A 48,323-nucleotide genomic window follows, 5' to 3' on the forward strand; every position below is an offset into this window, starting at 1 on the left:
GACTCGCCCGATTCGGCCGAAGCTACGTCGGTTAACCGGATGCGATCGCTGCCGAACTCTCCCAGGACGAAGCCGGGGCAGCGGCCGACACGGTCCTCGTAACGGTGCCCAACCAGCTCGGTGTCGAGGTCAACGCGAGGATTCTCGAATCAATTGTGCGCGACATCAAACCCGCGCTGCCGTAACCCCAGCCCGCCCCTGGAATGAGAACGGCGATCATTCCCAACAACCGCCGGGAACTGGCTCCGAGGCGCCACCGGGATTAGCGTGGAGGAACCATGGCACACGACCACGCACAACACATCGACAACCGGCGGAAGCTGTGGCTCGTCCTCGGCATCGTCGCGGTCGTCCTCGTCGCCGAGGTGGTTGGCGGCATCCTCACCGGGTCGCTCGCGCTGCTCGCAGACGCCGGACACATGTTCAGCGACCTCACCGGGCTGGTTCTTGCGCTCGTCGCCCTCGGTGTCGCCGCCCGCCCGGCGACGCAGCGGCATACCTACGGGTACCGCAGGGTCGAGGTGCTCGCGGCGCTGCTGAACGGACTCATCCTGCTCGGTGTCGCCGTCTCCATCGCGATCACCGGTATCTCGCGGCTCCTCGACCCGAGCCAGGTCGAGGTGCTCGGCGTGCCCATGCTCATCGTCGCTGTCGTCGGGCTTCTCGCCAACGTCATATCGGCAGTCATTCTGCGCAGCTCCGCGAAAACCTCGATCAACATGCGGGGCGCCTACTTCGAGGTGCTTGGCGACCTCTTCGGCTCTCTCGGGGTGATCATCGCCGCTGGAATCATCCTTGCCACCGGCTTCGTGCAGGCGGATGCCATCGCCTCGCTGGTCATCGCGGCCGGCATCCTGCCCCGTGCGGGGGCACTCCTCCGAGACGTCTGGCGGGTGCTCAACCAGTCCACGCCCCCCGACACGGACGTCGACCTCATCCGTCGGCACATCAGGGATGCGCCCGGGGTGATCGACGTGCACGACGTGCATGTCTGGTCGATCACGACAGGTCAGCACGTCTTCACCGCCCACGTCGTCGTCGAAGCGGCCGTGTTCGCCGAGGAGCGCACGGGGGAGATGCTCGACACGCTCTCGGAATGCCTCGCCGGTCACTTCGATGTGGAACATTCGACGTTCCAGCTGGAACCGGCGAAGCATGCCGGCCACGAGCATCAGCAACACTCCTGAGGCGCGCGGAAGGGCCTGACCTCCGGCGCGCGAGGTGCTAGCTTCAACCCATGACCCCGCAGGAGCTGGACAACCTCACCTGCCTGCGACGTGCGCGGGATGAGATCGACCGGAACTATGCCGAACCACTCGACGTGCCGACTCTGGCCCGCACAGCGCTCATGTCACCGGCACACTTCTCGCGCCAGTTCCGTGCTGCATACGGGGAAACACCGTACAGCTACCTGATGACCCGCAGGATCGAGCGCGCGATGGCGTTGCTGCGTGCGGGCGCAAGCGTGACGGATGCGTGCATGGCGGTGGGCTGTACGTCCCTCGGGTCGTTCAGCTCACGATTCACCGAGATCGTCGGCGAGAGCCCCCGTGCCTATCGCAACCGCGGGCACGGTGCTGTGCAGGCAATGCCGGCCTGTTTCGCGAAGACGCTCACCCGTCCAACCCGGAACACATCGAGCAGGATCGAAGAAGTGCAAGGCGGGGCTGCGGCGTAACGTTCCGGTCATGACAATCACGCTTCAATACACCAACATCACCGTGAACGACGTCGACGAGTCACTCGCCTTCTACCGGGACGCCCTGGGCCTGGACGTGCAGAACGACGTGTCGTCCGGCGAATTCCGCTGGGTCACTCTGGGCAGCGGCGCCCAGCCCGGGCTCGGGATCGTGCTCTCCGCGCCGCACGCCGGCCGGTCGAAGGCCGACGGCGACGCGCTGCAGGAGCTTCTCACCAAGGGCGTGCTGCCGATGCTCGTCTTCAGCACCGACGACCTGGACTCGCTCTTCGAGACGGTTCGGCGATCAGGCGCGGAGGTTCTGCAGGAGCCGATGGACCAGCCGTGGGGACCACGCGACTGTGCGTTCCGTGACCCATCGGGCAACACCGTCCGGATCTCCGAGGCCGCGTCGGCGTAAGAATCCTGCCCTTGGTTGCTTAGAGTTCGGGCTTCTTCTCGAAGGTCTCAGCGTCGAGCACCAGGTGGCGCGCTTCGTCGTGATCGGTGATGACATCTTCACCGGCCGCGGCGGCCCGCTTCGCTTTGCGGCTCGACTGGACGTAGTGCCACACCGTCGGGATCAGGGTGAGCACAACGGCGCCGATGAGGATGACGTCGATGTACTCCTGCACGAAGATCGAAACGGGCGGAATGTAGCCCAGGAGGTAGCCGAAGTAGGTCAGCCCGACGCCCCAGATGATCGCGCCGACGAAATTGTAGAACGTGTACTTCTTGTAGTTCATGTGGCCGACGCCGGCGGCGACGGGTGCGAAGGTTCTGACGATCGGAACGAAACGCGCGAGAATCACGGCGAGGCCGCCGAATCGGGTGAAGAAAGCGTTCGTCCGTTCGACGTTCTTGATGCTGAAGACGCCGGATTCCTTGCGTTCGAACACACGCGGACCGGCCTTATGGCCGATGAGATACCCGACCTCCCCGCCAAGGAACGCGGCCAGACCGATCGCGAGCGCCACCCACCAGATGTCGAAATCGAGACCGCCGGCCTCCGAGTGCATGCCGTGGAAGGTCAGGAGGCCCGTGATTACCAGGAGGGTGTCGCCCGGGAGCAGGAAGCCGACGAGCAGCCCGGTTTCGGCGAAGACGATGAAGCAGACGACGACGAGGGCCCACGGGCCTGCAGCGCTGATGATGCTCTCCGGGTCGAGCCAGGGGATGAGGCCTGTCGAAATCATGGGCAGCCGCTACTCCGTCGGTCGTTGCTCGTCGTGGCCGGTCGGCCACAGATTCGTGCGGAAGGTGGGACTTGAACCCACACGCTCGAAAGCACAGGAACCTAAATCCTGCGTGTCTGCCAATTTCACCACTCCCGCGAATGGTTACCAGTTTAGGGGCAGCACTCACAGCTCCCTGTGACCTCTTGGAGGGGAACCTCCCGCCTGTGGATAACCGGAACGGGCGCCGGATGCTTTCGGCAGACTTTCCCCATGACGTCGGCCGCCGAGATCATCACCGAACGGGTTCGTGACCGAGTACGGCGTGAAGGCGTCGACCTGTCCGGCGAGGGGCTCGCTGAGCGGTTCGTGCAGGAAGAAGTTCGCCGGTACAGCGAACGGGCACTCGGGAGCTCGCTCCCGCTCCTGACCGACGAGTCGATCACCGAACGGGAGGTCGTTGCGACGCTCACCGGCTTCGGGCCGTTGCAACCGTACCTGGACGACCCGGACATCGAGGAGATCTGGGTCAACTCGCCGACCCGCGTCTTCGTCGCCCGGAACGGCATCCCCGAGTTGACGAACACGGTGCTGACTGAAAGCGCCGTCCGGGATCTCGTCGAACGGATGCTGCAGACCACCGGCCGGCGCGTCGACCTCAGCTCTCCGTTCGTCGACGCGTCGCTGCCCGACGGGTCTCGGCTCCACGTCGTCATCCCTGACGTCACCAGGCGGCACATGGCCGTCAACATCCGCAAGTTCAGCCGCCGTGTGCGGGATCTCAACAGCCTCGTCGCGGGCGGTTCGCTCAGCGCGCAGGCCGCGGAGTTCCTGCGTTGCTGTGTACTCGCCGGGCAGAACATTCTCATCTCCGGCGCAACGCAGGCCGGCAAGACCACGCTGCTCGGTGCGCTGCTGTCGAGCGTACGCACCAATGAGCGCATCGTGACGGTCGAGGAAACCTTCGAGCTGGATCTCGCCGTCGCTGACGTCGTCGCCATGCAGTGCCGCCAGCCCAGCCTCGAGGGCACCGGTGAAATCACCCTCCGTCGCCTGATCAAGGAAGCCCTCCGGATGCGCCCGGACCGACTGATTGTGGGCGAAGTGCGCGAGGCAGAAAGCCTCGACCTGCTGATCGCGCTGAACAGCGGCATCCCCGGGATGTGCTCCATCCATGCGAATTCCGCACGCGACGCCCTCGTGAAACTCTCGACGCTCCCTTTGCTCGCGGGCCGCAACATCGACTCCTCGTTCGTCCTCCCGACCGTCGCCGGATGCATCGACATCGTGGTGCACTGCGAACTGGAGCGCGGTGGCGACCGCCGAGTGGTTTCGATTCTCGCGTTGAGCGGAACCGTGAACGGCGCGGTGATCGAGGCCAGCACACTGTTCGCCGTGCGAAACGGAGTGCTCGAAGCGACCGGCAGCCATCCGACCCGCCTCGGGAAGTTCGAGAATGCCGGCCTCAACCCGGCAGCGATACTCCGACGAGGCCAGTGATGACGTTCCTCCTCGGTCTCCTCCTGGCCGCCGGGCTGCTTCTCGCGGCATCGCCCTGGTTGTTCCCGCGTCGCACCGGGCAACGCGAGAGACACCGGAGGGCCCGCTTTCGGGCGTCCCTTGCCCTCGCCGGTCTCGGACGGGTCCCTCCCGGGATCTTCGTTGCCCTGTCCGTTCTGGTCGGTGTCCTGTCCGGCGCGCTCCTGCAGGCTCTCTTCCGGGTCTCCGTGCTGTCCCTGTGCGCGGCAGTGGCCGGTTCGCTCGGGCCCGCCGTGCTGGTCGGGTGGCGATCGCGAGTCCGCCGCGCGTCGAACCGTGCGCTCTGGCCCGATGTCGTGGACCATCTTGTCGGCGCCGTCCGGTCCGGTCTCGCGCTGCCCGACGCTGTGGCGAGTCTCGCTCACAACGGACCGGAGGAGTTGCGGCCGGACTTCGTCGCATTCGAGAAGGACTACCGCAGCACTGCGTCGTTCAGCGGATGCCTGGACCGGTTGAAGGACACCCTCGCCGATCCGGTCCCTGACCGGATCCTTGAGACGCTGCGCATGGCCAGGGAGGTGGGCGGATCGGACCTCACCGTTGTCCTGAGAAGCCTCGCGGCGTACCTGCGGGAAGACATCGCCATCCGAGCGGAGGTCGAAGCGCGCCAGTCGTGGGTCCGAAACGCCGCGAAGCTCGGGGTGGCCGCGCCGTGGTGCATCCTGCTCCTTCTCGCGTCGAGGCCGGAGGCAGCGCTCGCCTACAACTCGGCCGGAGGGGCGTTGCTCATCGCCGGTGGCGCAGCGGTGTCCGGCGTGGCGTACCGCGTGATGCTGGCAGTGGGGCGACTACCGCAGGAGAGACGGTGGTTCCAGTGAGTTCCACAGCGGCGTGGGGGCTCGTCCTCGGCGCAACCCTGGGTCTCGGGCTCTGGTCGGTTCTTGCCGTGTTGCCGCGGATGGGCGGGCCGACGCTCGCCGACCGGGTGGCTCCGTACATCGTCGATGTTTCCGAGGGGGCGCGGCGGTTCACCGTCAAGCGCATGGTGGATCCGCTCCCCATTCTCGGCACACTCCTTGCTCCGACCGTTCATCGATTGGTTGAGCTGCTCTCCGGGGTTCTTGGCGGGAACGCCGTCGTCAAGCAACGGCTCGGTCAGGCCGGGAGCCCATCGACCGTGCACCGTTTCCGCGCGGAACAGCTCGGTTGGTCGGTCGGCGGGCTCGGCGTCGGCCTGTTCGTGGCGACGGTGGGTGCGTCGAACGGCTCGCTCCCAGCGGTACTCGTTGTCGTTCTGCCCCTCACCGGGATCCTTCTCGGGGCGATCGCCCGTGACACCCTGCTCAAGCGGGCCGCGAGGGTTCGTCTGGCCCGGATCTCCGCCGAATTGCCGACAGTGCTCGAATTCCTGAGCTTGAGCCTGTCGGCGGGGGAAGGCATCCTCGACTCCATCCGTCGGGTCGGGCGGGTCGGGTCGGGCGAGCTGGGTCGCGAGTTCCGGGCCGTCGTCAGTTCGGTTCACACGGGCATCCCTCTCACATCGGCGCTCGCCGAGTTCGCCGGACGAGCGGACCTTCCCGCGCTGACGCGATGCGTGGAGCAACTCGCCGCGGCGCTTGAGCGCGGCTCCCCGCTGGCGGAGGTGCTGCGCGCCCAGGCCCAGGACGCACGTGACGAAGCCAAGCGCAGCCTCATCGAGGTCGCCGGCAAGAAAGAGGTGGCAATGCTCGTGCCCCTGGTCTTCCTCATCCTGCCGCTGTCCGTCCTGTTCGCCATTTTCCCCGGAATCTTCGTGCTCCAGTCCGGGTTCTGATACCGCCAGCGATACCGACCCCCACAGATCACCGAAGCGAAGGAGACAACATGAACGCTCACTCGAAATGGCACAGTTCACTGACGGCGCACCTGAGCGACGAGGAAGGCGATGTGCCGGGCTGGGTCTTGATCACCCTGATGACCGCAGGCCTGGTGGTGATGATCTGGGCCCTTGCCGGGCCGGCCCTCAGTTCGATCTTCGAGCAGGCCATCGCCCGGGTCTCCGGGATGTAGACGATGTGCGGTACGCGCTGGCGTAGCGACGACGGTTCAGCAGTCGTGGAGTTCACATTCGTGGCCGTGCTGCTGACGGCGCTGACTCTCTCAGTCCTCCAGCTCGGTCTGGCTCTGCACGTGCGAAACACGGTCATCGATGCGGCGGCGGAGGGCGCCAGGTTCGCAGCGCTCGCTGACAACGGCCCGGCTGACGGGGTGGCGCGGACGAAGGAACTCATCACCGTCGCCATCGGCGGAGACTTCGCCCGGGACGTCACGGCCGAATCCGGCTCCTTCCTCGGTCACCCGAGCGTCGACGTCCGGGTAGTGACGCGCCTGCCGTTGCTTGGCCTGGTTGGAGTCGAGAGCGCACTGGAGGTGAGCGGCCATGCCGCGGTCGAAACGCTCGACGAGTGAAAGTCCGCCTCCGGCGTGCACAGCGGCAGAGGGGGACGAGGGCTCCGCCGCCCTCGAGTTCGTCACCGCGGGTCTCATCCTTCTCGTGCCGCTCGTCTACCTCATTCTCACCCTGTCCGCCGTGCAGGGCGGTGCGCTCGCCGTCGAGGGCGCCGCACGGCAGGCCGCCCGGGTCTTCGTACAGGCGTCCACTTCAGAGCAGGCGGCCGACCGGGCCGCGCGGGCCATCGACTTCGGCCTCGCCGATTATGGAATCGCCTCGGATGCCGCATCAGTCACCATCTCCTGCAGCGGTTCACCGGCTGTCTCCTGCCCGTCCCGCAACGCGGTGGTCACGGTCACGGTGAGAGTGGACGTCGCGCTCCCGCTCGTGCCCGACGTGCTGAACCTCTCCCAGGCGGCGAGTGTGCCGGTGCAGGCGACAGCACGGCAGCAGGTCTCTCGGTTCTGGGTTGAGGAATGAAACGGATGCTGCGCGGTGCGCGGGATGAGGACGGGTCGACCCTGCTCCTCGCCATGTTCTTCGGGATGCTCTCGCTTGTCCTGATCCTCATGGTGACGGCAGCCACCTCGCTCTACCTCGAGCGGAAACGTCTCTACAGCCTCGCCGACGCGGCCGCCCTGGTCGGGGCAGAGGCCTTTGAACTTTCGTCGGTTTCGCTCGACGCAGGCGGCCCGAGCCTGACTCTCCGTTCCCCACAGGTGCATGCGGCCGTCTCCGGATTCCTGGAGGACGATCCGGTCGGCTCCTTCGACGCCCTCGTGCTCGAGGACGCGGCGTCCCGGGACGGAAGGAGCGCCTCCGTCACCGTGTCGTCGGCCTGGCGTCCGCCGATTCTTTCCCTCTTCGTGCCCGATGGCATCCGGTTGGAGGTGACGGCTGTGGCGCGGTCGGTACTTCGGTGATGAACGAGACGTCGAACGGCCCGGCTCCACGGCGACCGTTCTGGGCCGGTATAGCGGCGATCATCGGCGGGCTGGCCGCCATCGTGCTGACGATACCGTTTGCAGCAGCGTACTTTCGCGCGTATCCGGGCTATGACGCTGCGCCGTTCTGGCTGCCGGTCGTGGAACAGGCGTTCTCTCCGCTGCTCGAGTTCGCGTCGTCCGTGGCGGTCTATGAGATCTACGGGCGGATCTACGGGGTGACCTTCCTCCTGTACCTGCCAGCCGCTCTGTCGTTGCACCGGATGCGACCGCAAGCGACGAATCGGCCCGAAACGGTCGGGGCCGCGTCTGCGTCCGGTGAAATGGTGACGGGACCCCTTGCGACAGCTCACCTCCGGAGGGACGATATCCGCGTCGAACCTCAATGCAAGGGAGCAAGCCATGACAGGAACACCGGGCGACGCGCAGGACAGGACCGCCGCCCTCCGAGCCCTCGACGAGCAGGTCGCCGCCATCAACGCTCACGACGCCGCTCGTCTCTCTGCCGCATACGCCGAGGACGCGGTCGTCCGCGACCCGCAATACCCCGAACCCCTGCGCGGTCGATCCGCGGTCGAGGACGACGCCGCAGCCTTCTTCACAGCCTTTCCAGACCTGCGGGCGGAGGTGACGTCCAGCGTCGTCAGCGGCACGGAACTTGCGGTTGAGATGACCATGGAGGGAACCCACACCGGCCCGATGGCTTCGCCGTCAGGGGAGGTCGCACCCACCGGCAGATCCCTCCGATTCGCAATGGCGTTCTTCGACACCGTGGATGAGAACGGAATGGTCATCGACGAACGCCGCTACTACGACCTCGCGGACCAGCTCACCCAGCTGGGGCTCAGCGGGTAGCCCTGGTCAGACGCCCGAGTCGCGGCGCGCCAGCCAGCGTTGCCATGGCGCCCGCCGCAACGTCTGCCGGGCGCTGTCAAGGGTCTTGAGGCTGGCCTCGGCAGGGTGTTGCGTTGGGCTATCGATTTCGCCGACGGAGGACACCATGACATTCAGCCCGAAATTCGCCATCGTCACCGGATCGGACTCCGGGATCGGGCGTGCGACCGCTGTTGCGCTCGCCGAAGCCGGAATGGATGTCGGCATCACCTGGCACAGCGACCAGGCCGGGGCGGAGGAAACCGCCCAGGAGGTGCGCTCCACGGGACGGAACGCCGTCGTCGCTCAACTGGACACCACTGATCTCGACGGCTGTGGAGACGCTCTCGACGCCCTGGCCGACGAGCTCGGCGGGGTGGACGTGTTCGTCAACAACGCTGGAACCGGTGACAACGCCCCGCTCCTGGAGATGACGCTCGATCAGTGGCGCCACACGGTGGCGGCCGACCTCGACGGTGCCTTCGTCTGCATCCAGCGGGCGGCGAAGCGGATGGTGGGTGCGGGCAACGGTGGTCGTATCATCGCGGTGACAAGCGTGCACGAGCATCAGCCCCGCGTCGGCTCCAGCGCTTACGACGCAGCGAAGCACGGACTCGGAGGGCTCATCAAAACGGTTGCCCTCGAACTCGGCCAGCACGAGATCACCGCCAATTCCGTCGCCCCCGGTGAGATCGCCACTCCGATGACCGACCAGACCGACCAGGACCCGCGCTCCGAGGAGCGCCCCGGCGTTCCACTCGGGCGGCCCGGCGACGCCCGCGAAGTGGCCGCCGTCATCGCCTTCCTCGCTTCTCCGGCATCCGCTTACGTCACCGGTGCCTCCTGGGTGGTCGACGGCGGGATGCTGCAGATGGGCCCGCAGGGCGGTTCGCACATCACCAGCAACGACTGGCGTGAGGGCTGACAGGTTTGCCATGACCGATCCGACCCGGGTGCGCAGCCAGCCGGCGCTGACGTCATCGACGGGATTGATCTGGATCCTCCTCGGGGCGATCCTCGCCGCGATCTGTGCCGGGGTGCTCCTCGCGCTGGTACCTCTGCAACCGGTCACCGCATGGGTCGGACTCGTCCTCGTGGTGGTGCTGTTCACCGCGATGATCGCGATCCGGTTCGCGGTGCGCCGGGGGTCACGCCGGCTCACGGCGATGGCGAGCGTGTTCGGTGCCATCGCGCTCGTCACCCTCGTCTGCGTCGTGATGATCGCGGGAGCCGCGTGGGAGTCGCTGCGTTAGCGCCCAGGCCGCGCCGGAACATAACGGGGGATCATCCGGGCGAGATGCCAGGCTCCGAAAACGCCAACGGCACCGATCACCCCGGCGGCGAACGACACCGAGAGCAGCGCAGTGATACCGGCGACGACCAGCGGAGCGGCCGCCGAACCGGCGTCAGCGGTGAATCGCCAGGCGCCGAGAAACGGAGCAGGACGACAGTGAGGGGCCAGGTCGGCGCCGAGGGTCATCAGGATGCCGCTGCCCAACCCGTTCGCGACGGACAGCAGCCCAGCGGCGACGATGAACCAGACCACGGCATCCGGGGCGTCGTGCGTGAACGCGAGCAGCAGCATCCCGAGCCCCAGCCCAAGCGTCGACGGGACCGCGCTCCACATCCTGCCGAACCGGTCCATCACCTGACCGCTTACATAGAAGAGAGCGAAGTCAACGGCGCCGGCGAGCCCGATGATGAGGGCGGTGTTCGCCTCACCCACGCCGAGGCTCACCGCCCAGAGCGGCAGGATCACCGTGCGCGCTGCCCGCATCCCTCCGATGAGCGCGGCTCCAGAACCCATCCGCGCAAGAACGCCACGGAACGCCCACAGCGTGCGGAACAGTCCGTGGGACTCCTCGGCGGCGAGCTCCTCCCCGGGAGTGTGCGCGTGCGGGCCACGTTTCCGGATTCGGCTCACCTGGCCGAAGAGGCCCTCCGGGTCCGGCAACAACACGAGGATCAGCACGGCAGCGAGACAGGAGATCGTCATGATCCAGAACGCCCCCTGCGCCCCACCGGTGAGGTGGATCACCGGCACTGACAGCAGCGGGCCGATGAACAGGCCGGCACGGAACACTCCACCCAGCGTCGACAGCGCCCGGGCACGGTACCGCAGCGGCACGTAACTGGTCATGAAAGCGTGCCGGGCGAGGGCGAACACCGCCGTCGCAAGTCCGAGGATGAAGATCGCCACGCCGAGAACCCATGGGTTGGGGGCGAGCACAGCACCGAGCGCTGCAACGATCGACAGCAACGCCGCTCCGATCATGGCTGTTCGTTCACCGACCCTGCTCACCAGCCACCCGCTCGGGATGTCACCGGCGAGTTCCCCGATCATGAGCATTCCGGCGATGACACCGGCGATGGCAAGACTCGCGCCGAGGTTCGTCGCGGCGACCGGGATGAGCGGAATCAGGGCGCCTTCACCGATGGAGAACAGGAGGGTCGGCAGGAAGACGACGACGGCAACGGAACGGACGCTGAATGCCTGATCGCCGTCTGTCATGGTGTTTTCGAGTCTAGAGGCGCCCGCCGGAGGAAGTCGCCGGAAGGTAGGCTGGAGCCGACATGTTAGATCTAGACCTGAACGACCAGATCGCCGCCATCCGGACCACCTTCGCCGACATCCGCGAAGTCGTCGGAGTTGACCGGCTGCGCGCCGAGATCGCCGACCTGAGCGAACAGGCCGGCGTCCCCGACCTGTGGGACGACACCGACAAGGCGCAGAAGATCACCAGCGCCCTGAGCCACCGGCAGTCGGAACTGGCTCGACTCACCGCCATCGAGAGCCAGCTCGACGACCTCGAAGTTCTCGTCGGCCTCGCCATCGCCGAAGGCGACGAGGAATCGGCGGCGGAGGCACGTTCTGAACTTCTCGACCTGCAGAAGCAGATCGGCGACCTGGAGGTGCAGACGCTGCTGAACGGTGAATACGACCCGCTCGCCGCCGTCGTCACCATTCGCGCGGGAGCAGGAGGCGTCGACGCCGCCGACTTCGCTGACATGCTTTTCCGGATGTACCTGCGGTGGGCTGAGCAGCACAACTACAAGGCGACGGTCCTCGACACCAGCTACGCCGAAGAAGCGGGCATCAAGTCGGCGACCTTCGAGATCGACACCCCGTACGCTTTCGGAACCCTCAGTGTTGAGGCCGGGACACACCGCCTGGTTCGGATGAGCCCGTTTAACTCGGCCGGCAAACGCCAGACCAGCTTCGCCGCGGTCGAAGTGGTGCCGCTGATGCCGGAGACCGAAGAAGTCGAGATTCCCGACAACGAGATGCGCGTCGACGTGTTCCGCTCCTCGGGCCCCGGCGGCCAGTCGGTCAACACGACCGACTCCGCTGTGCGCATCACGCACCTTCCGACCGGCATCGTGGTCAGCTGCCAGAACGAGAAAAGCCAGATCCAGAACCGCGCCGCCGCGCTGCGCGTGCTCAAGTCGCGGCTCCTCCTCGTTCAGCGAGAGCAGGAGAACGCGAAGAAGAAGGAGCTCGCCGGAAACATCACGGCGAGCTGGGGCGACCAGATGCGCTCGTACGTGCTCGCGCCGTACCAGATGGTGAAGGACCTCCGCACCGACCATGAAGTCAACAACCCGCAGAACGTCTTCGATGGCGACATCGACGGATTCATCGCCGCAGGCATCCGCTGGCGGAAACAGCCGACCGACGACTGAGCTCATGGGCCAACCCGGCGCGCCTAGGCGTGTCACGACCGCGATACGGCCCACCCTGCCTAGGCTCGTGTCGTCATGATTCGGTTTGAGAACGTCACGAAGAAATACCCCGGCACGAAACGGCCAGCGATTCACGAGATGGATCTGGAGATCGCGAGGGGAGAATTCGTCTTCCTTGTCGGCGCCTCCGGTTCCGGGAAGTCGAGTTGCCTGCGATTGATCCTCAAGGAGGAGAAGCCGTCGAAAGGCTCGATCTTCGTTTTGGGCAACGACCTCGGCTCGATCTCGAGCCGGAAGATCCCGTACTTCCGCCGTAATCTCGGTGTCGTGTTCCAGGACTTCCGCCTGCTGCCGAACAAGACAGTCTTCGAGAACGTGGCGTTCACCCTGCAGGTGATCGGCAAATCCCGCGGCTTCGTCCAGGAAGCTGTTCCTGACGTACTCAAGATGGTCGGACTCGAGAACAAAGCCGATCGGCTGCCTCACGAGCTCTCCGGCGGTGAGCAGCAGCGCGTCGCGATCGCGCGCGCCGTCGTCAACAAACCGCAGATTCTTCTGGCCGACGAACCGACCGGGAACCTGGACCCGGCGACCAGCGCGGGGATCATGCAGATCCTGGAGCGTATCAACGCGAGCGGAACGACGGTCCTCATGGCCACCCACGAGGCAGGCATCGTCGACAAGATGCAGCGACGGGTGATCGAACTCGTCGACGGCGTCATCGTCCGCGATGAGCTCGAGGGCGGGTACGGCACAACCGGCATCGTCCCGGAGCTCAAGCCGGCGGTGGCGAAAGGCCAGTCGGCCAAAGCCGCACGCCAGGAGGTCGCCGAGGTCGCGGCGCAGGCCGAGGCCGATACGCAGGCCCACCAGATCCTCATCAATACGCCGGCCCCCGCCGCTGAGCCCGCACCGGCCACTCGCCGCTCGCATTCCGCACACACCGACGACGTCGAACGTCTGAGCCCCACCGCGACCGGCGCCATCAACATCCCGAACGCGGACAGCCTGGGCGACGTCTCGGATCACCTCTCCCTGGCCGAGCGCCTCGGCTTGCGAGCCGCCGAGGACCCGGACGCAGACGATGAGCAGAGTGTGGGGCCGGTTCGATGAGGCTCTCCCTGATCTGGCAGGAGGCGACAACAGGTCTCCGCCGCAACGTGTCCATGGTGATCTCTGTCATCCTCGTGACCTTCATTTCGCTCACCTTCGTGGGCACGGCGGTTCTGCTGCAGATGCAGATCGGCCAGATGAAGAACTACTGGTACGACCGCGCCCAGGTCGCGATCTACCTGTGCACCGCCGATTCCCTGACCGAGACGTGCACCGCCGGCGCAGCAACCGATGACCAGAAGGCCAGTATCACCGGCCAGCTCGAGGGTGAAACCCTTGCGCCGTTCGTTGAAGAGTTCTACTTCGAGGACCACCAGCTCGCGTACGACAACTTCCAGAAGCAGTTCGCGGGCAACGACCTCGCCAGCCTCGTCGCTCCTGAGCAGCTCAACGAGACCTACTGGGTCAACCTCAAGGACCCCTCACAGTCCGAGGTGCTGGTCGAAGCGTTCTCGAGCACAGCCGGGGTGGAAGAGGTGACGGACCAGCGCCAATACCTCGACGCCATATTCCAGGTGCTCAACGTGGCCAGCTACACCGCCATCGGCATCGCCGGGCTCATGCTCATCGCCGCCGTCCTCCTCATCGCCACGACGATCCGGCTGTCCGCATACTCGCGGCGCAAGGAGATCGGGATCATGCGACTCGTAGGCGCTTCAAACCGGTTCATCCAGACGCCGTTCATCCTCGAGGGAGTCTTCTCCGCGGTGATCGGTTCGATTCTCGCCGGTGGGGCGGTGATCGGCATCGTGCATTACTTCATCGCAGGATACCTAGCACCGCGGATGCCGTTCGTCAGCTTCGTCGACATCTCCGACGCGTTCATCGTTGTGCCGGTGCTCATCCTGCTCGGGATGATTCTGGCCGCGTTGTCCGCCAACTTCGCCATCAAGCGCTACCTGAAGATCTAAGATCGCCGGGCGCGCGGCATCCGACCTGTTGTTAGACTGGTGGGCTGCCGCGCCACCGGTGCGGCGATCCATCCTGCGGCGTGTGCCGCCAACCGACTGTCGGAGTGAAACCGTGCCAAGGGAACGTGGCGAAAATGTCGTGGCGACGAATCGCAAAGCGCGCCACGACTACCTGATCGAGGACACGTACGAGGCCGGGCTCGTGTTGAGCGGCTCCGAAGTGAAGTCGCTCCGTGCCGGCCGCGCCTCTCTCGTCGACGGGTACGCGTTCATCGAAGGCGGCGAGGCCTGGCTCGATGCCGTGCACATTCCCGAGTACACCGGGGCCACCTGGAACAACCACCCGCCGAGGCGCAAGCGCAAGCTGCTCCTGCATAAGGCGCAGATCCTCAAGATCAGCCACAAGGTGGCGCCAGGCGGCTACACGATCATCCCGCTCAAGCTGTACTTCAGCGACGGCAAGGCGAAGGTGGAGATCGCCATCGCCAAGGGCAAGAAGGAATACGACAAACGGCAGACGCTGCGCGAGCGCGAAGCGACGCGCGAGGCAGCGCGTGCCGTCGCAGCCCGCAACCACCTCGGTGAGTGACCGCCGGTCTGGCAGACCATGAGCCGACCGCCTATAATGGGACGACTGGGCCGCACGGTTCAGATGCCGGTTCGCCGGTTTGGTAACTTCACAGCGCGTGACAGCAACTCACTCTCTCAAGGGTGTGCATGGGGATGATCGGTTTCGACACTGCCTGCGCAACTGTGAGAAGCGGGTCGAGGATCCAGGGTTATCTCGTAAACGATCTCTGGAAAACAATAAGTGCCAATTCAAAGCGCACTGACTTCGCCCTCGCTGCCTAAGCGAGCGCACTAAAGAAGTCCGTCAGACCGGGGATGCTCTCTACCCGGACCCTGGCGCCATTTAGAGAGATTGCTTCTACGTTTCGTCTCAGGGCGTAGAGGGACTCTTACTGAGGCTGGGCTCGTCGGATTAGGTGCCAGTGACACATTCCGGAGCCGAGTAGAACGCCTCCACTGGATACACCCGTAGAAGGCACATGACCACAGCAGTGGACCGGGGTTCAATTCCCCGCATCTCCACCATCAGTTGCTGTCACGCGACGTGAACCGAAAGGCCGCCCTCTGGGCGGCCTTTCTGCGTTCGGGCCTCGACCTCCACACCTCCGTGCCCCGATCGGAGGTCAGCGCGCTTTCGCCTCAGCCTCCGCCGCCTTCCGGCGCTGCCGTTCTGCCTCCAGCACCGCTGCTTCCTCAGGAGTCGGTGCCGAACCGCCCAGATGCGCAGGCTGCCACCAGACACCCGTGCCGTCGCCGGGATAGCTGGCCTGGGCTTCGTCGAGGAGCTTTTGCATCGACGAACGGAGCGCTGTCGTCTGCGCGCGGACGTCCAGGCCGGCGTCCGGGTGAAACGGAGCGCCGATCGCGAAGCGGATGGGAACGTTACGCGCTTCCGCGAGCGAAGGCTTGCGGCCCTTGGTCAGCAGGCGGTGCCCGCCCCAGACAGCGATGGGGATGATCGGGACCTGTGCCTCGGCAGCCATCCGGACCGTTCCCGTTTTGAGGTCCCGCACGGTGAACGACTGATTGACCCCGGCCTCCGGGAACACCCCGAGCAGCTCACCGGCCTTCAGCGCGGTAATGGCCTGGCCGTACGCCTCACCTCCGGACTTCATGTCCACGGAGATATGCCGCATGCCGCGGAGCAGCCAGCCGACGACGGGCTTGTCGAACGCGCCCTTCTTCGCGAGGAAACGGATGCGACGACGGTTGCGGTGCCAGACCATCCACTCGGTGAGCGCGAAGTCCATGTAGCCGAAGTGGGTGATGGCGAGCACGGCGCCGCCCGCCGCCGGAAGGTGTTCTGCACCTGTCACGATCGGCTTGAGGCGAAGCGCACCGAAAACCAGCCTGCCGACGCCGATCGCGGTGGCGTACACAGGTTCCGGAGTTCGCTTGCTCATACCGAAATGTTAAGCCGCACGGCTTCGGATCAGAGGCCCTTGCGTTCGGTCGTTGGCTCGTGCGTGAGGACGTCGAGGACCTGATCGTGGAGGATGCCGTTGGTCGCCAGTGAACTGCGGCCGGCGATGGTGTCCGTGCCGTCGATCGAGGAGAAACGGCCACCGGCTTCGCGGATGAGGACGACGAAAGGGGCAATGTCGTACTCCTTGACGTCGAACTCGGCGACGATGTCGAGAAGTCCCTCGGCGAGCAGCCCGTATGACCACATGTCGCCGTACGCGCGGTCACGCCACACAGAGCGGGACAGGCCGATGAGCTGGTCGAGGTACCCGGCCTCGTCCCACTGGGCGATGCTCTGGAAGCTGAGGGACGCATCCTCGAGCTTCTGCACACCGGATACACGGAGTTGCCTGGGCTCCGTCCCGTTCTCGGCGAGCCAGGCGCCGGCTCCGTCAGCGGCCCACCACCGTTTGCCGAATGCCGGAGCGCTGGCAACGCCGACGACGGGGACGCCGTTCACGGCGAGGCTGATGAGGGTCGCCCAGTTGGGGACGCCCCGAAGGAAGTTTGCGGTGCCGTCGATGGGGTCGAGGATCCACTGGCGTTCGGTGGAGCCGGCCGTTCCATATTCCTCACCGAGAATGCCGTCGGCGGGCCGCTCAGCGGCGAGGATTTCGCGGAGCGCCCGCTCGACCGCCAGGTCCGCGTCGGTGACGTGCGTGGCATCCGGTTTGGTCGACACCTCAAGGGTCTTCGACCGGAACCTTTCGAGGGAGATCGCATCGGCGGCATCCGCCAGACGGAGAGCAAGGGCAAGGTCATCGGAGAGGGAGGGGGGAGTGCTCGTCATGCTCCCACGATAGCGTCGAGCAGCGGCCGGCCCGCCCTTCGGTGCCGTCGCCCGATTGGCGGAGGACGCGGATCGCATGCTAATCTTTTCCACGGCCCGCCGCACTGTCTGCGGGTTGGAATACGCACCTCTAGCTCAATCGGCAGAGCAACTGACTCTTAATCAGTGGGTTCCGGGTTCAAGTCCCGGGGGGTGCACCATAAGCCCCGGTCACTGTCATGTCCGGGGCTTTTTTCACGTCGTGGGTGCAAACGACGGTGGTGCGCTAGCTCGCGGTGGCGCCCCCTTGACGCGATGACCGGAACCCGGTGTTCTGCGCGTGGCGCTATCGTGAATCGGGTAGACGTAGAGGAGCCGAGGGGGGTCGCGATGACGCGTGAGGGCATCGAGCGCACGGGCGAAGCCGCCGTGTATCGCGTGGCAGCGACCGTCCTGTTGCTGCGCGACAGCGATAACGGCCCAGAGGTGCTGCTGCTGGAGCGGCCGCAGGCAGGTGGTTCCTTTCCTGGGGCCTGGGTCTTCCCCGGCGGGGCGATCGACCCTGGGGATCGTGTCGGTTCCTCGGGCGAGCTCGACGGTGAGGAGGCTTCCGCACGACGAGCGGCAGTGCGAGAAGTGCGCGAGGAAACATCGCTCGAGATCGGCTCGGATGCCCTGGTGGAGGCCGCCTGCTGGCTGCCGCCGGCGATAACGCCGAAGCGATATCGCACGTGGTTCTACGCGACACGTGCTCCGCAGGGCGAGGTCATTCTTTCGCCGCAGGAGGCGGTCGCCTGTGAATGGCTGCGCCCGTCCGAGGCGCTGCGCCGGCACGCAGAGGGCGTGTTCGAGTTGGTCCCGCCGACCTGGGTGATGCTCCACCGGATTGCCTCCGATGCCACCGTCGATGCCGCTCTTGCCCGTGTCGCCGGGGGAGCCGAGCACTTCGAAACCCACGCGCATGTGACGGCGGCTGGCGCCGTGTTGCTCTGGCGCGGCGATATCGCCTATGACGACGCTGCTCTCCTCGACGCCGACGGCACACGGCACCGCCTCGATACGCGGGGCACTCCATGGGTCTACATCCGCACAACGGACGGCTGAGGCACGCCCGGCGCAGCCACTAGGAAGGAGTTTTCGGTGGCCCGCGACCCGTGTCTGCCCGTTATGGGGCACGCGGCGGCCCTCGTCCTGCGTTAGCGTCAGAACCGTATGTCTGTGCTCGCATTGAGTGCCAGAAACCGGGGGGATCCATTGACCGACGAATTGCAGCGCCCTTTTGACGACCCGAAGGCTCGAAGTGGCCGGTCGGCCACAACGAAGACTCCACGGTTTCGGCCGACCCTGAGCACGTGGATCGTCGGCGGAATCGTTGGGCTCTTCCTGCTGATCGGCGGGACTGCGGCCGGTATGACCCATGGCGTCGCACCGACGGCCGCCGTGCAGGCATCCGCCACCCCCAGCGCGAAGCCGAAGCCCAGCGCGGAGACGACACCGTCTCCAAGCACCACGCCTGACTTCTCCGATGAGGCACCAGTCGATCCTTCGACAGCGGAAGCACCGTCTGAAGATGCATCGGTGGTCGTCAGCGACACCTCCGCGACCGACACGACAGCGCTCGCGCTCCTCGCAACCATCACGGTTAAGGGCAAGGCTCCGAAGACGGGATATGAGCGTACTGGCATGTTCGGTACGGCGTGGCTGGACGTTGACCGCAACGGATGTGACACCCGCAATGACATCCTCGCCCGGGACTTGACTGCGATCGCCAAATCGGGGGATTGCAGGGTGATGACCGGAAACCTCGTTTCTCCATTCACCGCCTCGTCTATCGCGTTCGTGAGAGGCCAGGACACGTCAGCTCTGGTTCAGGTCGACCACGTCGTTTCGCTCTCCAACGCGTGGCAGACAGGCGCTCAGCAGCTCACACAAGCGCAGCGAATCTCCCTCGCCAATGACCCCATCAACCTCCTCGCCGTAGACGGTCGCTCGAACGCCCAGAAGGGCGACGGGGACACCGCCACCTGGCTGCCCTCCAACAAAGCATTCCGCTGCGGCTACGTCGCCCGTCAGGTGTCCGTGAAAGCAACATACGGTCTCTGGGTCACGCCAGCGGAGCACGATGCAATGACCCGAGTCCTCAACTCGTGCCCTGGCGAGCTCGCGCTCACGTCTTCATTCGCCCCCGCGCCCGTTCCTGTCGTCGTCCCGCCCCCCGCACCGGCGCCGGCTCCCGCACCGAAACCCGCGCCCGCGCCAGCGCCGGCGCCCGCACCGGTACCTGCCCCTGCTCCGGCTCCTGAGGTCTACTACGAGAACTGCACCGCCGTCCGGGCGGCTGGAGCGGCTCCAATCCATCAAGGACAGCCCGGATACAGCACCAAGCTTGATCGTGACAAAGACGGCATCGCGTGTGACACCTAAGACATGACACCTCAAGCCCCGGTCACTTTCGTGACCGGGGCTCTTCCCTTTTCCCGAGGGTTTGAGGGGGTGAGGGACGCTCCGCTTACGGGACCGTTGGTGTTCCCTCCTCCAGTACTTTCGCGACCTCTTCTTCGGTGAGCGGTGTCCACGGTGAGCCGTCCGGGTCGGCCGAGGCCGCCGCCGGGCTCTCGCCCTGGTTCCACCACTTCGATTCGAACGGCAAGCCGTCGAAGAGCACGCGATCGTCCCGCTCGTAGACCGTGGTTCCCGACCAGGCCGGGTAGGCGCCCTCCGGCAGCGTCATCGGCTCGAACGGCTTCTCGCCGGGCAGTACCGGGCCGATGAGCGTCCACGGGGTTTCCCATTCGTTGAGCACCGGGTCATCCGGCAGGTCTCCTCGCGTCCACCATTTGGCCTGATACACGCTGCGGTGCCAGACGATTTTCGTGCCTTCAAGGTATGACGAGGTCGGTGCCCAGACGGGGTACGGGCTAGTCTTCGGGTCGTCGACGATCGCCTCGATCTGGTCCGCCTCGGAGGTGGTAACCGATGAGGCGGACTCGTCAGGGCGTCCGTCGAAGCCGGATGCCAACAGATCGGCGAACTTCACGTCGCCCTGCTTGATCCCGCTACAGGAGTCCGACACGCGCTTGAGGTCGACATAGTTCGAGCCACACGTCCTGTCCCGGTTGAGTGACCACATCGACATTCGGCCGAGCTTCTTCTCCACCGCAAATTCGTTCAGTTTCTCCGCGTCGCCGAGGTCGAAGACCTCGGCGGCCACGTCGTTCTGGCCGATCATGGGGGTGGCACCGAGCTTCGACCACACGGTTGCATCGGTCAGCTCTGTTCCGGCGCGTGCGTACAAGCCCCGGATCTGCCGGTGGGCCGAGGTCAGCGCCTTGATCGACGCTTCGGCCTGGCTGTCACCGTCGGCGCGGCTGCTGCCGTAGTCCATGGTCATGACGTTCACGCCGGCCAGGTCAACGCCCGCGTCGAGCATCTGTGTCACGGCCGTCGTCCCGTCTTCGGTCATGCCGAACGGCGCAACCGGGAGGGTGAGCCAGACGGCGAGGTCCTTGCCGTCTCCACGACGCTCCTCCTGCAGCGTCTGGATCGCCTTGGCCCGGCGTTCTCCGGCCTCGGTATCGGTCAGGTTGCCGGCTTCGATGTCGAGGTCGATGGTGCTGACGTTGTAACGGTCGAGCACCTCTGCGTAGGCATCAACGAGCTTCTTCGTATCGGTGCAGACCGTGGCGAGCTCATCGTTCAGCAGGCCGCCGAACGAGACGATGACCTGCCCTCCGCGCTTGCTGAGCCCGGCGAGCCGTCGGTCGAGGTCGAGCGACTTCGCCGCCTCGTCAAGGGTGAACGCGGTGCCCCAGGTCGGCTGGCATTCGTCGTCGGTGTCGGCGACGATGAACGACAGCACGACATCCCGCGCAGCGTCGGAAACCGGGGCTTCGAAACGGAAGGTGGGGGTCGCTGTCACGTCGGCATACCCTGCGAACCACGGGGTGTACTCGTCGGCCGCCTGTGCCGACTGCCACCACTGGAATCCGGCATAGGCGCCACCGGTCAGGGTTGCCACGAGGAGCATCGCCAGGCTGACGCGCACCGCGGAGAGCCTGCGGCGGGGATGGGTGCGCGGAACTCGCTCGCGGCTCATCGTGCGCTCCTGCGGGTCGGGGCGAGAACAACCGACGGCGTTCCTGCGCCAGCGGGACTGGTCTGGGACACTCCTGACGCGTCAAGGGAGCCGTGGTAGAGCACGGCCCGCCAGTCCGGCGACGGGATCGATGGTGAACTGGTGACGGCGGTGCGAGCCACTGTGGGCTTCCTTTCCACGAAGAGCCAGCGGCTCATGCTGACGTTGGCGTCGACGATCGAGTTCCAGATTCCGATGTTCGCGATGATCGCCCCGGTGCCGAGAAGAGCGTTGACGGCCGCGAACGCGGCATTCCCCCAGTTCTCGGCCGAGACGTCACGCCACAGGGTCAGAACGGAGAACGCGACAATCAGGTAGGGCGTCACAACGTAGAGCAGCGGTGACGCCGTGCGGTTCTTGATCTTCGGTGTTCGAGCGAATGGGATCTTCTTGCTGGTGATCGACTGTTCGATCGACTTGAGCACACCGGCGAGATTCACCGGGAGCAGAACGAGGTTGAAGCCGTAGATGCGCAGGATGTCGCTGAACCGGTAGCCGCAGTAGCGTAGGTCGCTTCCCATCGCCAGGAAGTACGGCAGCGCCGCCAGCACGACCACCGGGCTCAGCAGCCGACTGTCGTACGGGTAGACGAGCAGGAATACCAGGCCCAGGCTCGCCCAGGCGATGGAGGCCATGTAGTTCACCCGCAACAGGATCTCCAGAAGTCGCAGCGGATGCCCGCTCCGCTTCCGGTCGCGGATCTGTCGCCAGAGTTTCGGGAGGATAAGCAGGCCGCCGTTCGCCCACCGCCGACGCTGGACGATGAGTGAACCGAAGTCCGGAGGAGTGGCGCTGTAGCTCAGACGTTCCGGGTAGTTGATCAGGGTCCAGCCGTGCCTGCCCAGGTCGATGCTTGACTCGGTGTCCTCGATGACGGTGCGGTCCTGCACGTACCGGCGCACGTCGAAACCCCCAACCGTCTCGACTTCGACGATGTCTTCGAGAGCGCGCTTGCGGATGACCGCGTTCGCTCCCACCCAGAACGTGGCGCCGTAGTACGACATGCCCTGGTGGAGGATGTGCTGAAGATCGGTCGTCGCGCCGGCGAGGCGTTCGATCCGGGTCGGTGCCCCTCGAAACGACGAGTACGGGGTCTGCGTCACCGCAACGCGTTCGTTGTCTGGCTGGTCCAGGAGGAACACCAGTCGGAGGCAGTACTCCCGGAGAAGAAGCGAGTCCGCGTCGAGGGTGAGCAGATAGTCCGAGTCCGGGACGGTGAATTCTGCCTCTGCCGAGCTGGGCGCCACCCGGAGGATCGTCCCGTCCGGCCCGCTTTCCCGGATGTAGCTTCCGCCCATCAAGCCGATGTAGGCGTTGAGGTTCATGGCCTTGTTCGCCTCGTGGGAGAGCGACGCGAACCTCTTGCGCTCGAATGTTTCGAGATCGGCGGAGAAGATCCAGGAGAGCCGGCGCTGAAATTCCAGTACGCGGCTTGCCGCGAGCAGCGCATTCTCATCCGCGGCGGCTTCCAGTGCGTCGGCGGTCACGGTGAGGTCGTCGGCCAGGCCGCCGAGAACCTGTTCAACGAAGAAGACGTCGACATGGTCCTCGACTCTCTCATCCGCCGCCATCTGCCGAAGCCACTGCGCTGCCCACCGGTAATCTGCCGCGAGATCGCGAACGGCCTCGACCGATGCCGATCCGCCGTCGATGCACAGGATCTCGGTGAGCAGCAGCCTGTCGCTGAAGCGGGATCGGGGTTCAGCCAGCGCATCCGCAATCTCCTGCGTGATACGGCGTGAACTCTCGAGGGTCTCGGCGACTGCTCGGTCGGTCGGGTATGGCGGGTCGTCGAGAAGCAGCACAACGCGCATCGACGGGTATTCCTGAAGCACGGCCGACCACAGCGTCTTGCGAATGACCGCAGGCTCTTCGCTGTATGAGGGCACCAGCACCGTGATGGTTCCGCGGTGGTCGGTGAAGTGACTGTCCAGTTCCGCGCGTGGGACGCGCACGTGATCCCGGAAGCGCTGCAGCGCACCCTGCCGCGCGACGAGGTACATGAGGGCTGAGAAGGTGAGAAAGGTGAGAACGACAACATAGGAGACGGCTTCGGTGGTGAATCGGAACCCCTCGGTGCCGTTGTTGAGGAACTGGCGCATCACCGTATAGATGAGGTAGCCGAGCCAGGCGACGACGGTGGCGAGGATCGCGAGTCGCCCCCAGGTGATCTTGGCGTCGCTTGGTCGGTCGTGAACGACGGACAAGGGCCGGGTGGAGCGTTCTGCTCCCCATTGGCGCTTGCGTCTGGGCGTGCTTGTAGAACTTCTGGGCATCGGACATCCTCGGGTAGAGCCGGGTTCTGTGCGCGGTTTCGCGCCAGACATTCAGGGGTAAGCGAGCGGGCGTTCAGTCGGGTGAAGCAAGGTGCGGAAACGTGAGGATTCCCCACGTCTTTGAATGTAGGGGCTCCTCAACGCGCCAGGAAACCCCCCGAAGGAGGCGGCGAACGGGGTTATCTGAACCCTCAGGTGTCCGTAGTGTCAGAGAATGGAAGCGTTGACCAGGGGTACTGCCCACCTGGACACGGGGGTGACAGTGCCGTACGTGTCGATCGGGGATGCTGAGGGACCGCCCCTTGTTTTGCTGCACGGCTGGGGCGAGTCAGCAGGCGTCTTCGAGCGGCTGCTCCCCGGGCTGCCCGAACGATACCGGGTGTTCGCATTCGACCAGAGGGGTCACGGCGAAGCGACGAAACCGCATTCCGGATACGCGCTCAAGGACACCGCCGACGACGTTCGGGCGTTTCTTGATGCTGTCGGCGTCGAATTCGCAGTCCTTCTGGGCTCGTCGAGTGGAGGGTACATCGCCCAACAGGTCGCCGTCTCGTGGCCTCCTCGTGTGAAGGCACTGATTCTCGTCGGAGCCCCCCGAAGCCTCGCAGGGACACCCTCCTTCGCGGCCGAGGTCAACGCGCTCAGCGACCCGATCGATCCGGCGTGGGTCCGGCAATCGCTGGAGTGGTTTCCGCTGGCCGCACCGGTCCCGGAGGAGTATCTCAACGACCGCGTCCGTGACGGTGTCCGGACGCCTGCTCACGTCTGGCAAATGGCTCTCGCCGGATTCGGATCGGCCAGGGCGCCCACCGAGGTGGGGGAGATTTTGTGCCCGACTCTGATCATCCGCGGCGAGCGCGATGAGGTGATACCCGACGCTGAGCACGAGGCTCTTGCTCGGTCGATCCCCGGATCGCAGCTGCGCCGCTACAGCGATACCGGCCATCTCGTGTTGTGGGAACGACCGGACCTGGTTGCAGCCGACGTGACCGAGTTCCTGGCGGGCGTGACCGGGCACTCGTCCTGAGCCGCGTCCCGCGAGTTGCGGCTGGGATCAGGATCCCGGCACGGGAACCGCCCCTGGCGTATGGTCGGAACATGACGCGCCCCACGACGACTCTGTTCCTGCTCGGCGGGGGAGGGGACCTCTCCTCCAGACTCCTGCTCCCGGCACTCGGGCAACTCCTCACCAGCCAAAAGGACCGGAGCGTTCAGCTCATCGGTGTCGGTGTCGACGATCTGACGGATGCCGCCTGGCGCGAGATCGTCACATCCTCTTTCGCGACGGTGGAGGCATCCGGGAACGCCGTCGACGCCCTGCTGCATGGCACGATGTTCCGTCAGGCCGACGTCACCGACGCCGCCGCCCTGGAAAAACTTCTCGCCGAGACCGATGGCACCCCCGCCCTGTACTTCGCACTACCACCGGCCGTCACCGTGAAGGCCTGCGCCGCCCTCGAGAACGTCAACCTTCCCGGGGGAACGGTACTGGCGCTGGAGAAGCCGTTCGGCACCGACTCCGCCAGCGCAGCGGCACTCAACCACCAGCTGGCGCGGCTCGTGCCCGAGAACCAGATCCACCGCGTCGACCATTTCCTGGGCCGGTCGACGGTGTTCAACCTCCTCGGCCTGCGCTTCGCCAACCGCATCTTCGAACCGCTCTGGAGCTCGGAGCACATCGAGCGAGTGGACATCGTCTACGACGAACAGCTCGGGCTCGAGAAGCGAGCCGGCTACTACGACAAAGCGGGTGCCCTCGTCGACATGATCCAGAGCCACCTGCTGCAGGTGCTCGCCCTGTTCGCCATGGAAGCGCCGTCCACGCTGGAAGCAGCGGACCTCCGTGACGCCAAGGGTCTCGTACTCCGGGCCACCCGGCCGTGGGCGGACGACGCCGCATCAGCCGGACGGCGCGGCCGGTACACCGCGGGGCGCGTCGACGGCCGCGCCTACCCGTCGTACATCGATGAGGGCGGTGTCGATCCTTCCCGGAACACCGAGACTCTCGCGGAGATCACCCTCCAGGTCGACACCTGGCGCTGGGCCGGTGTGCCGTTCACCCTCCGATCGGGCAAGGCCCTCGGCGAACGCCGACGCGAGATCGTCGTGCGATTCAAACCCGCCAATCGTGTGCCCGCCGGATTCAGCGGCAGAACGGACCCCACTGTGTTGCGGCTGTTCCTCGCCCCGGACGAGATGTCGCTCTCGATCAACATCAATGGCGCAGGGGATCCGTATGAACTCGAACGGACGACATTTCACACGACCTTCGATCCCGGCCAGTTCGGTGCATACGGGGAGGTGCTGGAAGGCATCCTCGACAACGACCCGGCACTGTCGGTTCGCGGTGACACCGCCGAGCAGAGTTGGAGAATCGTCGAACCGTTCCTCGCCGCCTGGCGCTCACGAGCTGTCCCGCTCGACGACTACCCCGCGGGTTCCGCCGGCCCGGCCGGGTGGGAACCGATCGGCGTCGGGACCTAGCCAACGCCGAGCTGTCACCCCCCGTTCACCGATCCGACTCTTCGCGGCCACCGGCGAGGTGGGGATCCTTCCTAGCCTGAGGGGATGTCCCAGGCGTCCCCCAACCTCGTCGTCGCCGTCATCCCGGCGCGCGGTGGATCCCGTGGCGTCCCCGGGAAGAACATCCGGCGGGTAGGCGGAGTTCCGCTCGTCGGCCGTGCGGTTCTCTCCGCTCGGAACGCCACGCTCATTGATTCGGTCTTCGTCTCGACCGACGCCGCCGACATCGCCGACGTGGCATCCGCGCACGGTGCGAACGTCATCGACCGTCCCGAAGACCTTGCCGGGGACACGGCGTCGAGCGAGAGCGCACTGCTGCACGCCCTCGACGAACTCGAGAAGGACGGCATCCACGCCGACATCCTCGTCTTCCTGCAGGCGACGTCTCCGTTCATCTCGTCGGAGGACCTCGACGACGCGATCGAGAGAGTCGCCCTCGGGGAATCCGACGTCGTGTTCTCCGCCGTCCAGACGCACGCCTTCCTCTGGCACGACACCCCGGCCGGTGCCGTTGCGCTGAATCACGAGGCCCAGAGCCGTCCGCGCCGCCAGGACATGGTTCCGCAATACCGGGAGACAGGCGCGTTCTACGTTCTGCGGGTGGCTGGCTTCCGAGAGGCACGCCACAGGTTCTTCGGTCGCATCGGAATGGGACTGGTCGACCCGGCAACGGCCATCGACATCGACGTCGAATCCGATCTCTCGGCGGCAACTCGGATGCAGGCGGATGTCCGACCCGTGAAGCGCATCGACGTGGACGCGGTGGTCACCGATTTCGACGGGGTGCACACCGACAACCGGGTTTCGGTGGCCGAGGACGGCAGCGAAACCGTCATCGCCCATCGCGGTGACGGGATGGGCATCGCTCTTCTGCGCGCAGCAGGAATCCCGGTCCTGATTCTCTCGACCGAGACCAACCCGGTGGTCGCCGCGCGCGCCAGAAAACTTCGCGTCGACGTCCAGCACGGCGTCAGCGACAAAGCATCGGCCCTGCGCGACTGGGCGGCGAGCGTGGACATTCCGCTCACCCGGATCGCCTACCTCGGCAACGACGTCAACGACCTCGGATGTCTGGACATCGTGGGCTGGCCGGTCGTCGTCGCCGACGCCCATCCCGACGTGTTCGCCTCCGCCCGGCTCGTTCTGACGCGCAACGGCGGCGACGGCGCCGTCCGCGAACTCACCGATCTCATTCTTAACGAAAGGACAGCCAGTCATGACCCTGCACATCGGAGCCAATCCCATCGGCTCACATTCCCCCGTGTACGTGATCGCCGAGATCGGCCTCAACCACAACGGTGACGTCGCCCTGGCGAAGGAGCTGATCGACGTCGCTGCCGACGCCGGTGCGCAGGCTGTGAAGTTCCAAAAGCGAACACCGGCCATCTCCACTCCTGAGCACATGAAAGACGTGCTGCGGAGCACGCCGTGGGGCGAGATGACCTACCTCGACTACCGGTACCGAGTCGAGTTCAACCGGGAGCAGTACGTCGAGATCGGCGACCACGCGACGCTGCGCGGCCTGGACTGGTTCGCGTCACCGTGGGACGAGCCGAGCGTCGACTTCCTCGAAGACCTGAGGGTGTGCGCGTACAAGGTGGCGTCAGCATCCGTCACAGACGACGCCCTGCTGCGTCGGATCGAGGCCACAGGTAAGCCCGTTCTGCTCTCGACCGGCATGTCAACGACCGAGCAGATCGACCGCGCCGTCTCCCTTCTCGACCCGTCTACCCTCGCGGTGCTTCACGCCACCTCCACCTACCCGTTGCCGCCGGAGGAAGCGAACCTGCGCATGATCCCCGCGCTCGCCGAGCGGTACCCTGGCATCCCGATCGGATACTCCGGGCACGAACGCGGACTGCAGATTTCCCTCGCGGCCGTCGCGCTCGGCGCCTGCATCGTCGAACGCCACATCACTCTCGACCGCGCCATGTGGGGATCCGACCATGCTGCGTCGCTCGAGCCGCACGGCTTCTCGACACTCGTGCGTGACATCCGCATCCTCGAAGAGGCGCTCGGCGACGGCGTGAAGCGCGTCTTCCCCGGTGAGCTCGCGCCGCTCGCCAAGTTGCGCCGGGTCGACGCGTAGATGGGGAGGAAGGTCGTCGGGATCGTCGATTCCGATTCCTTCGCCAAATGGGGAGCAAGTCTCCTCGACACGTTGCCCCTCGGCTGGGAACTCTCCCTGCTCGTCGTGTCGAGCGCGCTCACGGCGAGCCCCCGGCAGGTCGTCGACGCCATCGCGGGCACGCGGTTCACGCCGGGCGACGTGCGGTTCCTGACGATCGCGGACGTCCTCCGCGACGCCTCCGTCGAACGGGCGGATGCCGTGCTGGTCGCGTGCCGCGGCCCGGTCGCTGAGGTGCTCCTTCATGCGCTCAGCCGGGGTGGCAGTTCGCGCCCGGTACTCGTGAGCGGACTGCCGGGCATCTCGATCCCGGCGAAATGGAAAGGAATCTTCTACCGCGCACAGGCCGACCTGTTTGTGCTGCACAGCCACCAGGAGGTAGCCGCCTACCGGGAACTTGCCGCTGAACACGATACGGAGATGGAGTTTGTTCTCGCCACGCTTCCGTTCGCGCGCAGCCAGGGGGCTTCGCCCGCGTCGGTCGGCAAACGTGACAGTGTCATCTTCGCCGCACAAGCGATCGTTCCGCGAGAGCGCGCGGACCGGCAACGGGTGGTGGACATCCTGTGCGAACTTGCTCGGGAACAACCGGACGTGCGCGTCGTCCTCAAGGTCCGTGCCCTGCCAGGGGAGGAGCAGACTCATGCCGAGTTCTTCCCGCTGCCCGATCTGCTGCCGCCGAACCCGCCCGGAAACCTGGTGGTGGAGTCCGGACCGATGAGCGACCATCTGGGCCGGGCCCTGGGATTCGCAACGATCAGCTCGACGGCGGTGCTGGAAGCAGCCGCTCGCAAGATCCCGAGCATCCTGCTGAACGATTTCGGCATCGACGCACTGCTCATCAACGAAGTTTTTGCCGACAGCGGTCTTCTGGCACCGTCAGCGGATCTCATCGGCCTGCGCTTCCCCGCGGTCGACCGCGCCTGGCTCGCAGAGAACTACGCTCATCCGGCATCAGACAACACCTTCGTGCGCAGGCTCGTCAGCCGCATGGCGGAGCGAGACAGCGGTCCTCTACCGGCCCGCGCTCAAGCGCGGCGAAGCAGCGGCGGTGCACTGCGGCGGGCGTGGGACCGGCGGCAGGCGCTCGGCCGGCACGACCGGTCGGTCCTCGGATTTTTCGCGCTTCTGATCGGTTGGCCGATGTTCAGGGTGCGACAGGCGAGGCGGGCGCGAATGATTGCAAACGCCGAGCGTTGAGCCCGGGAGCAGGGACAGTCAGGAGACGCGGGTGCCGTTCCAGCGCTTCTTGGAGCGGGACAGAGTCGGGGTCACCATTTCCGGGTTCACGTGGGAGGGGTCGTGGCGTTGCGGGTCAGCCCACACGGCGACGGAGTTCAACTCGAACATGACATGTTCGGCTGTGGTCAGGTCACGCGGGGTGTCGGCCAGGTTGACGGCTGCGTCGAAAACGGACGGGTCGACATCGGAGGCCCCGGACGACGGCACGGTCGTAACGGTGATCGTTTGCACGATGCCGGTGGGCGTCCCACTCGCACGCGCCGCTTCAGCGGCCTCCGCGACAGCCGTTGCCTGGGTCCCGACAATGGCCGTCGTAAGTTCTCGCGCCAGGGAGAATGCAGCCATCTCGTGGAAAAACGCATCCGTGTCTGCACCGGTGCGACGAACGAGCGTCCAGTCTCCGTGTGCGCCCATGTGTGTATCGAGACGTGCTCGGATTTTCTCGAAAAGCTGCTCTTCCGAGAGCTCGATACCAGGCGCTGGCACCGGCGCCGGAGGGGCGACGGTTACTGGTGCGCGATGACGACGGCGACCAAACATGTCCGGTGCTCCCTGCTACTGGCTGCGGTGATCCTTCCAGTGTGCGGGAGTGGCTCTCAACCGGCGCCCTGACACGCCGAATGCCGCGGGAACGAGCGAATAAATGCCCGGTGATCCGCCTTTCAGCCGGGTCTTGACGGCTTCCGCGTCAGATTTTTCCGGCCTTCCTGCGCTTCAGCTTGCTCTTGCCGCCCTCCGCTTCGACCTCTTTCTGATCGGTTCGCTCCGAGACCGCGGCGAACGCGTTGGCGACCGTGACGAGCCATCCGACCCAGAGCAGGGCGAGCCGCCAGTCCCGCGGGGCGTTCTTGCTCGTCTTGATCAGCGTCAACGCACCAGCGAAGGCACTGATGACGGTGAAGTTCAGGACATATTTGCGCATTCGGGTGCACCTCCAAGGTCTCTGACGCTAGCGGGAGTCGGACGAGAGTTCCAACCCCTCGCACAACCGCGCGCATGTGTGCGACGGGGGGTCCCCGCTGATCGACGGCTGGTAGCCTGTGAGGCCAGCCGAGAGTGGCGAACGACGATGCCGATCGACGGCCGAGGGGACAGAAATAACCGTGACCACACCCAGCACAGGCGACACATACGACTTCGTCGTGGTGGCCAACCGGCTCCCAGTCGACAGCGTCACCCAGCCCGACGGCACAGTCGGATGGCGGATGTCTCCCGGTGGTCTCGTAGCGGCGCTCGAACCGCTGATGAAGACGTCGGACGGCGCCTGGGTGGGCTGGCCGGGGGCGCCGGACGTCCAACTGGAACCGTTCGAACACGAAGGCATCCGCATGGTGCCGATCGCGCTGAACGCCGAAGAGATCGAGAACTACTACGAGGGATTCTCCAACGACACCCTGTGGCCGCTGTACCACGACGTCATCGCGCAGCCGAGTTACCACCGGGAGTGGTGGGAAACGTACGTCGAGGTGAACCGTCGCTTCGCTGACGCCACCGCGCGAATCGCCGACATCGGTGCCACCGTCTGGGTGCACGACTACCAGCTTCAACTCGTCCCAGGCATGCTGCGCGAAGCACGCCCGGATCTCACCATCGGGTTCTTCAACCACATCCCATTCCCTGCCTACGGAATCTTTTCCCAGCTTCCGTGGCGGCAGCAGATCATCTCGGGACTCCTCGGAGCAGACGTCATCGGCTTCCAACGGGTTGCGGATGCCGGCAACTTTTCCCGCGCCGTCCGCAGGCTGTTCGGCTACGAGACCAAAGGCACCCGGGTCTGGGTTCCGGTCGGGGACTCCTCAGACCCCACCACCGGAGACCGCTCGCACGTGCGCGGCGCCCCGGTGCGCCGGGTGGTCGCTCGCGCATTTCCCATCTCCATCGACGCGACGAGTTACGTCGAGCTTGCGAAGGACCCCGCGGTCCAGGCTCGGGCGAAGCAGATCCGTGCAGAGCTCGGCAACCCGAAAACGATCATGCTCGGCGTCGACCGTCTCGACTACACCAAGGGCATCGGACACCGGCTCAAGGCGTTCGGGGAGCTCCTCGCCGACAACCGCCTCGCCGTCAACGACGTCACCCTCGTGCAGGTGGCCAGCCCCAGCCGCGAGCGTGTGGCCAGCTACATGCAACTCCGTGACGAGATCGAGTTGACCGTCGGCCGCATCAACGGCGACTACGGGTCGATCGGCCACACCGCCATCAACTACCTGCACCAGGGCTATCCACGCGAGGAGATGGTCGCCCTCTACCTCGCCGCAGACGTCATGCTCGTCACCGCGCTCCGCGACGGGATGAACCTTGTGGCGAAGGAATATGTCGCCACCCGCGCCGACCTCGGCGGTGTCCTCATCCTCAGCGAGTTCGCCGGGGCATCCGACGACCTTCGCCAGGCGCTGCTCATCAACCCGCATGACATCGACGGGGTGAAGGATGCCATCATGCAGGCCATCGAGATGCCCGGCTCCGAACGGCGCCGACGCATGCGGGCCCTCCGTAAACGTGTGCTGGAGAATGACGTCGTGAAGTGGTCGAGGGTGTTCCTCGAGGAACTCGCGAACTCCACCACGGCGCATCCGGTCTCGCACGAGCACCCGGACGCACGGAAATGAGTGCGATCGATGCGGCGCTCAACAGCGCGCTGAAGCAGCTCGCCGACGCGGAGCACCTCCTCGTTGCGCTCGACTTCGACGGTACGCTCGCGCCGTTCGTCGACCGACCGGAGGACGCCCGGGCCCTGCCGGAGGCACGGCTCGCCGTCGAACGGCTGCTCGAGGTGTCGCATACAACGGTGGCGTTCGTCTCCGGGCGCGCGGTCGACAGCCTCCAGCTCGCTTCCGAGGCACCGGCCGGTGTTCTCCTCGTTGGATCCCACGGTGCCGAATACCGCTTCGACGGCGTCGATGCGCACCCTCCGCTGGATGCGGATGACACCGAACGGCTCCGAGCCCTGACCGCCGGATTCGCCGGGTTCTCGGACGCCCACCCCGGCGCGCGCATCGAACGCAAACCGGCAGGGTTCGCCGTCCACACCCGCGGCCTCGACTCTGAGGCAGCATTTTTGGCAGAGAACGACGCACGCAGGATCGTCGCGGACGTCTGCCCGGATGCCACGGTGCGCGACGGCAAGGACGTCCTCGAATTCTCGGTCCTCGACGCGACCAAGGGCGACGCGATCCTGCACCTGCGTGACTACACCGGTGCCACAGCCGTGCTCTACGCTGGCGACGATGTCACCGACGAGGATGCGTTTTCCGTGCTCAATACGGGGGACCTCGCACTCAAAAGCGGGGAGGGGCCCACCATCGCGCCGTTCCGGGTCGGTTCCCCGGCGGAGGTCGCCGAGGTCCTCGACAGTCTGGCCAGCTTCCGCGCAGCGACCGGTCGATGAAAGCCGGGGCATGTTCGAGGTTCTAGACTCGAACCATGTCAGAGATCGACCTGAAACCTCGCAGCCGAGCAGTCACAGACGGAATCGAAGCCACCACATCGCGAGGAATGCTCCGCGCCGTTGGAATGGGCGACGAGGACTGGGACAAACCCCAGATCGGCATTGCGTCGAGCTGGAATGAGATTACCCCGTGCAACCTGTCGCTTGACCGGCTCGCACAAGGGGCGAAGGAAGGCGTCCATTCCGGAGGCGGATACCCGCTGCAGTTCGGCACGATCTCCGTCTCCGACGGCATCTCCATGGGCCACGAAGGCATGCACTTCTCCCTGGTCTCCCGTGAGGTCATCGCCGACTCGGTCGAAACCGTGGTCATGGCTGAGCGCCTGGACGGCACCGTCCTCCTCGCCGGCTGCGACAAGTCACTGCCCGGCATGCTCATGGCCGCCGCACGACTGGATCTCGCCTCGGTGTTCCTCTACGCCGGCTCGATCGCTCCGGGCTGGGTGAAGCTCAGCGACGGCACCGAGAAGGACGTCACGATCATCGACTCGTTCGAAGCGGTCGGTGCCTGCAAGGCCGGCACGATGAGCGAGGAAGACCTCAAGCGCATCGAGTGCGCCATCGCCCCAGGCGAAGGTGCGTGCGGCGGTATGTACACGGCCAACACGATGGCGTCCGTCGCTGAAGCTCTCGGCATGAGCCTGCCTGGCTCTGCTTCCCCGCCCTCAGCCGACCGCCGCCGCGACTACTTCGCTCACCGCTCAGGCGAAGCCGTCGTCAACATGCTGCGCCTCGGAATCACCGCCCGTGACATCCTCACGAAAAAGGCGTTCGAGAACGCCATCGCCGTCGCCATGGCGTTCGGCGGGTCAACCAACGTCGTGCTGCACCTGCTCGCGATCGCGCGCGAGGCTGAGGTCGAGCTCACCCTCGATGACTTCAACCGGATCGGTGACACCGTTCCGCACATCGGCGACCTCAAACCGTTCGGCAAGTACGTCATGAACGACGTCGACCGCCACGGGGGCGTGCCCGTCGTGATGAAGGCGCTCCTCGACGCCGGCCTGTTGCACGGCGACGCTCTCACGGTCACCGGCAAGACGGTCGCCGAGAACCTCGCCGACCTGAACCCGCTGCCGCTCGACGGCGAGGTCATCCGCGCGCTCGACAACCCGATCCACGCCACCGGCGGTATCACGGTGCTCCACGGCACCTTCGCGCCTGAGGGCGCCGTCGTGAAGACCGCCGGCTTCGACGCCGACATCTTCGAAGGCCCCGCCCGCGTGTTCGAACGCGAACGTGCCGCCATGGACGCGCTCACCGACGGACAGATCGCCGCAGGGGACGTCATCGTCATTCGATACGAGGGCCCGAAGGGAGGGCCAGGGATGCGCGAGATGCTCGCGATCACAGCGGCCATCAAGGGCGCTGGGCTCGGAAAAGATGTACTACTATTGACGGACGGTCGATTCTCAGGCGGCACAACCGGCCTCTGCATCGGCCACATAGCACCCGAAGCAGTGGACGCCGGTCCCATTGCCTTCGTGCGCGATGGTGATCTGATACGGGTCGATATCGCAGCTCGGTCGCTCGACCTACTTGTCGACGAAGAAGAGTTGGCTGCCCGCCGCATCGGCTGGGCCCCGCTTCCCCCGCGCTACACCCGTGGAGTTCTCGCAAAATACGCCAAGCTCGTGCACTCCGCCGCGGAAGGCGCGATCACGGGATAGTTGCGCGTCCTGTCCAGATCCAACCATCGACAAGGGAATCCATACGATGCCTGCGGAACCTCGCACCGCCATATCGCCCGCTGACCTCAAGGCCGCCCAGGGCGACCCCGAAACGATGAGCGGTGCCTCAGCCGTCGTCCGAACCCTCGAACTGCTCGGCATCACGGATGTCTTCGGCCTGCCAGGTGGCGCCATCCTGCCTGTCTACGACCCGCTGATGGACACCTCCAAGATCCGCCACATCCTCGTTCGGCACGAACAGGGTGCCGGCCATGCCGCCGAGGGTTACGCGGCAGCCACCGGCAAGGTAGGTGTCGCGATCGCAACCTCCGGCCCCGGAGCGACCAACCTCGTCACCGCCATCATGGATGCGCACATGGACTCCGTCCCTCTGCTCGCGATCACCGGACAGGTGTTTTCGAACCTGATGGGAACGGACGCCTTCCAGGAGGCGGACATCGTCGGCATCACCATGCCGATCACGAAGCACTCCTTCCTCGTCACCGACGCGAACGACATCCCGGCCACTCTCGCTGCGGCGTACCACATCGCGTCGACCGGGCGACCAGGTCCAGTGCTCGTGGACATCACGAAGGACGCCCAGCAGCAGGACGCACCGTTCGTCTGGCCGCCGAAGATCGACCTGCCTGGGTACCGGCCGGTCACCAAGGCACACGGCAAGCAGATCCTGGCGGCAGCACAGCTGCTCGTCGAGGCGAAGAAGCCGGTGCTCTACGTCGGCGGCGGTGTCATCCGTGCCAAGGCGTCGGCTGAACTGCTCGAGCTGGCCGAACTCATCGGCGCACCCGTCGTGACCACGCTGATGGCCCGCGGAGCGTTCCCCGATTCGCACCAGCAGCACCTCGGTATGCCCGGGATGCACGGCACAGTCCCTGCTGTGCTCGCGTTGCAGGAGTCCGATCTCATCGTGTCGCTCGGTGCGCGATTCGATGACCGGGTCACGGGCAAGACCGCACTGTTCGCGCCTCACGCGAAGGTCGTGCATGTCGACGTCGACCCCGCGGAGATCTCGAAGATCCGCACGGCTGACGTCCCCATCGTCGGCGATGCCAAGGACGTCATCGTCGACCTCACCGCCGCCTTGCGCACAGCTCTGGCTGAGACCACGCCAGAAACCGAAGCGTGGTGGACCTACCTGAACGGGCTCCGCGAGGAATTCCCGCTCGGCTACACGACGCCGACCGACGGTCTTCTCGCACCCCAGTACGTCATCCAGCGGATCGGCGAGCTGACCGGCCCAGAGGGCATCTACGCGGCGGGCGTCGGACAGCACCAGATGTGGGCGGCGCAGTTCATCAAGTACGAGCGACCGAACTCCTGGCTGAACTCCGGCGGCGCGGGCACCATGGGCTACTCGGTGCCTGCGGCGATGGGCGCGAAGGTCGCCGAACCCGACCGCGTCGTCTGGTCGATCGACGGTGACGGATGCTTCCAGATGACCAACCAGGAACTCGCCACCTGTGCGATCAACAAGATCCCGATCAAGGTCGCCGTCATCAACAACTCCTCCCTGGGCATGGTTCGCCAGTGGCAGACCCTGTTCTACGACGGCCGGTACTCGAACACCGACCTGAACACCGGTCACGACACCGTCCGGATCCCCGACTTCCTGAAGCTGGCCGACGCGTACGGATGCCTCGGCATCCGCGTGACGAAGGAAGAGGAAGTCGACGCCGCCATCAAGCTCGCTCTAGAGACCAACGACCGTCCGGTCGTCATCGACTTCGTCGTGAGCGCGGACGCCATGGTCTGGCCGATGGTTCCCCAGGGTGTCAGCAACAGCTACGTCCAGTACGCGAAAGACCACAGCCCGTCGTTCGATGAGGAGGCCTAAGCCATGTCGAGACACGTCCTGAGCCTGCTTGTCGAGAACAAGCCCGGTCTCCTCACCCGTGTTGCCGGACTGTTCGCCCGGCGCGGCTTCAACATCGAGTCCCTCGCCGTCGGCACGAGCGAGGTGCCCGGGCTCAGCCGCATCACTGTCGTCGTGACCGTCGAGGGCCTCCCGCTCGAGCAGATCACCAAGCAGCTGAACAAGCTCGTCAACGTGATCAAGATCGTGGAGCTCGATTTCGACCAGTCCGTCCAGCGTGAACACCTCCTCATCAAGGTCCGGGTCGACAACACCACCCGGTCCCAGGTGCTCGAGGCCGTCACCCTGTTCCGGGCCCGCGTCGTCGACGTGTCGACCGATGCCGTCGTGATCGAGGTCACGGGGGATTCCGGTAAGACCAACGCAATGCTGAAGGTCCTCGAGCCGTACGGCATCAAGGAGATGGCGCAGTCCGGCCTGCTCGCGATCGGTCGAGGCTCCAAATCGATCACCGACCGCGTATTCAAGAACTAGACGGGCACCCGCCGAAGTCTTTCGGTACCGCCCACCACCCTCACCACCAAGGAGAAACAACAATTGTCTGAGATTTTCTACGACGCAGATGCTGACATCTCGATCATCCAGGGGAAGAAAGTTGCCGTCGTCGGCTATGGCTCACAGGGCCACGCGCACGCGCTGAACCTCCGTGACTCGGGTGTCGATGTCGTCATCGGGCTCAAGGAAGGCTCGAAGTCGATTGCGAAGGCCGAAGAGCAGGGCTTCACCGTCAAGACCGTCGCCGACGCCGCCGCATGGGCGGACGTCATCGTCATCCTCGCGCCCGACCAGTTCCAGCGCACCATCTACGCAGAGTCCATCAAGGACCAGCTCTCCGAGGGCAAGGCGCTCGTCTTCGGCCACGGCTTCAACATCCGTTTCGGCTACATCGAAGCACCTGAGGGTGTCGACGTGGTCATGGTCGCCCCGAAGGGCCCCGGCCACACCGTTCGTCGCGAGTACGAGGCAGGACGCGGCGTGCCCGTGATCGTCGCCGTCGAGAAGGACGCATCGGGCCAGGCCTGGCCGCTGACCCTCAGCTACGCGAAGGCGATCGGCGGGCTCCGCGCCGGCGGCATCAAGACCACCTTCACCGAAGAGACCGAAACCGACCTGTTCGGCGAGCAGGCCGTCCTCTGCGGTGGTGCTTCGCAGCTCGTCCAGTACGGCTTCGAGGTCCTCACAGAGGCCGGCTACCAGCCGCAGGTCGCTTACTTCGAGGTGCTGCACGAGCTCAAGCTCATCGTCGACCTCATGTGGGAGGGTGGCATCGCCAAGCAGCGCTGGAGCGTCTCCGACACCGCCGAGTACGGTGACTACGTCTCAGGCCCTCGCGTCATCGACCCGAACGTCAAGGAGAACATGAAGGCCGTTCTCGCCGACATCCAGTCAGGTGCGTTCGCGAAGCGTTTCATCGACGATCAGGATGCCGGAGCACCCGAATTCCTCGAACTCCGCGCCAAGGGCGAGGCTCACCCGATCGAGGAGACCGGCCGCGAACTGCGCAAGCTCTTCGCCTGGAACGCTTCGAACGACGACGACTACACCGACGGTTCCGTCGCGCGCTAGTCGCACGTGCACGTTCCGAACGGCTCCCGCCACAGGCGGGGGCCGTTCGTCGTTGTGTCGACGACGCGAGATGGCAGTTGCGCACCCAAAACGGTCGCAGCGGGCGATCTTGGGTGCGCTACTGCCATCTCGATGCAGGTTGCGAGACCGGTACGCTGGAGGCCATGAGTTCGGATCCGCATGATGACGAGGCGCTGACCTGGGCGGGCGACCCCGAGCCCGTCGAAACACCTGGTTCGAAGAGCCGCCCGGGAGCCGACGCCGAACCCGCTGTCGCCGGCGGATGGAAAGTGGTCGGGAAACCGGGTCGGATCGCCACGGCACCGGCGGACCACCGCCCAGGGCAGCTGAGCTCCGTCGCCCTCGTGACTTACGGCATCCTCGCCGGAATCTATCTCCTGTACACGATCGGCTGGCTCATCGCTGCCCAGCGCGCGACGGGCGCTCCGGCCGACATCGTCGGGGGAGCGATGTTCACCGTGGGGCTCTGGTTCGCCGTGCTCTCTCCCGCGTTCTGGATCGCAGCCACCTTCTGGGTGACCCGCGGCTCCGCGTCCCTCCGCGCCCGTCTGCTCGCCCTCGCCGTCGGTGTTCTCGTCCTCGCCCCGTGGCCCTTCATTGTCGGAGCGAACTGAGAATGACGACATCCTCGGTACCCGAAACCCGTCCCACCACCCCGGCCTGGCTGGCTCTTGGCCTCGCCGTGCTCTTCGGCCTCCTCTTCGCTTTCGACGTCTGGGAGGCGGTCGGCAACCTGGTCGGAGTGAGCGTCGTCGCATCCGGACTGGAAACGACGATCAATCCGCTCGGTTGGGTGGTCCTGATTCTCGGCATCCTCCTGCCCATCGCCGTGTTCGCACTGGCCTTCTGGCTCGGCAGGCGCAGAAACGTCCTCGCGCAGGTACTCCTCTACCTTGCCGGGCTCGGCACGGTCGCCGCCGTATCGCTGAGTCTTCTCGCGCTGTTCGGCATCGGATCGGTGCTGACGTAACACCGCCTGCGCGTCCGATAAAGTTGGAGCACGTGCGTCCCGACGGCTGCGACGCCCGGCCTCCCCGTTGCTAGCAAAGGATGTCCCTGTGTCAAAACCGGTCGTACTGATCGCCGAAGAACTCTCACCAGCAACAGTCGACGCTCTCGGGCCCGATTTCGACATCCGCCAGGTGGACGGCACAGACCGGCCTGCGCTTCTCAGCTCGCTCGCTGACGCTCACGCCATCCTCGTGCGGTCAGCGACCCAGGTCGATGCCGAAGCCCTGGCCGCAGCCCCGCAACTGAAGGTCATCGCTCGAGCGGGCGTCGGACTCGACAACGTCGACATCAAGGCGGCGACCGCAGCCGGCGTCATGGTCGTGAACGCGCCCACGTCGAACATCATCTCGGCCGCCGAACTGACCGTCGGCCACATCCTGAGCCTCGCCCGTCACATCCCGCAGGCGCACAACGCTCTCGCACAGGGCCAGTGGAAGCGCTCCAAGTACACCGGAACCGAGCTGTACGAAAAGACGATCGGCATCATCGGCCTGGGCCGGATCGGTGCGCTCATCACCGCGCGACTGCAGGCCTTCGGCACGAACATCGTCGCCTACGACCCCTACGTCACAAGCGCACGCGCCCAGCAGCTCGGTGTGCAGCTCGTCACGCTCGACGAACTGCTCGAGCGGTCGGACTTTATCAGCATCCACATGCCGAAGACGCCGGAGACCACCGGCATGATCAGCACCGACCAGCTCGCGCTCATGAAGCCGACTGCCTACATCGTCAACGTCGCACGCGGTGGCCTCATCGACGAGGACGCGCTGCACGAAGCCCTGATCACCGGGACCATCGCCGGCGCGGGGCTCGACGTCTTCGTCTCTGAGCCTCCGACCAACGACGCGCTGCTCGGATTGCCGAACATCATCGTCACCCCGCACCTCGGCGCCTCCACCGACGAAGCGCAGGAGAAGGCCGGCGTTTCCGTCGCCCGCTCCGTGCGGCTCGCCCTCGGTGGCGAACTGGTGCCAGACGCAGTCAACGTCGCCGGCGGCGTCATCGACCCGTACGTTCGCCCCGGCATCCCCCTGGTGGAGAAACTCGGTCAGATCTTCGCCGCGCTGGCGCATTCGCCGCTCACCAGCGTCGACGTCGAGGTCCACGGTGAACTCAGCGAGTACGACGTCAGCGTGCTCAAGCTTGCCGCGCTCAAGGGCATCTTCACGAACATCGTCAGCGAGACGGTGTCGTATGTCAACGCGCCGCTGCTCGCCGACCAGCGTGGCATCGTCGTGCGCCTCCTGACGGATGCTGAGAGCGAGGAATACCGCAACATCATCACCCTGCGCGGCGCGCTCAGCGACGGCTCACAGATTTCGGTTTCGGGGACCCTGACCGGCACCAAGCAGATCGAGAAGCTCGTCGAGATCAACGGATACGACGTCGAAGTTCCGATCGCGCAGCACCACATCGTCATGCTGTACACCGACCGCCCCGGAATCGTTGCCGTGTACGGCCGTCGTTTCGGTGAAGCATCCATCAACATCGCGGGGATGCAGGTTGCCCGACGTGCGGCGGGTGGCCAGGCGCTCAGCGTGCTGACCGTGGACTCGCCGGTGCCGGATGCGATCCTCGACGCCGTCCGGTCGGACATCGACGCCAGCGTTCTGCGGGCGATCGAGATCACCGAGCAGTAAGCAGCCTCACCAGCGACACGCAAAACGGCCACCGCAGAAGCGGTGGCCGTTTCGTATGCGGTGCTGATCAGAGCGTGTCGTCGCGCTCCGTGGTGTTCACGCGGGATCCCGTCGCCGGGTCCACGTCGACGCGCGATGTCGCGACGGTACGGCGTTTCCGAGTGAGAAGCGCGATGCCGATGATGACAACGACAAGGCCGGCCCCCATAAGGATCCAGCCGATCAGGTCAAGGTTGACGACATCCACGCTCACATTGAGTGCGAACGTGAGGATCGCCCCGATGGCGATGAGAAAAATTCCCAAACCAATACTCATGGTGATTGCTCCCTTTCCGGTGCTGGTGGGATCACCCTAGGGCCATTTCCGCTTCGCGGGCTAGGGTTTGCGCTTCTGACAGTGTCGCGACCGGTCTGTGCTATGCGCTGAGTCGCGCGATCAGTGCCAGGAGTTGGTTCAGGCCTTCTTCGGATGTGTCCGCCGGGTCCGGGGCGCCCATCCCCATGAGGGCCGAGTTGTAATAGAGCCCATCGCTGATCAAGATGATCGCGCGGGCAACGGCGGGATCGCCGACGGCATCCGTGACGACCTCAAGCCAACGGGCGCGGATGGCGGCGAGCGCGTCTCCGGCGCGCGGATCTGAGGTCTGCGCCAGCCGGGCTGCGGCGATGAGGGCACGGTCTAGCGCGGTGCCCGCATTCACCGACGTGCGGATGAGGTAATCCACCACGCCGGCCGGGGCCTCGAGCATGAGCGCGATGTCCTCCTCGGTGAGGATCCGGAGCCGTTCAATGAACCCCTCGGTGAGGGCGTCCTTCGAGCCGAAGTGGTAGAGCAGGCCGCCCTTGGATACACCGGCGCGAGCGGCAACGGCGTCGAGCGTCGCCCCGCGTTCCCCGGACTCGATCAGAAGGCCTTCGTACGCGTTGAGGATTCGGTCGCGGGGCGACGCGGCGGGCGGCATCCGCTTGTCTGGTCCGTCAGGGGAGGAGGTCATGTCGCCAACTATACCGTCCAGCCGGTATAGTGGGGTTCCGTCACTCTTCCGAATCAAAAAGGACCCTCATGACTGCGCCAACGCTCACAACGGGCTCCAAGCCGGCGTCGGTTCGCGTGGGTCGGCGGGGCTGGGCTGCGCTGGCCGTTCTCATGCTGCCAGTCGTCCTGGTCTCGGTCGACAACACGGTGCTCAACTTCGCCCTGCCGGCGATCTCTGAGGCGCTGACGCCCAGCGGTACGTCGCTGCTGTGGATGATCGACATCTACCCGCTCGTGCTTGCCGGACTGCTCGTGTCCATGGGCAGCCTCGGTGATCGGATCGGCCGCAAGAAACTCCTCCTGGTCGGCTCCGCAGGGTTCGGGCTGGTGTCGATTCTGGCCGCGTTAGCGCCGTCGATCGAGCTGCTCATCGCCGCGCGGGCGGCACTGGGATTTTTCGGCGCCATGCTCATGCCGTCGACCCTTTCGCTGATCCGCAGCATCTTCCGCGACCGGGACCAGCGACGCCTCGCCATCGCGATCTGGGCGAGCGGATTCGCAGCCGGAAGCGCGCTCGGACCGATTCTCGGCGGCATCCTGCTCGAGCATCTGTGGTGGGGATCCGTTTTCCTCGTCGCCGTCCCCGTGCTGCTTCCGCTGTTCGCACTCGCACCGTTCCTGGTGCCTGAGTCGCGGGATCCGAATCCGGGCCGGCTGGATCTGGCCAGCATCGCCCTGTCGCTCGTCACCATGCTGCCCATCGTCTACGGGATCAAGCACCTGGCGACGGACGGCGTGGATGTCGTCGGTGTCGCGTCGATCGCGCTCGGACTGGTTGCCGGCGCCGTGTTCGTGCACCGGCAGGGGCGGCTCACAACGCCGATGCTCGACATGGCATTGTTCCGCACGCCCGCGTTCAGCGGTGCCGTCCTGATCAACCTGCTCAGCGTCGTCGCATTCGTCGGCGGGCTGTTCTTCGTCTCACAGCACCTGCAACTCGTGCTCGGCCTGTCCCCGCTCACCGCGGGTCTGGTCCTCGTGCCCGGTCTGATCACCATGATCCTCGCCGGACTGCTGGTCGTGCCGGTGGCTGCCCGCGTGCGTCCATCGATCGTGATCCCTGTCGGTCTCGTCATTTCAGCCGTGGGCTACGGCGCGATCGGGCTCACCGGCGGTGCCGTGTCCGCAGTCGGGATCGCAATCTGTTTCGTGCTCCTCGGCCTCGGAATCGGTGCCGCCGAAACGGTGTCGAATGAGCTCATCCTCGCCAACGCCCCCGTCGACAAGGCGGGCGCTGCGTCAGCTGTCTCCGAAACGGCATACGAGCTGGGCGCGGTGCTCGGCACGGCCACCCTTGGCAGCATCCTCACCGCCTCATACCGCAACGCCGTTGTGCTTCCGGAGACTCTCACTCCCGAGCAGCAGACAGCGGCCGCCGAGACGCTCGGGGGAGCGGTGCATGTCGCCGGACAGCTTCCGGCGGATGCCGCCGGCGCGCTCCTCGAATCGGCGCGTCACGCATTCGACAGCGGAGTCGGCCTGTCGGCCTGGCTGGGTTGCGGGCTCATCGTCGCCGCAGCGATCGTCGCGCTGGTCTCCCTCCGGCACGTGCGATGAGCCGCACGCCGCGGCGATAGGCTGGAGCGGTCGGAAATATCCCCTCGGTTCCAGGATGGAGCGTTCATGTCGCGTCAGGTCAAGCTTGCGGTAATCCCAGGGGACGGGATCGGCCCTGAAGTCATCGCCGAGGCCGTGAAGGTGCTGGATGCCGTCACCCGCGACAGCGACGTGCGCTTCGAGAAGACCGAATTTTCCCTCGGGGCCGAGCGATACCTCGCGACCGGAGACGTTCTCACCGACGAAGACCTCGAGGCGATCCGTGCGCACGACGCCATCCTGCTCGGTGCAGTCGGGGGAGTGCCGGGCGATCCGCGCCTCGCCACCGCGAACATCGAGCGCGGGCTGCTGCTCAAGCTCCGTTTCTCGCTTGACCACTACGCCAACCTCCGTCCCACCCGGATCTACCCTGGGGTGCCCAGCCCACTCGCCAACCCCGGCGAGGTCGACTTCCTCGTCGTCCGTGAGGGCACCGAAGGGCCCTACGTCGGCAACGGCGGCGCCATCCGGCAGGGCACGCCCTACGAGATCGCCAACGAAGTCTCGGTCAATACCGCGTACGGCGTCGAGCGAGTCGTCCGGTTCGCGTTCGCGAAGGCATCCGCTCGTCGCAACAGACTGACGCTCGTGCACAAGACCAACGTGCTCACCTTCTCCGGAAGCCTCTGGCAGCGCATCGTGCACGCGGTCTCCGAGGAGTTCCCGCAGGTTCACGTCGACTACCTGCACGTCGACGCCGCCACGATCTTCCTCGTCACCGACCCTGCTAGATTTGATGTTCTCGTCACAGACAATCTCTTCGGCGACATCCTCACCGATCTGGCCGGCGCAATCAGCGGCGGCATCGGGCTCGCGGCCTCAGGAAACATCAACCCGGACGGCGCCTTTCCGAGCATGTTCGAGCCGGTCCACGGTTCTGCTCCCGATATCGCAGGGCAGCAAAAGGCGGACCCCACCGCGGCAATCCTCTCCGTCGCCCTTCTGCTCGAACACGTCGGCCTCGCCGCCGAATCGGCAGCGGTCACCGCCGCCGTCACCGCAGACATCGCAGCCCGGACCGGAAGCCCGCGCTCGACGTCGGACGTCGGAGATGCGATCGTTGCATCACTCGGCGCACACTAGATTTCAGCACGCAAAGGAACGCACATGACTCTCGCACCAGGAACCGACACCGACTCCTTCCGGCTGGCCTTCGAGCACCGCCCATCGGCTACGGCCGGCGAGGTCGCTCATCGCGAAGAGATCCTCGCGAACCCGGGATTCGGCAAGCACTTCACCGACCACATGGTCGCCATCGACTGGACGGTTGATGAGGGCTGGCACAACGCCCGCGTCCAGCCGTATGGGCCGCTCCAGCTGGACCCGGCGTCATCGGTTCTGCACTACGGCCAGGAAATCTTCGAAGGCCTGAAGGCGTACCGGCACGCGGACGGCTCGATCTGGACGTTCCGGCCAGAGAAGAACGCCGAGCGCTTCCAGCGGTCGGCGCACCGACTCGCCCTGCCGGAGCTGAGCGTCGAGGACTTCCTCGAGTCGCTGCGCCAGCTCGTCGCCGCAGACAAGGACTGGGTGCCGTCAGGCGAAGACACCAGCCTCTACCTTCGGCCGTTCATGATCGCGAACGAATCGTTCCTCGGTGTGCGAGCCGCCCAGAAGGTCGGGTATTACGTGATCGCGAGCCCCGCCGGCGCGTACTTCTCGGGCGGCGTGAAGCCGGTGTCGATCTGGCTCTCCACCGAATACACCCGTGCCGGCCGGGGCGGTACCGGGGCAGCGAAGTGCGGCGGGAACTATGCGGCGTCCCTGCTCCCGCAGCAGGAGGCCGCCGAGAACGGCTGTGCGCAGGTGCTCTTCCTCGATGCCGAAACCGGCACGCACATCGAAGAGCTCGGCGGCATGAACATCTTCTTCGTCCACAAGGACAGGCGAATCGTCACACCTGAACTCACCGGATCGATCCTCGAGGGCGTCACGCGAGACAGCATCATCCAGCTCGCGACCGACCGTGGGTACACCGTCGAGCAGCGCGCCGTGGGGATCGAAGAATGGCGCAGCGGAGTCGATTCCGGTGAGATCACCGAGGTGTTCGCGTGCGGTACCGCGGCGGTGATCACGCCCATCGGTGAGCTGAAGACCGCTGAGTTCTCCATCGGCAACCCCGACGCGGAACCAGGAGAGCTGACGATGTCGATTCGTGAAGAGCTCACCGACATCCAGTACGGGCGCCGTGAAGACACCCACGGCTGGTTGTACCGCCTGGATTCCTGACGACACGACGCCTGACGACGGATGCTCCGAAGAGGCTAGGCTCGACTCGTGAAAATTGCGCGATTCAGCCATGACGGTGCCATCAACTTCGGGATCCTCGACGAGACCGACCTGGTCGTCCTCGCAGCCGATCCGATGTTCGGCGGGTTCGAAACGACGGGTGAGCGGGTGCCGCTGGCGGATGCCGTGCTCCTTGCCCCGGTCATCCCACGCTCGAAGGTGGTGTGCGTCGGCAAGAATTACGCCGATCACGTGAAGGAAATGGGCGGGACCGAGCCACCGGCCGAGCCGCTGCTGTTCCTCAAGCCCAACACCTCGGTGATCGGCCCCAACGACCGGATCGTCCTGCCGGCACTGTCCGAGCGGATCGAACACGAGGGGGAACTTGCCGTCGTCATCGGTTCGGTCGCCAGGAACGTCCGGCCGGAGGATGCCGAGAGCGTCATCTTCGGGTACACCATCGGCAACGATGTGACGGCTCGCGACCTTCAGAAGAAGGATGGACAGTGGACCCGGGCGAAAGGCTTCGACACGTTCTGCCCCCTCGGTCCGGTCATCGACACCGAGTTCTCCTTCGACGGCGCAACCATTGAGACTCGCGTCAACGGCGACATCCGCCAGCAGGCCCCCTTGTCTGACATGATCCACTCGGTCGCCGACATCATCGCCTACGCATCCGCGGTGTTCACGCTGCTGCCCGGCGACGTCATCCTCACCGGTACGCCCGCCGGTGTCGGCCCCATCGTCTCTGGCGACACCGTCGAGGTCGCTGTCTCGGGGCTCGGCATCCTGCGCAACACGGCTGCCTGATCGCTCATGAGCGCCGGCGCGATCGGTCACGCAGAGCTCGCCGCGCTGCAACGGCGGACCGTCTGGCTGCTGTCGGCCGGGCAGGTGCTCGGCGGATTCGCCATCGGGGCCACGATCTCGCTCGGAGCCCTTCTCGTCGCTGATGTTTCCGGATCGGATGCCTGGTCCGGCATGGCGGCGACGATGTCCACCCTCGGGGCGGCCGTGGCGGCGATCCCGCTCGCCCGGGTGGCCGTTCGACGTGGACGGAGGATCGCTCTCAGCAGCGGAGCACTGATTTCAGCGCTCGGCGCCGCGCTGACCATCGTGGCGGCATCCGTTCGCAGCTTTCCGCTCCTTCTTCTTGCACTCGCCCTGGTCGGCGCAGGTGCGGCCGTCGCTCTGCAGGCCCGTTTCGCCGCCACCGACCTGGCCACCGACCGCACACGCGGTCGGGACCTCTCGATCGTCGTCTGGGCCACCACGCTCGGCGCCGTCATCGGCCCGAACCTTCTGGAACCGGGGGAGGTGGTCGGACGGATCTTCGGACTCGTCCCGCTCACCGGGCCCTTCCTTTTCGGTATCGCCGCGCAGTTGTTGGCGGCCGCCGTCTACCTCTTCGCGCTCCGGCCCGACCCGCTCCTCATTGCCCGTGCGTTGGGGGCCGCGGCGGACGCAGCCGTGCGGGCGGAGGCTCCGGCGCTCGAGTCTCGCGCGCGGGAACGGTTCGCCATCCTCACCGTGGCCCTCAGCCACGCCACGATGGTGGCCGTGATGTCGATGACGCCGGTGCACCTCCTGCATCACGGCTCCTCCCTCACCGTCATCGGGCTCACGATCAGCCTTCACGTCGCCGGCATGTTCGCCTTGTCGCCGGTGTTCGGCATCCTCGCCGACCGGCTCGGCCGCCTGCCGATCATCCTGCTTGGCCAGGGCCTGTTCGTTGGGGCGCTGGTCACCCTCGCAGTCGGGGCCGAAACTGCTTCAGCGGTCACCGTCGGGCTCGTCCTGCTCGGTCTCGGCTGGAGCGCATCCACCGTCGCCGGTTCCGCGCTCGTCACCGAGTCGACGGCGCCACTCCGCCGGCCTCGCGTGCAGGGCGTCACCGACACGCTGATGAACCTGTCGGGTGCGGCCGGGGGAGCCCTGGCCGGGCCGACACTCGCCCTCGTCGGCTTCGACGGGCTGGCTGTCACTGCCACAGCGCTCGTGCTCGCCGTGGTCGTCGGCGCCGTCGTGGTGGGCCGGAGACCCGCCTCCCCGCTCCCCGTCAGCGGCTAGGATTGCGGGTGATGTCAAGCGAAAATTCCCCCCTCTTCTCAACGGCTTCCGGCAGTGACGTCCGCGTCCGATTCTGCCCGTCTCCGACCGGCACCCCCCACGTCGGGCTCATCCGCACGGCCCTGTTCAACTGGGCCTATGCGCGGCACACCGGAGGGCGCCTCGTCTTTCGGATCGAGGACACGGATGCCGCGAGGGACAGCGAGGAAAGCTACGGCCTCATCATCGAGGCGCTGCGCTGGCTGAAGCTCGACTGGGACGAGGGTGAGGGAGTCGGGGGAAACCACGGCCCCTACCGCCAGTCGCAGCGCGCCGACATCTACCGCGACGTGATCGAGAAGCTCACCGCTGCCGGACACGTCTACGAGAGCTACTCGAACGCGGAGGAGATCGACGAGCGCAACGCCGCCGCCGGTCGGCCCAAGCAGTTCGGCTACGACAACTTCGACCGCGACCTGACCGAGGACCAGAAGGCTGCGTTCCGGGCCGAGGGTCGACTGCCCGCGCTCCGGCTCAAGGTGCCGGACACGGACCTCAGCTTCGACGACCTCGTCCGTGGTGAGATCACCTTCCCGGCCGGCTCGTTCACCGACTTCGTCGTCGTGCGCCCCAACGGGCATCCGCTCTACCCGTTCGTGAACCCGGTCGACGATGCCCTGATGGGCATCACCCATGTGCTCCGCGGCGAAGACCTGCTGCCGTCCACTCCCCGCCAGATCGCGCTCTACCACGCGCTCATCGACATCG

The 48,323-nt window shown here is 65.8% G+C and carries 49 protein-coding genes, 2 tRNA genes and 1 other RNA gene; 41 read left to right on the top strand and 11 right to left on the bottom strand.

The features are described 5' to 3' along the window. Positions 1–278: 278 nt before the first annotated feature. The 3 genes from ACLQ62_RS04440 to ACLQ62_RS04450 are packed head-to-tail and all read left to right on the top strand — an operon-like array spanning position 279 to position 2,099. Positions 279–1,187: a cation diffusion facilitator family transporter gene (locus tag ACLQ62_RS04440; protein WP_411720457.1), complete on the top strand. Its 909-nt coding sequence runs from the start codon at positions 279–281 to the stop codon at positions 1,185–1,187. Between the two features lie 50 nt (positions 1,188–1,237). Then, entirely contained in the window at positions 1,238–1,678 is a 441-nt protein-coding gene (locus ACLQ62_RS04445) for a helix-turn-helix transcriptional regulator (RefSeq protein WP_411720458.1), read from the top strand. 10 nt (positions 1,679–1,688) lie between these two features. Continuing rightward, entirely contained in the window at positions 1,689–2,099 is a 411-nt protein-coding gene (locus ACLQ62_RS04450) for a VOC family protein (protein ID WP_411720459.1), read from the top strand. Between the two features lie 19 nt (positions 2,100–2,118). Here the strand turns inward: ACLQ62_RS04450 and ACLQ62_RS04455 are convergent, their stop codons facing one another. Together ACLQ62_RS04455 and ACLQ62_RS04460 are read right to left on the bottom strand one after the other, a co-directional pair. Next, on the bottom strand, positions 2,119–2,874 hold the full coding sequence (locus ACLQ62_RS04455; RefSeq protein ID WP_411720460.1) for a DedA family protein: 756 nt from the start codon (positions 2,872–2,874) through the stop codon (positions 2,119–2,121). Positions 2,875–2,930: 56 nt separating this feature from the next. Then, positions 2,931–3,012 (bottom strand) — tRNA-Leu (locus ACLQ62_RS04460). A 114-nt stretch (positions 3,013–3,126) separates the two neighbouring features. On the opposite strand from ACLQ62_RS04460, the gene ACLQ62_RS04465 reads away from it, so the two are divergent. The 10 genes from ACLQ62_RS04465 to ACLQ62_RS04510 all read left to right on the top strand — a co-directional run bounded on the left by ACLQ62_RS04465 (position 3,127) and on the right by ACLQ62_RS04510 (position 9,833). Next, on the top strand, positions 3,127–4,353 hold the full coding sequence (locus ACLQ62_RS04465) for a CpaF family protein (RefSeq protein ID WP_411720461.1): 1,227 nt from the start codon (positions 3,127–3,129) through the stop codon (positions 4,351–4,353). Further along, entirely contained in the window at positions 4,353–5,210 is an 858-nt protein-coding gene (locus tag ACLQ62_RS04470; RefSeq protein ID WP_411720462.1) for a type II secretion system F family protein, read from the top strand. Before ACLQ62_RS04465 ends, ACLQ62_RS04470 begins: the two co-directional genes overlap by 1 nt. After that, positions 5,207–6,145 (top strand): type II secretion system F family protein, encoded by a 939-nt coding sequence (locus tag ACLQ62_RS04475; RefSeq protein ID WP_411720463.1) that lies wholly within the window; start codon positions 5,207–5,209, stop codon positions 6,143–6,145. Before ACLQ62_RS04470 ends, ACLQ62_RS04475 begins: the two co-directional genes overlap by 4 nt. A gap of 50 nt (positions 6,146–6,195) precedes the next feature. Continuing rightward, positions 6,196–6,381: a hypothetical protein gene (locus ACLQ62_RS04480; RefSeq protein WP_411720464.1), complete on the top strand. Its 186-nt coding sequence runs from the start codon at positions 6,196–6,198 to the stop codon at positions 6,379–6,381. A gap of 45 nt (positions 6,382–6,426) precedes the next feature. Then, on the top strand, positions 6,427–6,780 hold the full coding sequence (locus tag ACLQ62_RS04485; RefSeq protein WP_411720465.1) for a TadE/TadG family type IV pilus assembly protein: 354 nt from the start codon (positions 6,427–6,429) through the stop codon (positions 6,778–6,780). Beyond that, positions 6,752–7,243: a hypothetical protein gene (locus tag ACLQ62_RS04490; protein ID WP_411720466.1), complete on the top strand. Its 492-nt coding sequence runs from the start codon at positions 6,752–6,754 to the stop codon at positions 7,241–7,243. Before ACLQ62_RS04485 ends, ACLQ62_RS04490 begins: the two co-directional genes overlap by 29 nt. 5 nt (positions 7,244–7,248) lie before the next feature. Further along, the gene (locus tag ACLQ62_RS04495; RefSeq protein ID WP_411720467.1) at positions 7,249–7,686 is read left to right on the top strand and encodes a pilus assembly protein TadG-related protein; all 438 of its coding nucleotides are present in this window, start codon (positions 7,249–7,251) and stop codon (positions 7,684–7,686) included. Positions 7,687–8,109: 423 nt separating this feature from the next. Beyond that, on the top strand, positions 8,110–8,562 hold the full coding sequence (locus ACLQ62_RS04500) for an ester cyclase (protein WP_411720468.1): 453 nt from the start codon (positions 8,110–8,112) through the stop codon (positions 8,560–8,562). A gap of 145 nt (positions 8,563–8,707) precedes the next feature. After that, the gene (locus ACLQ62_RS04505; RefSeq protein ID WP_411720469.1) at positions 8,708–9,505 is read left to right on the top strand and encodes an SDR family oxidoreductase; all 798 of its coding nucleotides are present in this window, start codon (positions 8,708–8,710) and stop codon (positions 9,503–9,505) included. A 10-nt stretch (positions 9,506–9,515) separates the two neighbouring features. Then, the gene (locus ACLQ62_RS04510; protein ID WP_411720470.1) at positions 9,516–9,833 is read left to right on the top strand and encodes a hypothetical protein; all 318 of its coding nucleotides are present in this window, start codon (positions 9,516–9,518) and stop codon (positions 9,831–9,833) included. Here ACLQ62_RS04510 and ACLQ62_RS04515 read toward each other — a convergent pair. After that, the gene (locus ACLQ62_RS04515; protein WP_411720471.1) at positions 9,830–11,092 is read right to left on the bottom strand and encodes an MFS transporter; all 1,263 of its coding nucleotides are present in this window, start codon (positions 11,090–11,092) and stop codon (positions 9,830–9,832) included. The genes ACLQ62_RS04510 and ACLQ62_RS04515 overlap by 4 nt on opposite strands. 62 nt (positions 11,093–11,154) lie before the next feature. Between ACLQ62_RS04515 and prfB the strand changes: the two genes are divergently transcribed. The 5 genes from prfB (at position 11,155) to ssrA (ending at position 15,383) form a co-directional block, all read left to right on the top strand. Beyond that, a complete protein-coding gene (prfB, locus tag ACLQ62_RS04520) occupies positions 11,155–12,264 on the top strand; it encodes a peptide chain release factor 2 (RefSeq protein ID WP_411720472.1) in 1,110 nt (369 codons plus the stop codon). A 75-nt stretch (positions 12,265–12,339) separates the two neighbouring features. Next, a complete protein-coding gene (gene ftsE, locus ACLQ62_RS04525; RefSeq protein WP_411720473.1) occupies positions 12,340–13,377 on the top strand; it encodes a cell division ATP-binding protein FtsE in 1,038 nt (345 codons plus the stop codon). Next, the gene (gene ftsX, locus ACLQ62_RS04530) at positions 13,374–14,288 is read left to right on the top strand and encodes a permease-like cell division protein FtsX (protein WP_411720474.1); all 915 of its coding nucleotides are present in this window, start codon (positions 13,374–13,376) and stop codon (positions 14,286–14,288) included. The genes ftsE and ftsX overlap by 4 nt, the downstream gene beginning before the upstream one ends. Before the next feature lie 112 nt (positions 14,289–14,400). Further along, positions 14,401–14,877, top strand: coding sequence for an SsrA-binding protein SmpB (gene smpB, locus ACLQ62_RS04535; RefSeq protein WP_297359329.1), 477 nt, complete (start codon positions 14,401–14,403; stop codon positions 14,875–14,877). Positions 14,878–15,007: 130 nt separating this feature from the next. After that, positions 15,008–15,383: a transfer-messenger RNA gene (ssrA, locus tag ACLQ62_RS04540) on the top strand. A 98-nt stretch (positions 15,384–15,481) separates the two neighbouring features. Here ssrA and ACLQ62_RS04545 read toward each other — a convergent pair. Together ACLQ62_RS04545 and ACLQ62_RS04550 are read right to left on the bottom strand one after the other, a co-directional pair. After that, positions 15,482–16,261: a lysophospholipid acyltransferase family protein gene (locus ACLQ62_RS04545; RefSeq protein WP_411720475.1), complete on the bottom strand. Its 780-nt coding sequence runs from the start codon at positions 16,259–16,261 to the stop codon at positions 15,482–15,484. A gap of 29 nt (positions 16,262–16,290) precedes the next feature. Further along, positions 16,291–17,112 (bottom strand): inositol monophosphatase family protein, encoded by an 822-nt coding sequence (locus tag ACLQ62_RS04550; RefSeq protein ID WP_411720476.1) that lies wholly within the window; start codon positions 17,110–17,112, stop codon positions 16,291–16,293. A 124-nt stretch (positions 17,113–17,236) separates the two neighbouring features. Here ACLQ62_RS04550 and ACLQ62_RS04555 point away from each other — a divergent pair. The 3 genes from ACLQ62_RS04555 (at position 17,237) to ACLQ62_RS04565 (ending at position 19,515) form a co-directional block, all read left to right on the top strand. Next, positions 17,237–17,312 (top strand) — tRNA-Lys (locus tag ACLQ62_RS04555). Positions 17,313–17,481: 169 nt separating this feature from the next. After that, on the top strand, positions 17,482–18,195 hold the full coding sequence (locus ACLQ62_RS04560) for an NUDIX hydrolase (protein WP_411720477.1): 714 nt from the start codon (positions 17,482–17,484) through the stop codon (positions 18,193–18,195). 108 nt (positions 18,196–18,303) lie between these two features. Next, positions 18,304–19,515, top strand: a complete 1,212-nt coding sequence (locus tag ACLQ62_RS04565; protein WP_411720478.1) for an excalibur calcium-binding domain-containing protein — start codon at positions 18,304–18,306, stop codon at positions 19,513–19,515. A gap of 85 nt (positions 19,516–19,600) precedes the next feature. Here the strand turns inward: ACLQ62_RS04565 and ACLQ62_RS04570 are convergent, their stop codons facing one another. Further along, on the bottom strand, positions 19,601–21,187 hold the full coding sequence (locus ACLQ62_RS04570; protein WP_411720479.1) for a chitinase: 1,587 nt from the start codon (positions 21,185–21,187) through the stop codon (positions 19,601–19,603). Further along, positions 21,184–23,502 (bottom strand): glycosyltransferase family 2 protein, encoded by a 2,319-nt coding sequence (locus ACLQ62_RS04575; protein ID WP_411720480.1) that lies wholly within the window; start codon positions 23,500–23,502, stop codon positions 21,184–21,186. Before ACLQ62_RS04575 ends, ACLQ62_RS04570 begins: the two co-directional genes overlap by 4 nt. Positions 23,503–23,716: 214 nt before the next feature. Here ACLQ62_RS04575 and ACLQ62_RS04580 point away from each other — a divergent pair, with 214 nt between their 5' ends. From ACLQ62_RS04580 to ACLQ62_RS04600, 5 genes are all read left to right on the top strand, one after another. Further along, positions 23,717–24,529 carry an alpha/beta fold hydrolase gene (locus ACLQ62_RS04580; RefSeq protein ID WP_411720481.1) on the top strand — a complete coding sequence of 271 codons (813 nt, stop codon included), beginning with the start codon at positions 23,717–23,719 and terminating at the stop codon, positions 24,527–24,529. A gap of 71 nt (positions 24,530–24,600) precedes the next feature. Further along, positions 24,601–25,986, top strand: a complete 1,386-nt coding sequence (locus tag ACLQ62_RS04585) for a glucose-6-phosphate dehydrogenase (RefSeq protein ID WP_411720482.1) — start codon at positions 24,601–24,603, stop codon at positions 25,984–25,986. 84 nt (positions 25,987–26,070) lie between these two features. Continuing rightward, the gene (locus ACLQ62_RS04590) at positions 26,071–27,327 is read left to right on the top strand and encodes a cytidylyltransferase domain-containing protein (RefSeq protein ID WP_411720483.1); all 1,257 of its coding nucleotides are present in this window, start codon (positions 26,071–26,073) and stop codon (positions 27,325–27,327) included. Further along, positions 27,242–28,114, top strand: a complete 873-nt coding sequence (locus ACLQ62_RS04595; protein ID WP_411720484.1) for an N-acetylneuraminate synthase family protein — start codon at positions 27,242–27,244, stop codon at positions 28,112–28,114. The genes ACLQ62_RS04590 and ACLQ62_RS04595 overlap by 86 nt, the downstream gene beginning before the upstream one ends. Next, a complete protein-coding gene (locus ACLQ62_RS04600) occupies positions 28,115–29,353 on the top strand; it encodes a DUF6716 putative glycosyltransferase (RefSeq protein WP_411720485.1) in 1,239 nt (412 codons plus the stop codon). It begins immediately after the preceding gene. Between the two features lie 18 nt (positions 29,354–29,371). Here ACLQ62_RS04600 and ACLQ62_RS04605 read toward each other — a convergent pair whose 3' ends face one another. Both ACLQ62_RS04605 and ACLQ62_RS04610 read right to left on the bottom strand, forming a co-directional pair. Further along, positions 29,372–29,809 carry a hypothetical protein gene (locus ACLQ62_RS04605; protein ID WP_411720486.1) on the bottom strand — a complete coding sequence of 146 codons (438 nt, stop codon included), beginning with the start codon at positions 29,807–29,809 and terminating at the stop codon, positions 29,372–29,374. A gap of 274 nt (positions 29,810–30,083) precedes the next feature. Continuing rightward, positions 30,084–30,317: a hypothetical protein gene (locus ACLQ62_RS04610; protein WP_411720487.1), complete on the bottom strand. Its 234-nt coding sequence runs from the start codon at positions 30,315–30,317 to the stop codon at positions 30,084–30,086. 181 nt (positions 30,318–30,498) lie between these two features. Here ACLQ62_RS04610 and otsA point away from each other — a divergent pair, with 181 nt between their 5' ends. The 9 genes from otsA (at position 30,499) to serA (ending at position 40,645) form a co-directional block, all read left to right on the top strand. Beyond that, positions 30,499–32,004 carry an alpha,alpha-trehalose-phosphate synthase (UDP-forming) gene (otsA, locus tag ACLQ62_RS04615; RefSeq protein WP_411720488.1) on the top strand — a complete coding sequence of 502 codons (1,506 nt, stop codon included), beginning with the start codon at positions 30,499–30,501 and terminating at the stop codon, positions 32,002–32,004. After that, positions 32,001–32,783, top strand: coding sequence for a trehalose-phosphatase (gene otsB, locus ACLQ62_RS04620; RefSeq protein WP_411720489.1), 783 nt, complete (start codon positions 32,001–32,003; stop codon positions 32,781–32,783). Before otsA ends, otsB begins: the two co-directional genes overlap by 4 nt. 35 nt (positions 32,784–32,818) lie before the next feature. Continuing rightward, positions 32,819–34,513 (top strand): dihydroxy-acid dehydratase, encoded by a 1,695-nt coding sequence (ilvD, locus tag ACLQ62_RS04625; protein ID WP_411720490.1) that lies wholly within the window; start codon positions 32,819–32,821, stop codon positions 34,511–34,513. Between the two features lie 46 nt (positions 34,514–34,559). After that, positions 34,560–36,368, top strand: a complete 1,809-nt coding sequence (locus ACLQ62_RS04630; protein ID WP_411720491.1) for an acetolactate synthase large subunit — start codon at positions 34,560–34,562, stop codon at positions 36,366–36,368. Between the two features lie 3 nt (positions 36,369–36,371). Next, positions 36,372–36,881, top strand: coding sequence for an acetolactate synthase small subunit (ilvN, locus tag ACLQ62_RS04635; RefSeq protein ID WP_354498356.1), 510 nt, complete (start codon positions 36,372–36,374; stop codon positions 36,879–36,881). Between the two features lie 63 nt (positions 36,882–36,944). Next, the gene (ilvC, locus tag ACLQ62_RS04640) at positions 36,945–37,973 is read left to right on the top strand and encodes a ketol-acid reductoisomerase (RefSeq protein ID WP_411720492.1); all 1,029 of its coding nucleotides are present in this window, start codon (positions 36,945–36,947) and stop codon (positions 37,971–37,973) included. Between the two features lie 164 nt (positions 37,974–38,137). Next, a complete protein-coding gene (locus tag ACLQ62_RS04645; protein WP_411720493.1) occupies positions 38,138–38,608 on the top strand; it encodes a hypothetical protein in 471 nt (156 codons plus the stop codon). A gap of 2 nt (positions 38,609–38,610) precedes the next feature. Continuing rightward, positions 38,611–38,964: a hypothetical protein gene (locus ACLQ62_RS04650; protein ID WP_411720494.1), complete on the top strand. Its 354-nt coding sequence runs from the start codon at positions 38,611–38,613 to the stop codon at positions 38,962–38,964. An 88-nt stretch (positions 38,965–39,052) separates the two neighbouring features. Further along, a complete protein-coding gene (gene serA, locus ACLQ62_RS04655; RefSeq protein WP_411720495.1) occupies positions 39,053–40,645 on the top strand; it encodes a phosphoglycerate dehydrogenase in 1,593 nt (530 codons plus the stop codon). Between the two features lie 67 nt (positions 40,646–40,712). Here the strand turns inward: serA and ACLQ62_RS04660 are convergent, their stop codons facing one another. Together ACLQ62_RS04660 and ACLQ62_RS04665 are read right to left on the bottom strand one after the other, a co-directional pair. After that, positions 40,713–40,961 carry a DUF6458 family protein gene (locus ACLQ62_RS04660; RefSeq protein WP_411720496.1) on the bottom strand — a complete coding sequence of 83 codons (249 nt, stop codon included), beginning with the start codon at positions 40,959–40,961 and terminating at the stop codon, positions 40,713–40,715. Between the two features lie 100 nt (positions 40,962–41,061). Next, positions 41,062–41,640, bottom strand: a complete 579-nt coding sequence (locus tag ACLQ62_RS04665) for a TetR/AcrR family transcriptional regulator (RefSeq protein WP_411720497.1) — start codon at positions 41,638–41,640, stop codon at positions 41,062–41,064. A 68-nt stretch (positions 41,641–41,708) separates the two neighbouring features. Between ACLQ62_RS04665 and ACLQ62_RS04670 the strand changes: the two genes are divergently transcribed. The 6 genes from ACLQ62_RS04670 to ACLQ62_RS04695 all read left to right on the top strand — a co-directional run. Beyond that, the gene (locus ACLQ62_RS04670; protein WP_411720498.1) at positions 41,709–43,238 is read left to right on the top strand and encodes an MFS transporter; all 1,530 of its coding nucleotides are present in this window, start codon (positions 41,709–41,711) and stop codon (positions 43,236–43,238) included. Positions 43,239–43,304: 66 nt separating this feature from the next. Next, entirely contained in the window at positions 43,305–44,360 is a 1,056-nt protein-coding gene (locus ACLQ62_RS04675) for a 3-isopropylmalate dehydrogenase (RefSeq protein ID WP_411720499.1), read from the top strand. Positions 44,361–44,384: 24 nt separating this feature from the next. Beyond that, positions 44,385–45,506, top strand: a complete 1,122-nt coding sequence (locus ACLQ62_RS04680) for a branched-chain amino acid aminotransferase (RefSeq protein ID WP_411720500.1) — start codon at positions 44,385–44,387, stop codon at positions 45,504–45,506. Between the two features lie 48 nt (positions 45,507–45,554). Beyond that, positions 45,555–46,316 (top strand): fumarylacetoacetate hydrolase family protein, encoded by a 762-nt coding sequence (locus ACLQ62_RS04685; RefSeq protein WP_411720501.1) that lies wholly within the window; start codon positions 45,555–45,557, stop codon positions 46,314–46,316. A 6-nt stretch (positions 46,317–46,322) separates the two neighbouring features. Then, positions 46,323–47,576 carry an MFS transporter gene (locus ACLQ62_RS04690; protein WP_411720502.1) on the top strand — a complete coding sequence of 418 codons (1,254 nt, stop codon included), beginning with the start codon at positions 46,323–46,325 and terminating at the stop codon, positions 47,574–47,576. 11 nt (positions 47,577–47,587) lie between these two features. Continuing rightward, positions 47,588–48,323: glutamate--tRNA ligase (locus ACLQ62_RS04695; protein WP_411720503.1), on the top strand; the 736-nt coding region annotated here is incomplete at its 3' end.

It is taken from the genome of Mycetocola sp. (assembly GCF_046716805.1).
Classification (GTDB): domain Bacteria; phylum Actinomycetota; class Actinomycetes; order Actinomycetales; family Microbacteriaceae; genus Mycetocola_A.

Coding starts and splice junctions, on each gene's coding strand:
- ACLQ62_RS04440 (WP_411720457.1), top strand. CDS start 279: ATGGCACACGACCACGCACAACACATCGACAACCGGCGGAAGCTGTGG.
- ACLQ62_RS04445 (WP_411720458.1), top strand. CDS start 1,238: ATGACCCCGCAGGAGCTGGACAACCTCACCTGCCTGCGACGTGCGCGG.
- ACLQ62_RS04450 (WP_411720459.1), top strand. CDS start 1,689: ATGACAATCACGCTTCAATACACCAACATCACCGTGAACGACGTCGAC.
- ACLQ62_RS04455 (WP_411720460.1), bottom strand. CDS start 2,874: ATGATTTCGACAGGCCTCATCCCCTGGCTCGACCCGGAGAGCATCATC.
- ACLQ62_RS04465 (WP_411720461.1), top strand. CDS start 3,127: ATGACGTCGGCCGCCGAGATCATCACCGAACGGGTTCGTGACCGAGTA.
- ACLQ62_RS04470 (WP_411720462.1), top strand. CDS start 4,353: ATGACGTTCCTCCTCGGTCTCCTCCTGGCCGCCGGGCTGCTTCTCGCG.
- ACLQ62_RS04480 (WP_411720464.1), top strand. CDS start 6,196: ATGAACGCTCACTCGAAATGGCACAGTTCACTGACGGCGCACCTGAGC.
- ACLQ62_RS04490 (WP_411720466.1), top strand. CDS start 6,752: ATGCCGCGGTCGAAACGCTCGACGAGTGAAAGTCCGCCTCCGGCGTGC.
- ACLQ62_RS04495 (WP_411720467.1), top strand. CDS start 7,249: ATGCTGCGCGGTGCGCGGGATGAGGACGGGTCGACCCTGCTCCTCGCC.
- ACLQ62_RS04500 (WP_411720468.1), top strand. CDS start 8,110: ATGACAGGAACACCGGGCGACGCGCAGGACAGGACCGCCGCCCTCCGA.
- ACLQ62_RS04505 (WP_411720469.1), top strand. CDS start 8,708: ATGACATTCAGCCCGAAATTCGCCATCGTCACCGGATCGGACTCCGGG.
- ACLQ62_RS04510 (WP_411720470.1), top strand. CDS start 9,516: ATGACCGATCCGACCCGGGTGCGCAGCCAGCCGGCGCTGACGTCATCG.
- ACLQ62_RS04515 (WP_411720471.1), bottom strand. CDS start 11,092: ATGACAGACGGCGATCAGGCATTCAGCGTCCGTTCCGTTGCCGTCGTC.
- prfB (WP_411720472.1), top strand. CDS start 11,155: ATGTTAGATCTAGACCTGAACGACCAGATCGCCGCCATCCGGACCACC.
- ftsE (WP_411720473.1), top strand. CDS start 12,340: ATGATTCGGTTTGAGAACGTCACGAAGAAATACCCCGGCACGAAACGG.
- ftsX (WP_411720474.1), top strand. CDS start 13,374: ATGAGGCTCTCCCTGATCTGGCAGGAGGCGACAACAGGTCTCCGCCGC.
- ACLQ62_RS04545 (WP_411720475.1), bottom strand. CDS start 16,261: ATGAGCAAGCGAACTCCGGAACCTGTGTACGCCACCGCGATCGGCGTC.
- ACLQ62_RS04550 (WP_411720476.1), bottom strand. CDS start 17,112: ATGACGAGCACTCCCCCCTCCCTCTCCGATGACCTTGCCCTTGCTCTC.
- ACLQ62_RS04560 (WP_411720477.1), top strand. CDS start 17,482: ATGACGCGTGAGGGCATCGAGCGCACGGGCGAAGCCGCCGTGTATCGC.
- ACLQ62_RS04565 (WP_411720478.1), top strand. CDS start 18,304: ATGTCTGTGCTCGCATTGAGTGCCAGAAACCGGGGGGATCCATTGACC.
- ACLQ62_RS04570 (WP_411720479.1), bottom strand. CDS start 21,187: ATGAGCCGCGAGCGAGTTCCGCGCACCCATCCCCGCCGCAGGCTCTCC.
- ACLQ62_RS04575 (WP_411720480.1), bottom strand. CDS start 23,502: ATGCCCAGAAGTTCTACAAGCACGCCCAGACGCAAGCGCCAATGGGGA.
- ACLQ62_RS04580 (WP_411720481.1), top strand. CDS start 23,717: ATGGAAGCGTTGACCAGGGGTACTGCCCACCTGGACACGGGGGTGACA.
- ACLQ62_RS04585 (WP_411720482.1), top strand. CDS start 24,601: ATGACGCGCCCCACGACGACTCTGTTCCTGCTCGGCGGGGGAGGGGAC.
- ACLQ62_RS04590 (WP_411720483.1), top strand. CDS start 26,071: ATGTCCCAGGCGTCCCCCAACCTCGTCGTCGCCGTCATCCCGGCGCGC.
- ACLQ62_RS04595 (WP_411720484.1), top strand. CDS start 27,242: ATGACCCTGCACATCGGAGCCAATCCCATCGGCTCACATTCCCCCGTG.
- ACLQ62_RS04600 (WP_411720485.1), top strand. CDS start 28,115: ATGGGGAGGAAGGTCGTCGGGATCGTCGATTCCGATTCCTTCGCCAAA.
- ACLQ62_RS04605 (WP_411720486.1), bottom strand. CDS start 29,809: ATGGGCGCACACGGAGACTGGACGCTCGTTCGTCGCACCGGTGCAGAC.
- ACLQ62_RS04610 (WP_411720487.1), bottom strand. CDS start 30,317: ATGCGCAAATATGTCCTGAACTTCACCGTCATCAGTGCCTTCGCTGGT.
- otsB (WP_411720489.1), top strand. CDS start 32,001: ATGAGTGCGATCGATGCGGCGCTCAACAGCGCGCTGAAGCAGCTCGCC.
- ilvD (WP_411720490.1), top strand. CDS start 32,819: ATGTCAGAGATCGACCTGAAACCTCGCAGCCGAGCAGTCACAGACGGA.
- ACLQ62_RS04630 (WP_411720491.1), top strand. CDS start 34,560: ATGCCTGCGGAACCTCGCACCGCCATATCGCCCGCTGACCTCAAGGCC.
- ilvN (WP_354498356.1), top strand. CDS start 36,372: ATGTCGAGACACGTCCTGAGCCTGCTTGTCGAGAACAAGCCCGGTCTC.
- ACLQ62_RS04645 (WP_411720493.1), top strand. CDS start 38,138: ATGAGTTCGGATCCGCATGATGACGAGGCGCTGACCTGGGCGGGCGAC.
- ACLQ62_RS04650 (WP_411720494.1), top strand. CDS start 38,611: ATGACGACATCCTCGGTACCCGAAACCCGTCCCACCACCCCGGCCTGG.
- ACLQ62_RS04660 (WP_411720496.1), bottom strand. CDS start 40,961: ATGAGTATTGGTTTGGGAATTTTTCTCATCGCCATCGGGGCGATCCTC.
- ACLQ62_RS04665 (WP_411720497.1), bottom strand. CDS start 41,640: ATGACCTCCTCCCCTGACGGACCAGACAAGCGGATGCCGCCCGCCGCG.
- ACLQ62_RS04670 (WP_411720498.1), top strand. CDS start 41,709: ATGACTGCGCCAACGCTCACAACGGGCTCCAAGCCGGCGTCGGTTCGC.
- ACLQ62_RS04675 (WP_411720499.1), top strand. CDS start 43,305: ATGTCGCGTCAGGTCAAGCTTGCGGTAATCCCAGGGGACGGGATCGGC.
- ACLQ62_RS04680 (WP_411720500.1), top strand. CDS start 44,385: ATGACTCTCGCACCAGGAACCGACACCGACTCCTTCCGGCTGGCCTTC.
- ACLQ62_RS04690 (WP_411720502.1), top strand. CDS start 46,323: ATGAGCGCCGGCGCGATCGGTCACGCAGAGCTCGCCGCGCTGCAACGG.